This is a genomic window from Mycobacterium sp., assembly GCF_032159565.1.
Lineage (GTDB): Bacteria > Actinomycetota > Actinomycetes > Mycobacteriales > Mycobacteriaceae > Mycobacterium.
Genome location: NZ_JAVHWR010000155.1, coordinates 1 through 57,671 on the forward strand (window position 1 = coordinate 1; position 57,671 = coordinate 57,671).

Below are 57,671 nucleotides of genomic sequence, written 5' to 3' on the forward strand. Positions count from 1 at the left end.
CCGGCTGCCCCGTCACCGCCGACCGCTGCGACCTCGACCATGTCCGACCCTGGCCGTGGGGTCCCACCCACGCCTCCAACCTGAACTGCAAATGCCGCCCACACCATCTGATGAAAACGTTCTGGACCGGCATCGGCGGCTGGAAAGACATTCAACTGCCCGACGCCACAGTCATCTGGACCTCCCCCAGCGGCGTGACCTACACCACCCAACCGGGCAGCCGCTTGTTCTTCCCGACCTGGGACGTCACCACCGCCGACCTACCCCCACCCGCTGTGCATCCATTCACATTTGGCAATCGCGGACTGAAGATGCCACGCCGACAACGCACTAGGGCGGCCGAAGAAGCATCCCGGATCAAAGCCGAACGCGCACTCAACGAACTCGACATCCCGCCCTTCTGAGCCGCGGCCCGCAATGCAGTGGATACGGTAGGGCCAGCGCCCGTCCGCAGTACGCTCAGGCCGTGCCGGATACGGTGTACGCACAGTGTGACGGCCTGAGCCTGGCGTATCAGGTGTTCGGCGACGGGCCGATCGAGCTGGTTTTCGGCGGGTCGTTCGCCAGCCACATCGAGCTGTATTGGACCATGCCCGAGTTTGTGGCCTTCTTCGAGCGGCTCTCCACCTTTTGTCGCATCCTTCTGTTCGACAAGTCCGGGGTGGGGCTGTCGGACCCAGTCCCGAGTATTCGCACGTTGGATGAGAGGGCGGCCGAGATCGAGGCAGTCATGGACGCCGTCGGCTTCGGGAAAGCAGTGCTTTTCTCGGGGAGCGAGGGCGGCCCGGGCTCCATCGTTTTCGCGGCAACACGACCGGAGCGAACGCGAGCGTTGATTCTTACCGGCACCTTCGCGTACTCCTTCATCGACGGCTGGGATGATCTGGACCGCGACCCGGCCGAGATTCGGATGCGCCTTGTGCGCGAGCTGGGTGAGGCCTACTCGCCCTCTGTGCAGCAGCTCGTCCGCTGGCAGGCTTGGTGCCACGCCGCTGTTTCGGAGTGGGGAAGTGGCGAGGCGGGCAAGGCTCTGCTGCCGTCTGTGCGGTCGATCCGTCAGCTCGCAATGGTGGAACGCATGAGCGCCAGTCCAGGGATGGCGCGCGCGACATTCGAAGCGATGTTTCGGATCGACGTGCGGCCGATCCTGCCGACGATCAGCGCTCCCACACTGCTCATCCATTCCCGCGACGAAGTCGTTCCGGTGCAGTGCGGCCGGTACATCGCCGACCACATCCCCGGTGCGAGGTTGCTCGAAGTCGAGGGCAGAGACCATGTGCCGTGGCTCGCGGATCCCGACCGGATCCTGACCGAGGTCGAGGAGTTCCTCACCGGCAGCCATGCCGCGCCGTCCCCGTCACGTCGCGCGCTACGCACAGTGGTGTTCACCGACATGGTCGCGTCGACGCAACACGCCGCGGCGACGGGCGACGAGCGGTGGCGTGCGGTGCTGCACCGGTTCGACGAAATCACCACAGAACTCACGCAACGATTCGGCGGCACGGTGGTGGAGAGCACGGGCGATGGCCACCTCATCACATTCGACGGCCCGACTCAGGCGATCCGCTGCGCCGAGACCTTGCGCGCCGAAGCCGAGACACTGGGTTACGAGATCCGCGCCGGCATTCACACCGGCGAGTGCGAACTGCGGGACAACCGGATCGGCGGGATAGCAGTACACATCGCGGCGCGGATCGTCGGCCAGGCCGGCCCCGGCGAAATCCTCGTCTCACGCACCGTGGGCGACCTGGTCGTCGGCTCGGGCACGGGGTTCGAGGACCGCGGCAGCGTCGAGCTTCGTGGCGTGCCCGGCATCTGGCAACTCCTGGCGGTCGATCGCAGAGGCCCGCGGCCGGGATCAGCCGAGGCCCAACTGATTTCAACGCCGACCCCCGGCCCTCGCACCGCGATGCGCCGCTCCGACCGAGCCGTGGCCGCGATGGCCAGGCGCACACCGTGGATCCTGCGCGGGGTCGCCCGCCTCGCCCCGGCCACCGGCCGCAAGTGAACTGAGATACGTTGAGCCGCAACGCGGTTGACGTCCTCACTTAGTGCGGAATATCGACGTAGCAACCACCCCCAGGTCGCCGAACGCAACAAACCATCACCGTCCTGACGCACTCGTACCGCTATCTAGAGGCGACCGCGAAAAGATGCCACTCGCCCGGCACACCCCTGAGTTCATGACCTCCGCGGTCTTCGAACTCGAGCCCCGACCCGATCACGAGGTCGCGCAGTGTGCTGGACACCAGCACATCGTTCGGGCCCGCCAGGGCGCTTACCCGCGCGCCGATGTGCACGGCGATTCCGCCGATGTCATCACCGCGCACCTCGCACTCCCCGGTGTGCAACCCGGCGCGCACCTCGATGCCGAGCACCTGCACCGCATCGCGGATCGCCGTGGCGCAGCGGATCGCTCGCTGAGGACCGTCGAACATCGCAAGGAAACCGTCACCCGACGTGTTCACCTCCCGGCCCCGAAATCGGGCGAGCTGTGACCGCAAGACGGCGTCGTGCGCATCAAGCAAGGAATGCCAGTCGCGGTCGCCGATTTCAGCGGCATGGCGTGTCGAGTCCACGATGTCGGTGAACAGCACGGTGGCGAGAACCCTGTCGTCTGCCACTTCGGCCTGCTGACCTGTGAGGAACTCGGCGATCTCCTGGAAGGAATCCCGCCACGGTTCGACGAAGTGGAAAACGTTGCGCCCCCGAAGCTCCACGTACTTCGCGCCCTTTATGTCGTCGGCGACGTGCTGGCCCCACTTGGGCGGGAACAGCGGATCGTCGGTGTGATGGAGGACGAGTGTCGGGACGCGGACCGCGGGAAGCAACGCCCGCACGTCCATGTCGGAAAGGTGAGCCATCATGCGAGCAAAGGTTCCTGGGCTTGCCGCCAGGCGTTCGTGCCGTGCCCAGGTTGCCCGTATTTCCTCGTTCCAGGGCATGTCCGGATTCGCGAGATGCGCAAACTCCCCCGTGCCCCACAGGGCGACCGCGGCAGCAGTGACCTCCTCGGGTGTGGATCCCTCGGTGCGTTCGGCAAGCGGATCCGCATAGCCCTCGAGCACGACCAGCGCGGTTGTTCGGGATGGATATGTGGCTGCGAACATCGCCGATTCCGAGAATGTGCCGTCAATCGCCACGAGGACCGCTTCGTCGATTCCGAGATCGTCAAGCACCGCGGTGATGCTGTCGGCCCGTAGTTCTAAGGTCTGCTGCGGTGCGGGATCGGACACCCCCGTGCCGGGCTGGTCGAAGAAGACGAGTCGACCGAGTGATGTCATCGCGTCGAACCAGCCTTGGATAGGCGGCAACTCGGGAAACACCTCACAGTTTGTGAACGGGGGCGAGACGAACACAATGTCGCGAGGACCTTCACGCGACGCGCGGTAGGCGACGCGCACATCGCCATTCATCGCATAGCGCGTCTCGGAGAACATTGCCGAAGTGTAAGTCGAGCAACGGGTCGAGTTTCGGGGTCCGGCCTGAGTAGGCTGCCCGCGTGACCGAGCCCCCCATGCAGCCGAACCTGAGTCTCACGACCCAGATATGGCGGTTCATCGTCACCGGCGGGTTCTCGGCCGTCGTCGACTTCGGGTTGTACGTCCTGCTGTACCGCATCGCCGGGATGCAACCCGACCTCGCCAAGACCATCGGATGGATCGCCGGAACCACGACCGCATACCTGCTCAACCGGCGGTGGACCTTCCAGGCTCCGCCCAGCACAGCGAGGTTGGCCGCGGTGTGGGCGCTCTACATCACGACCTTCGTCGTCCAGGTCGGACTCAACCACCTTTTCCTGCGGCTACTCGACTACACACCGACCGCAGTGGTGGTGGCATTCGTCATCGCCCAGGGAACCGCGACCGTCATCAACTTCATCGTCCAGCGGATGGTGATCTTCCGCTTGAAGTGAGCCGATGGAACCGCACGGTACCCTCGTCACGATGTTTCCGACCACCTCGCGACGCCTGACCGGCTGGGGCCGCACCGCTCCGTCGGTGGCCAAGGTGCTGTCGACACCCGACCAGGAACTGATCGCCAAGGCCGTCGCGCAGGCGGCCGATGGGGGCTCGCGCGGTGTCATCGCCCGGGGTCTCGGCCGGTCGTACGGCGACAATGCCCAGAACGGCGGCGGCCTCGTCGTCGACATGACGGTCCTCAACAAGATCCACTCGGTCGATCGCGAAAGCCACCTCGTCGACGTCGACGCAGGCGTCAACCTCGATCAGCTGATGCGGGCAGCGCTGCCGCTGGGTCTGTGGGTGCCCGTGCTGCCCGGCACCCGCCAGGTCACCGTCGGCGGCGCCATCGCCTGCGACATCCACGGCAAGAACCACCACAGCGCGGGCAGCTTCGGCAACCATGTGCGGTCGATGGAACTGCTGACCGCCGACGGCGAGGTCCGCCACCTGACGCCGGAAGGCGCCGACTCCGAGTTGTTCTGGGCGACGGTCGGCGGCAACGGTCTCACCGGAATCATCCTGCGCGCCACGATCGCGATGACCCCGACGGAGACCGCGTACTTCATCGCAGACGGCGACGTGACCGCAGGCCTCGACGAAACGATCGCTTTCCACAGCGACGGCACCGAGTCCAACTACACCTATTCCAGCGCCTGGTTCGACGCGATTAGCGCGCCGCCGAAACTGGGCCGCGCGGTGATCTCCCGCGGCTCGCTCGCCACCGTTGACCAGCTTCCCGAGAAACTGCGCGGCAATCCACTGAAATTCGATGCGCCGCAATACTTCACCGCACCCGACATCTTCCCCAACGGGCTCGGTAACAAGCTCATCTTCGGGGCGATGACCGAGCTGTGGTACCGAACCGGCAAGACCTACCGCGGCAAGGTCCAGAATCTGACGCAGTTCTACCATCCACTCGACATGGTCGGTGAGTGGAACAGGGCTTACGGCGCAGTGGGTTTCACCCAGTACCAGTTCGTGGTGCCCACCGAGGCGGTGGAGCCCTTCAAAGGCATCATGTACGACATCCAGCGTTCGGGGCACTACTCCTTCCTCAACGTGTTCAAGCTGTTCGGTCCCGGCAACAAAGCGCCGCTGAGCTTTCCGATCCCCGGCTGGAACGTCTGCGTCGACTTCCAGGTCAAGCCGGGACTCAACGAGTTCCTCAACGAACTGGATCGTCGCGTGCTCCAATTCGGCGGCCGGCTCTACACCGCCAAGGACTCCCGCACCACCGCCGAGGTTTTCCACGCCATGTATCCCCGCATCGACGACTGGATCGCCGTGCGGCGCAAGGTCGATCCCGACGGCGTGTTCGCCTCGGACATGGCCCGACGTTTGGAGCTTCTGTAAATGGTGTTCGATGCCACGGGCAACCCCCAGACCATCCTGCTGCTCGGCGGAACCTCTGAGATCGGGCTCGCCATCTGCGAGCGTTACCTGCGCAACGCGGCAGCACGCGTGGTGCTGGCCGACCTTCCCGGCCACCCGAAACGCGACGACGCCATCGCGCAGATCGAAGCTGCAGGCGCCAAGTCCGTCGAGTGGGTCGACTTCGACGGCGTGGACTCCGCAGGCCATCCCAAGGTCATCGACCAGGCGTTCGCCGGCGGTGATGTAGACGTGGCGATCGTGGCATTCGGTCTTCTCGGTGACGCCGAGGAGCTTTGGCAGAACCAGCGCAAGGCGGTGCAGATAGCCGAGATCAACTACACCGCGGCGGTTTCCGTCGGTGTATTGCTCGGCGAGAAGATGCGCGCGCAGGGCTCCGGACGCATCATCGCGATGAGCTCGGCCGCAGGTGAGCGGGTTCGACGGTCCAACTTCGTCTACGGTTCCACCAAGGCCGGGCTCGACGGCTTCTATCTCGGCCTCACAGAGGCGCTTCGCGAGTACGGCGTTCACGTCCTGGTCATCCGCCCCGGCCAGGTGCGCACCAGCACGACCATCGACCACTGGAAAGCCACCGGCGCCAAGGAAGCGCCGTTCACCGTCGACAAGGAGTACGTCGCCGAGCTGGCGGTCACAGCATCGGCCAAGGGCAAGGAACTGGTATGGGCGCCGGGAGCGTTCAGATACGTGATGATGGTGTTGCGTCACATTCCGCGGCCCATCTTCCGCAAGCTCCCCATCTGAGATCCGCAGGGTCGATGATGCGTGGCGCGCCGGGCGTGCTCGGCCGAATGGCGGTGGCCGTGGTCGTGGCGGTGATCGTGTCGGCCGTCTCATTGGTAGCGATCGCCCACGTTGAATGGCCTGCGTACAACTCCTCCAACCAGCTGCACGCACTGACCACCGTCGGTCAGTTCATCTGTCTTGCAGGAATTCTCGCCGCCGGCTGGCTGTGGCGGCGCGGGCGCCGACTCGCCGGGCACACCGCCGCACTCCTCTTCCTGTCGGCGTTCTCTGTCGTCACGCTCGCGATGCCACTGGGCGCCACCAAGCTCTACCTGTTCGGCATCTCCGTCGATCAGCAGTTCCGGACCGAGTATCTGACTCGCCTCACTGACACCGCCGCGTTGCGCGACATGACGTACTTCGGTCTGCCGCCGTTCTACCCCGCGGGCTGGTTCTGGATCGGCGGCCGAACGGCGGCACTGACCGGCATACCGGCCTGGGAGATGTTCAAGCCCTGGGCGATCACCTCGATCGCCGCCGCGGTCGTGATCGCTTTCGTGTTGTGGGCGAGCATGATTCGGTTCGATTATGCGCTGATCGTCGCCACCGCCACTGCTGCCGTCACGCTTGCGTATTCACCCGCCGAGCCGTATGCCGCCGTCATCACCGTGCTGCTGCCACCCGTTCTGGTGCTGGCCTGGTCCGGGCTGCGCGGCCAGTCGCGATCGGGCGGTTGGGCTGCGGTCGTCGGCGTCGGGCTGTTCCTCGGCGTCGCCGCCCTCTTCTACACGCTGCTGCTCGGTGTGGCCGCATTCACCGTGACCATCATGGCGGTAGCACTGGCGGTTGCCCGGCGCAGCGCCGAACCGCTGTTGCGGCTGGCGGTCATCGGGCTGATACTCGCCGTCATCGCGCTGATCGGCTGGCTGCCGTATATATCGGCCGCGCTGCGAGGATCGCCCGCGGACTCCGGCACGGCAACGCATTACCTCCCGCCCGACGGCGCGCAGTTGTCCTTCCCGATGCTCGAATTCACACTGCTGGGCGCGCTGTGCATGCTCGGCACGCTGTGGCTGGTGGTCCGGGCCCGCAACTCGACGCGGGCTGCCGGTCTGGCGTTCGGCGTTGTCGCCGTCTACGCCTGGTCATTGTTGTCGATGCTGGCCACCCTGGCGGGCACCACGCTGCTGTCGTTCCGGCTGCAGCCCACCTTGACGGTTCTGCTGACCGCCGCAGCAGCGTTCGGTTTCATCGAGGTCGCGCTCGCGCTGGCGCGCCGCTACAGCCCCGGCACGGGCCGGCGAATCCTGGTGGCCGCGGGCACGATCGGCGCGATCGGCGCGATGACGTTCGCCCAGGACATTCCCGACGTGCTGCGCGGCGACATCGTCGTCGCCTACACCGACACCGACGGGCACGGCCAGCGCGCAGACCGTCGCCCGCCAGGCGCCGAGAAGTACTACCGCGAGATCGACGCCAAGATCCAGCAGCTGACCGGCAGGCCACGCGACGAGACCGTGGTGCTGACCGCCGACTACAGCTTCCTCTCCTACTACCCCTACTACGGGTTCCAGGGCCTGACGTCGCACTACGCCAACCCGCTCGCGCAATTCGACGAACGGGCGGCGACGATCGAGCGGTGGGCGAGCCTGGAGCGCGCCGATCAGTTCGTCGCCGCACTCGACAAGCTTCCGTGGCAGCCTCCGACGGTGTTCCTGATGCGTCGCGGCGGTGCGGGCGATTCGGCTGACACCTACACACTGCGACTGGCCGCCGACGTCTACCCCAATCAGCCCAACGTCCGTCGCTACCAGGTGGCACTCGACGCGGCGTTGTTCGACGACCCCCGCTTCAGCGTCTCCGAAGTCGGACCGTTCGTGTTGGCCGTCCGGCTGCCCGGGGGCCGATGATGGCCGTCGAGACGCGGCCGCAGCCCGGCCAATTACCATCTAGCCCCGTGGTCCAAGACCGGACGCGCCGAACCAATCACCGCACCGCGCGGTTGACGGCCTTCATCGCCGGGCTTCTCGGCGCCGCGCTCGCGCTGGCCACGCCGTTCCTACCCGTCAAGCAGACGACCGCCCAGCTGAACTGGCCGCAGAACGGCGTGCTGCAGAGCGTCAACGCGCCGCTGATCGGTTACGTGGCCACCGACCTGGACATCAGCGTGCCGTGCTCGGCGGCCGCCGGCCTGGCCGGACCGCAGAATGCGGGCAGGACCGTGTTGCTGTCCACGGTGCCGAAGCAGGCGCCGAAGGCCATCGACCGCGGCCTGCTGATCGAACGGGTCAACAACGATCTGCTCGTCATCGTCCGCAACACACCGGTCGTCACCGCGCCGCTGAGCCAGGTGCTCAGCCCAGCCTGCGAGAAACTGACCTTCACCGCGCACGCCGACAAGGTCACCGGTGAATTCGTCGGGCTTGTCACGGGACCCGACACCAACGATCCCGGCAAGCCCCTTCGCGGCGAGCGCAGCGGCTACGACTTCCGGCCCCAGATCGTCGGGGTGTTCACCGATCTGGTCGGACCTGCGCCGCCGGGTCTGCAGTTCTCGGCGACCGTCGACTCGCGCTACAGCACCTCCCCGACGCCGCTGAAGATGGTCGTGATGATCGTCGGGGTGCTGATGACGGTCATCGCGCTCGGCGCACTCCACGTCCTCGACACCGCCGACGGCATGCGGCACCGGCGCCTGCTACCGCCGCGATGGTGGTCGGTCCGACCGTTGGACGCTGTCGTCATCGCCGTGCTGGTGTGGTGGCACTTCGTCGGCGCCAACACCTCCGACGACGGCTATATCCTCACGATGGCAAGGGTTTCCGAGCACGCCGGCTACATGGCCAACTACTACCGCTGGTTCGGCACGCCGGAAGCGCCGTTCGGCTGGTACTACGACCTGCTCGCGTTGTGGGCCCACATCAGCACCAACAGCGTCTGGGTTCGGCTGCCGACCCTGCTCATGGCGCTCACCTGCTGGTGGGTGATCAGTCGCGAGGTGATCCCGCGACTGGGCCACGCCGTCAAGACGAACCCCGCTGCGAAATGGACTGCGGCGGGCATGTTCCTGGCATTCTGGCTGCCGCTGAACAACGGCCTGCGGCCCGAGCCGATCATCGCGCTCGGCATCCTGCTGACCTGGTGCTCGGTAGAGCGTGGCGTCGCCACCAGCCGGGTGCTTCCGGTGGCGATCGCCGTCATCATCGGAGCACTGACACTGTTCTCCGGGCCGACGGGAATCGCCGCCGTCGGTGCCCTGCTCGTCGCCGTCGGCCCGCTCAAAACCATCGTCGCCAGCCACACTTCGCGGTTCGGCTATCTCGCGTTGCTGGCACCCGTGCTGGCCGCATGCACGGTCACGATCTTCCTGATCTTCCGCGACCAGACGTTCGCGGCGGAGATTCAAGCGAGCACTTTCAAGTCGGCCGTCGGGCCGAGCCTGAGCTGGTTCGACGAACACATCCGCTACGAGCGATTGTTCATGGCCACGCCTGACGGGTCGGTCGCTCGTCGGTTCGGTGTGCTGACCCTCTTGCTCGCACTGGCCGTGTCGGTGGCAATGACGTTGCGCAAGGGCAGGATTCCGGGTACCGCAGCGGGACCGAGCCGACGCATCATCGGCATCACCATCATCTCGTTCCTTGCCATGATGTTCACCCCGACCAAATGGACGCACCACTTCGGTGTATTCGCCGGGCTCGCTGGATCGCTGGGCGCACTGGCCGCGGTCGCGGTCACCGCAGCGGCGATGAAGTCGCGGCGCAACCGGGCGATGTTCGCCGCCGCGGTGCTGTTCGTCATGGCGTTGTCGTTCGCCAGCGTCAACGGCTGGTGGTATGTCTCCAACTTCGGCGTGCCCTGGTCGAACCAGTTCCCGGAGTGGCACTTCGGCTTCACCACCATGCTGCTCGGCTTCGCGGTCGTCGCCCTCCTGGTGGCCGCATGGTTCCACTTCTACGGCCACGACCGCTCGCCGCCCGACGGCAATGGGCGGCGACTGGCACGAATTCTGCAGTCGCCATTGGCTATTGCAGCGTGGCTGCTCGTGACGTTCGAGGTGCTGTCACTGACCCTCGGCATGACAGACCTTTACCCGGCGTGGTCGAATGGCCACTCCAACCTCGGTGCCCTTGCCGGGAAGCGCTGTGGCCTCGCGGACTACGTGATGGTCGAGCGGAACCCGAACGACGGCATGTTGACGCCCGCGGGCGCCCCACCTGCCGACGCGCTCGGCGGGCCCACCACCGAGGGTTTCGGCCCGAACAACATTCCGTCCAACCTCTCCGCCGACGAGGTGACCGGCGCAGGGCCGGGCACCTCGAGCAATTTCGCCGACACCGCGGGAGGGAACCAGGACGACAGCAGCCAGAGCGGCACAGAAGGCGGCACGACGGCGGGCGCCGGGATCAACGGATCCCGCGCGCGACTGCCCTTCAACCTCGATCCGGCCCGCACGCCGGTGATGGGCAGTTGGCGTAGCGGCACCCAGCAGCCGGCGGCGCTGCGCTCGGCGTGGTACCGGCTGCCCGCGGATTGGAGCGAGCGCGATCGGTCCTCGTCGATCCTCGTTGTGGCGGCAGCAGGGCGGTTCGACGCAGGCGACATGGTGGTGCAGTGGGCGGGCGACGACGGCGGGTCCAAGGGCGCGGTCGGATTCGCCGACGTCGGCGCGCCGCCGGCCTGGCGGAACCTGCGGGCACCGCTGACCGCGATCCCCTCCGACGCAACGCAGGTGCGGCTGGTCGTCAAGGACGACGACCTCTCGCCGCAGCACTGGATCGCGGTCACCCCGCCGCGCATCCCGCAGCTGAAGACGCTGCAGGAGGTCGTCGGCTCGCAGGACCCGGTGCTGTTGGACTGGCTGGTCGGCATGGCCTTCCCGTGCCAGCGTCCGTACGGCCACCAGAACGGCGTCGTCGAGGTGCCCAAGTGGCGCATCATGCCGGACCGGTTCGGCGCCGAGGCGAACTCGCCTGTGATGGACAACGTCGGCGGCGGACCGCTCGGCATCAGCGAGCTGCTGCTGCGGGCCACCACCCTGCCCTCCTATCTGAAGGACGACTGGTTCCGCGACTGGGGTGAGCTGCAGCAGTTCACGCCCTACTACCGCGACGCCCAGCCGGCCCGACTCGAGCTCGGTTCGGCCACGCGCAGCGGTCTGTGGAGCCCCGCGCCGCTGCGCCATTAAGCGAACGTAGGTCCTTCGCCTACCATCGAGCCTCGTGCCACGCGACGAACCCGAGCGGACCCGGCGCTCCGCCATCGCCCGCCTCGTCGCCGTCGTCGCAGGCATCGCCGGAGTGGTGCTGTGTGCGCTGGTCCCGCTGCTGCCGGTCAAACAGACCACCGCCACCATCGCCTGGCCCCAGGCTCCCGGAGGGGACGGCATGGTGGCCGACCTCACCGCTGCCCTGGTGTCCGGTGCCCCCCAGGCGCTCGACATCTCGATTCCCTGCCAGGCCATCGCCACGCTGCCGGCCGCGGGCGGCCTGGTGCTGTCGACGGTGCCGCGGGAAGCCACGGACGCCACCAAGGGCGCGCTGTTCGTCCGCGCCACCGCCGACACGGTGTTCGTCGCGTTCCGCGACACGGTGGCCGCAACGGCACCCCGCCCCGCGGTGGCCGCGGGCAACTGCAGCGCGCTGCACATCTGGGCCAATGTCGGGCAGGTGGGCGCCGACTTCGTCGGCATACCCGGCGCCACCGGCACCCTCGCGCCGGAGAAGAAGCCGCAGGTGGCGGGCATCTTCACCGATATGAAGGTGGCGGCCCAGCCGGGGTTGTCCGGGCGCATCGACATCGATACCCGATTCATCACCTCGCCGACGAAGCTGAAGCTGGCCGTGATGGTGCTCGGCGTCCTCTCGGTGCTGATTTCGATCGTCGCGCTCGCGGTCCTGGATCGATCGAGCGGCCGACGGGTGCCTCGCGCCTGGCGCCGCTTCGTCCGGGCAGGTCCCGTCACCTGGATCACCGACGTCGGCGTGATCGGCACCCTGCTGCTGTGGCACGTCATCGGCGCCACCACATCCGACGACGGCTACAACCTCGCGATCGCCCGGGTGTCGGCGGACGCCGGGTACACGGCCAACTACTACCGGTACTTCGGCGCCGCCGAGGCGCCGTTCGACTGGTATCAGAGCGTGCTCGCACACATGGCGGCGATCAGCACGGCTGGAGTGTGGATGCGGTTGCCCGCCACCGCGGCGGCGATCGCCACCTGGCTGATCATCAGCCGCTGCGTGCTGCCCCGCCTCGGCAGGCGCCTCGCCGTCAACGGTGTTGCCGTTCTGACCGCCGGAGCGGTGTTCCTCGCCGCATGGCTGCCGTTCAACAACGGGCTGCGCCCCGAGCCCGTCATCGCCTTCGGCACCATCGCGGCATGGGTCCTGGTGGAGAATGCCATCGGGACCCGAAGGCTGTGGCCGGCCGCGGCGGCGATCGTCGTCGCCGTGTTCAGCGTCACCAGCGCGCCGCAGGGCATCATCGCGCTGGCACCGATCCTGGTGGCGGCCCGCGCGATTGCGCGCAACATCCGGGCGCGCCGGGCCGTGGACGGCCTGCTGGCGCAGATCGCCCCGCTCGCCGCGTCGCTGTCGTTGATCTTCGTGATCGTGTTCCGAGACCAGACGCTGGCCACGGTCGCCGAGTCCGCCCGCATCAAATACGTGGTCGGCCCGACCATCGCCTGGTACCAGGAGTTCCTGCGCTACTACTTCCTGACCGTCGAGGACAGCGCCGACTCGTCGCTGACTCGCCGGTTCGCCGTGCTGGTCATGATGCTGTGCCTGTTCGGGATGATCACGGTGCTCCTTCGCCGCGGCCGCCTGCCCGGCGTCGCGTCGGGCCCGGTGTGGCGGCTGATCGGTTCCACCGCGATCGGGCTGCTGTTGCTGACCTTCACACCGACGAAGTGGGCCGTGCAGTTCGGCGCCTTCGCCGGACTGGCAGGTGCGCTCGGAGCGGTCACCGCGTTCGTGTTCGCGCGCGTCGGCCTGCACACCCGCCGCAACCTCGCGCTCTACGTGACCGCGTTGTTGTTCATACTGGCCTGGGCCACGTCGGGTATCAACGCATGGTTCTACGTCGGCAATTACGGCGTGCCGTGGTTCGACAAGCAGCCGGTGATCGCGGGCGTGCCGGTCACCTTCATCTTCTTGGTGCTCGCGATGTTGACGGGCCTGCTGGCGGGCTGGCTGCACTTCCGGATGGACTACGCCGGGCACACCGAGGTCGCCAACACGGGCCGCAATCGCGCGCTCGCGTCCACACCGCTGCTCGTGGTGGCGGTCATCATGGTGGTGCTCGAGGTGGGCTCGATGGCCAAGGGCGCCGCACAGCGCTACCCCGTCTACACCACAGCCAAGGCCAATGCCGAGGCGCTGTCGTCGGGGCTGAGCAGGGCGAGCTGCGCCATGGCCGACGACGTACTGGTGGAGCCCGACACCAATGCCGGTATGTTGCAACCGGTTCCGGGTCAGCGGTTCGGGCAATACGGACCACTGGGTGGTGACAACCCGGTCGGCTTCAACCCCAACGGCGTCAGCGACACGCTGGAGCCCGCCGAGCCCGTGACGTCGAATCCGGGCACGGTCAACTCCGACGGCTCTCCCAACAAACCGAACGTCGGGGTCGGCTACGCTGCGGGCACCAGCGGCGGATACGGCCCGGAGGGAATCAACGGGTCGCGGGTCTTCCTTCCCTTCGGCCTCGACCCAAAACGCACGCCGGTGATGGGCAGCTACGACGAGAACTCCGTGGCCGCCAAGGCCACCTCCGCCTGGTACGAGTTGCCGCCACGGACGCCGGACCGGCCGCTGGTGACCGTCGCCGCCGCGGGTGCGATCTGGTACTACGACGAGGACGGCTCGTTCAACTACGGCCAGTCGCTCAAGCTGCAGTGGGGCGTGCACCGGCCGGACGGCTCGTATCAGGCGCTGGGCCAGGTGCAGCCGATCGACATCTTCATGCAGAAGGCCTGGCGCAACCTGCGCTTCCCTCTGGCGTGGGCGCCGCCGGAGGCCAACGTCGCGCGCATCGTCGCCGACGACCCCAACCTGTCCAACGACCAGTGGTTCGCGTTCACCCCGCCGCGGGTGCCTGTGCTCGAGACAGCACAACAGTTGTTGGGATCCGACACCCCCGTGCTGATGGACATCGCGACCGCCGCGAACTTTCCGTGCCAGCGGCCGTCCTCCGAGCACCTTGGCGTTGCTGAACTTCCGGGCTACCGAATACTTCCGAACCTCAAGCAGACCGTGGTGTCGTCGAACCCGTGGCAATCCTCGGAGGACGGTGGACCACTGCTGATCACCAAGGCGCTGCTGCGCTCCGATGCCGTGCCGTCCTACCTGCGCGACGACTGGTACCGCGACTGGGGAGCCATCGAGCGTTATTACCGCTTGGTGCCCGAGTCCGAGGCGCCCGACGCCGTCATCGACCAGGGTTCGGTCACGGTGCACGGGTGGACCCGTAACGGACCCATCAGGGCACTGCCATGAGCGAAGCTTTGCGAGCGGATATTGGGCACAGCATGCGGCGGCCGAGCCTGCGAGGTCGGCGCATGAGCGACAACGTAAAGGTGACCCGCTGGGTCGCGACCATTGCGGGCCTGATCGGGTTCGTGCTGTCGGTCGCCACGCCCCTGCTTCCGGTGGTGCAGACGACCGCGACATTGAACTGGCCGCAGAACGGTCAGCTCAATGATGTTACGGCACCGATGATTTCAGAGGTTCCGGTGTCGATGACGGTCACGGTGCCGTGCGACGTGATCCGCTCGATGCCTCCGAAGGGGGGCATGGTGCTCGGCACGGCACCCAAGGGCGGAAAGCAGGCCGCGCTCTACGCGCTGTTCGTCAACGTCACTCCACAGCGGGTCGACATCACCGACCGCAACGTGGTGGTGGCGAGCGTGCAGCGGTCGCGCGTCGTCGGTGACGGAACGTCGCCGGGATGTTCCAGGATCGAGATCATCTCGACCGACGCAGGCACATTCGCGACGTTCGTCGGGCTCACCGACCCGGCCACCGGCAAGGAGCAACGCAGCGGGTTCGCCGACCCCAACCTGCGGCCGCAGATCGTCGGCGTGTTCACCGACCTGGTCGGCCCCGCGCCGCCGGGGCTATCGGTATCGGCGACAGTCGACACTCGGTTCTCCACCAAGCCGACGCCTCTGAAGCTGGCGGCGATGCTGGGAGCCATCGCGGCGACCATCGTCGCGCTGGTCGCGCTGTGGCGCCTCGACCGTCTCGACGGCAGGCGAATGCACAGCCTGGTCCCGGCACGCTGGCGTACCTTCACCGCCGCCGACGTGGTCGTCGTGGGGACGTTCCTGCTGTGGCACGTGGCGGGCGCGAACTCCTCCGACGACGGCTACATCCTCGGGATGGCGCGCGTCGCCGACCACGCGGGCTACATGTCCAACTACTTCAGGTGGTTCGGCAGCCCCGAGGACCCGTTCGGCTGGTACTACAACCTGCTTGCGTTGATGACCCACGTCAGCGACGCGAGCATCTGGATGCGCCTGCCGGATCTGATCTCCGCGCTGGTGTGCTGGCTGTTGCTGTCGCGTGAGGTGCTGCCGCGGTTGGGTCCCGCGGTCGCGTCGTCGAAGGCCGCGCTCTGGGCGGCGGGCCTGGTCCTGCTGGCTGCGTGGATGCCGTTCAACAACGGCTTGCGGCCCGAGGGCCAGATCGCCGTCGGCGCGCTGATCACCTACGTGTTGATCGAGCGGGCCATCATCTCCGGGCGGATGACACCGGCGGCGCTCGCGGTGATCGCCGCGGCGTTCACGCTCGGCATCCAGCCGACCGGGTTGATCGCGGTGGCGGCGCTGCTCGCCGGCGGCCGCCCGCTGCTGCGGATCCTGGTGCGCAGGCACCGCATCGTCGGCACCTGGCCGCTGGTGGCGCCGCTGCTGGCCGCGGGCACGGTGGTGCTGACGGTGATATTCGCCGACCAGACGCTGGCAACGGTGTTGGAGGCGACCAGGATTCGCACGGAGATAGGGCCGAGCCAGGCTTGGTACACCGAGAACCTGCGCTACTACTACCTGTTCCTGCCGACCGTGGACGGCTCACTGTCGAGACGGTTCGGCTTCCTGATCACTGCACTGAGCCTGTTCGCGGCCATGTTCATCCTGTTGCGGCGCAAGCGCGTCCCCGGCGTCGCCCGAGGCCCGGCGTGGCGCCTGATCGGCATCATCTTCGGCACGATGTTCTTCCTGATGTTCACCCCGACCAAGTGGGTGCATCACTTCGGTCTGTTCGCCGCCGTCGGTGCGGCGATGGCGGCGTTGGCCACAGTGCTGGTTGGGCCGAAAGTGCTTCGCTGGTCCCGCAACCGGATGGCGGTCGTGTCGGCGGTGCTGTTCGTGCTTGCGCTGTGCTTCTCATCGACCAACGGCTGGTGGTACGTCTCGAGCTTCGGTGTGCCGTTCAACAACGCGATGCCGAAAATCGGCGGAATCACGGTCAGCACAATCTTCTTCGCGCTTTTCGCACTGTCCGCGATCTACACGGTGTGGCTGCACTTCGCCCCGCGTGACCGCGGTGAGGGCCGCATCGCGCGGGCGCTGACGGCGGCGCCGATTCCCGTCGCGGCCGGCTTCATGGTCATTGTGTTCGTCGCCTCGATGCTCGTCGGGGTCGTGCGGCAGTACCCGACGTATTCCAACGCGTGGGCCAACCTGCGCGCGTTCACGGGTGGCTGCGGGCTGGCCGACGATGTGCTCGTCGAACCGGATGCCAACGACGGCTTCATGACGCCGCTGCCGGGCAGCCACGGGCCGCTGGGTCCGCTTGGCGGCGACAAACCCGTCGGCTTCACCCCCAACGGCGTGCCCGATCACATTGTGGCCGAATCGATTCGGGTCACGCTGCCGATGCCGGGGACGGACTACGACTGGGATGCGGCCGTGAAGCTCACCGACAAGGGCGTCAACGGGTCGACGGTGCCGCTGCCCTACGGGCTCGACCCGGCGCGGGTCCCGGTGGCGGGCACCTATGCTGACGGCCCGCAGCAGCAGGGCAAGTTGACCTCGTCGTGGTATCAGTTGCCGAAGGCCGACGATGCCCACCCGCTGGTGGTGGTCACCGCGGCGGGCACGATCGCAGGCAACAGCGTGCTCAATGGGCACACCGACGGCCAGCCGGTCGAGCTGGAGTACGCGCGGCCCGGCCCTGACGGTGCTCCGGTGCCCGCGGGCCGACTGGTGCCCGACGACATCGCGGTGGCCCCGTCGTGGCGGAATCTGCGGTTCGCGCGGTCGAAGATTCCCTCCGACGTGGTCGCGGTTCGTGTCGTCGCCGAGGACCGGTCGCTGACGCCCGGCGACTGGATCGCCGTCACCCCCCCGCGGGTGCCGGAGCTTCGCTCGCTGCAGGAGTACGTCGGGTCCGAGCAGCCGGTGCTGATGGACTGGGCGGTGGGACTGGCGTTCCCGTGCCAGCGGCCGATGCTGCACGCCAACGGGGTGACCGAGGTGCCGAAGTTTCGGATCACGCCGGATTACACGGCCAAGAAGCAGGACACCGACACCTGGCAGGACGGCCGCAACGGCGGGCTGCTCGGCATCTCCGATCTGCTACTGAGGGCCCATGTGATGGCGACGTACCTGTCGCGGGACTGGGGCCGCGACTGGGGGTCGCTGCGCAAGCTCGACACTATCGTCGACGCCCAGCCCGCCGAGATCCAACTCGGCACGGCGACCCGCAGCGGACTGTGGAAGCCCAACAAGATCCGCGTCGGCGCCTGACCGCACGAGTGCTCGCGGCGGCCTCGAGGCATGGCCCGCGGCGACCGCTTTTTGGAGGACGATCGGCTCGAAATAGCGCCATGTGGATTTCTTGACTTATTCCAGAAAAGGGACAAGAATTTCGAACGTGCGTACGGCGGAGGACTTCCAGCAGATGCTGCGGGGAGCCGCCCTACGCGTCACCCGTCCCCGGGTCGCGGTGCTGACCGCAGTGCACGCTCATCCGCATGCCGACACGGATTCGATCATCCGGGCGGTGCGTTCGGACCTGCCCGATGTGTCCCATCAAGCCGTCTACGACTCGTTGAGCACGCTGACGGCGGCCGGGCTGGTGCGCAAGATCCAGCCGTCCGGTTCGGTTGCCCGCTATGAGTCGCGGGTCGGCGACAATCATCACCACGTCGTCTGCCGCTCATGCGGTGTCATCGCCGATGTGGACTGCGCCGTCGGCGAAGCACCATGCATGACCGCATCCGACGACGACGGCTCCCTTGCCGGCTTCGCCATCGACGAGGCCGAGGTCATCTACTGGGGCGTGTGCCCCGACTGCGCAGCAGCACAAGTTTCCCGATCACAGCCGTGATCACCGCCCCAATCACCCACCCCCGGAAGGAAAGCTGTGTCATCTGATACATCCGATGCCCGCCCGCCGCACGACGATTCCAAGACGGCCAGTCACAGCGAGAGTGAGAACCCGGCGATCGATTCACCGCAGCCGAAGACGCACGCTCCGCGCAAGAACCAGGACTGGTGGCCCGATCAGGTCGACGTATCGGTTCTGCACAAGCAGAACGAGAAGGGCAACCCGCTCGGTGAGGACTTCGACTACGCCGAAGAGTTCAAGAAGCTCGATGTCGAGGCCTTCAAGCGCGACGTCATCGAGCTGATCAACACCTCGCAGGACTGGTGGCCTGCCGACTACGGCAGCTATGCCGGCCTGTTCATCCGCATGAGCTGGCACGCCGCGGGCACCTACCGCATCTTCGACGGCCGCGGCGGCGCCGGTCGGGGCTCCCAGCGCTTCGCCCCGCTCAACAGCTGGCCCGACAACGCGAACCTGGACAAGGCGCGCCGGCTGCTGTGGCCGATCAAGAAGAAGTACGGCAACAAGATCTCCTGGGCCGACCTGATCGCGTACGCCGGGAACGCGGCGCTGGAGTCGTCGGGGTTCGAGACGTTCGGTTTCGCGTTCGGTCGCGAGGACATCTCGGAACCCGAGGAGATGCTGTGGGGCCAGGAGGACACCTGGCTGGGCACCGACCAGCGCTACGGCGGCACCAACGACAGCGATCGCAAGCTGGCTGAGCCGTTCGGCGCCACCACCATGGGCCTGATCTACGTGAATCCGGAAGGCCCCGAAGGCAAGCCGGATCCGCTCGCCGCCGCGCATGACATTCGCGAGACGTTCGGCCGGATGGCGATGAACGACGAGGAGACCGCCGCGCTGATCGTCGGTGGCCACACGCTGGGCAAGACCCACGGCGCCGGCGACGGCGACCTGGTCGGGCCCGAGCCCGAAGGCGCCCCGATCGAGCAGCAAGGCCTCGGCTGGAAATGCGCGTTCGCGTCCGGCAAGGGCAGCGACACCGTCACCAGCGGTCTCGAGGTGGTCTGGACGCCGACGCCGACGCAGTGGAGCAACGCCTACCTGGAGCTGCTCTACGGCCACGAGTGGGAGCTCACCAAGAGCCCCGGCGGGGCGTGGCAGTTCGAGGCCAAGGACGGCGAGGCGACGATCCCCGACCCGTTCGGCGGCCCCAACAGGAAGCCGACGATGCTGGTCACCGACATCTCGATGCGGGTCGACCCCATCTACGGCGAGATCACCCGGCGCTGGCTCGAGCATCCCGAGGAGCTCAACGAGGCGTTCGCCAAGGCGTGGTACAAGCTGATGCACCGCGACATGGGCCCGATCGACCGCTACCTCGGCCCGTGGGTGGCCGAGCCGCAGCTGTGGCAGGACCCGGTTCCCGCCGTCGATCACCAGCTGATCGACGAGGCCGACATCGCTTCGCTGAAGACCACGCTGCTCGACTCGGGGCTGTCCGTGCAGCAGTTGGCGAAGACGGCGTGGTCGTCGGCAGCCAGCTTCCGCGGCACGGATAAGCGCGGCGGCGCGAACGGGGCGCGGATTCGCCTCGAGCCGCAGAAGAACTGGGAGGCCAACGAGCCGTCCGAGCTGGCCCAGGTGCTGCCTGTGCTCGAGCGGGTCCAGCAGGACTTCAACAGCTCGGCGGCCGGCGGGAAGAAGGTGTCGCTGGCCGACGTGATCGTGCTCGGCGGCTCTGCGGCGGTCGAGAAGGCGGCCCGCGATGCCGGCTTCGAGATCAACGTGCACTTCGCCCCCGGTCGCACCGACGCCTCGCAGGAGCAGACCGACGTCGAGTCGTTCGCGGTGCTCGAGCCGCGGGCCGACGGGTTCCGCAACTTCGTCCGCCCGGGTGAAAAGGCGCCGCTGGAGCAGCTTCTGGTCGAGCGGGCCTACATGCTCGACTTGACGGCTCCGGAGTTGGCGGTGCTGATCGGTGGTCTGCGGGCGCTGAACGTGAACCACGGCGGCAGCAAGCACGGTGTGCTCACCGACAGGCCGGGCGTGCTGAGCAACGACTTCTTCGTCAACCTCGTCGATATGAACACGGCGTGGAAGCCGTCGGAGACAGCCGAGAACGTCTACGAGGGACGGGACCGTTCGACGGACGCGGTCAAGTGGACGGCCACCGCCAACGATCTGGTGTTCGGTTCGAACTCCGTGCTCCGCGGCATCGCCGAGGTCTACGCGCAGGACGACAGCAAGGACAAGTTCGTCGAGGACTTCGTCGCCGCCTGGGTCAAGGTGATGAACAACGACCGGTTCGACCTGGAGAAGTAGCAGAACCCCAAAGCAACACCCCGCGAGTCGTCTGGCTCGCGGGGTGTTGTTCGTTGTGCGGTCGTGCGGCCTAGATCGGGGTCAGGCCGTGTTTGCGCTGTACCCGCTTGATCTGTTTGTCCCGCAACAGTTTCAGCGATTTGCGGAGTAGCAGCCGGGTCTCGTGCGGCTGGATCACCGCGTCGATGAACCCGCGCTCGGCCGCGATCCACGGGGTGGCCATGTTGAGGTTGTAGCCCTCGATGAAGTCGGCGCGGATCTTTTGCACCTCCGGCGCCGTCGGGTCCGGGAACCGCTTGACCAACAACTGCGCGGCACCCTCCGCACCGATCACCGCGATCCTCGCGGTCGGCCACGCGAAGTTCAGGTCGGCGGACAACTGCTTGGACCCCATCACCGCATAGGCGCCGCCGTAGGACTTGCGAATCGTGATCGTCACCTTCGGCACGTCGGCCTCGACGACGGCGTTGAGGAAGCGGCCGCCGCGCTTGATGATGCCGCCCTTCTCCTGCTCCACGCCGGGCATGAAGCCCGGCGTGTCGACGACGAAGATCAACGGCAGGTTGTATGAGTCGCAGAACCTGACGAACCGCGCCGCCTTGTCCGACGCTTCGTTGTCGATCGAGCCGGAGAGATACATCGGCTGGTTCGCGATGACGCCCACCGAGTGTCCATCGACACGGGCGAACGCCGTGATCATCGCCTGACCCTGCTGCTGTGCCACATCGAAGACATCGCCGTCGTCGAAGATCCGCACCAGGATCTCGTGCATGTCGTAGGCCGTGTTGTCGCTGTCCGGAACGATGGAATCGAGTTCCAGGTCGTGCGGTGTGGTCTCCGGCTCCAGCCCGGGGTTGACGATCGGCGCGTCGTCGAAAGTGTTGGGCGGCAGGAAGCTCAAGTAGTCACGGACATACTGAAAAGCCGCCTTCTCGTCCTCGACGACCTGATGGATGTTGCCGTAGCGGGCCTGTGCGTCGGCGCCGCCGAGTTCGTCGAGCGATACGTCCTCACCCGTGACGTCTTTGATCACGTCGGGACCGGTGACGAACATGTAGCCCTGATCGCGAACCGCGACGACGAGATCGGTCTGGATCGGTGAATACACCGCTCCGCCTGCACATTTGCCGAGGATGATGGAGATCTCGGGAACCAGACCACGAAGTAACTCATGACGGCGACCGAGTTCGGCGTACCAGGCCAACGACGTCACCGCGTCCTGGATGCGGGCGCCTGCGGAGTCGTTGATGCCGATGATCGGGCATCCGACCATCGCGACCCATTCCATCAGCCTGGCCACCTTGCGGCCGAACATCTCACCGACCGAGCCCTGGAAGACAGTCTGGTCGTGGCTGAATACGCCGACGGGCCGTCCGTTGATGGTGCCGTGGCCGGTGACCACCCCGTCACCGAAGAGCGCGTCGGGGTCCCCGGGCGTCTTGCACAGCGCACCGACCTCCAGGAAGCTGCCGGGGTCGAGCAGCGCATGGATTCGGGCCCTGGCGCTCGGAATGCCCTTCTTGTCCCGCTTGGCGATGGCCTTCTCACCACCGGGTTCCTTTGCCTGCTCCAGCTTTTCGCGGAGGTCGGCCAGCAGTGCCGCAGTGGTTTTGTTGGTCACTTCGCCTGCTTCTCCTCAGCCTCGATGCGATTGATGGCCTCGCTCATGTGGGCGCCGACCTTGGCAATGTACGGCTCGTCGATCGCCTGGATGTGCTCGCCCCCGATTGGAACGACCTCCAGGTCGGCCACGTAGTCGCCCCAGCCGCCGTCCGGTTTGCGGGTGGCGTAGCGCGGCTCGAAGAAGATCGCGTCGTCGTGGTAGCGGTCGGCCATGTAGAGCGTGACGTGACCGTCGTACGGCCGGATCACCGCGGTGTCGATCACCCGGTTGTCCAGATACGACGTGCGCTGGTGTTCGATGACGCCGCCGGGGATCGCCACCCCGCTCGCCTTGACCGCATCCAGGACGAACTTCACCTGACCCTCGTCGTCGAGCTCCTCGAGCTGCTCGTACGGGATGGCCGGCACAGCCACGTTGAAGGTGCGCTCGGCGAATCGCGCGTAGCGGTCCCAGCGGGCCCGGATCTCGTCCTTGGTCTGCGGCACCTCTTCGCCGGCACGCACCGCGTCGATCAGCCCGACGAAGCGGACGTCGGCGCCCGCCTGCTTGAGCCCGATCGCGCAGGCATAAGCGAGCACACCGCCCAGCGACCAGCCGGCCAGGATGAACGGCCCGTCGTGCATCTCCAGCAGCTTCGGCACGTACTCGGCGGCGCGCTCCTCGACGGAGCCCTCGACCCGCTCGATGCCGAACACCGGGGTGTCCGCGGGCAGCCGGTTCAGCAGCGGCTCGTAGACCACCGTCGAACCTCCGGCCGGGTGGAACACGAAGACGGGGATTTTCGACGGCCCCGCCGGGTCCTTCGATGGCGCACGCAACGTCCGCACGAACCCCTCGAGCTCGCCCGCCTCCAGGTGCTCGCGCACGATGGTCGCCAGCGCCTCGATCGTCGGCGAGTTCTTCACGTCCTCGACGGTGATGGTGCCTTCGGCGCGCTCGGTGAGCCGCGCCGCCACCTTCTCGGCGGTCTCGTCGTCGATCTCGGGCAACGCGTTGAAGATGCCGCCCGGTGATTTGCCGGTGACGATCGCCCACGTCGCGAACGTGACCCGCTCCGCGGCTTCCCGCGGTGGCACGTCGGCGCCCAGCGCCTCGGTGACGGCCTCCTGCGTCAGCACCTGGGCTGCGAGCGCGGCAGCACTGGGCTGACCCGGGCCTGCCGGGTTGGTCGGCGGCGGCGGGATCGGCACGTCGGTTGCCGCAGGAGCCGGCGCCTCGGTCGCAGGCGCGGCACCGGCTTCGGCCAGCTTCTCCTCGAGCTCGGCCACCGTGGTCGCTCCGCCCATGAGCTCGGCCTGAGCGGCCGCGATCTCCTCCGGCGTCTGTGTCTTCTGATGCTCGGCGAGCTCTTCGACCTCGCCGCGGTGCTCGATCGCGTACTCGATGAGCTTCTCGACGGCGTACAGGTTCGCGTCGCGCACTGCGGTCAGCTGGATCGGCGGCAGATCGAAGTCGTATTCGACGCGGTTCTTGATTCGCACCGCCATCAGCGAGTCGAGACCCAGCTCGATCAGTGGCACCTCCCACGGGAGATCCTCGGGCTCATAGCCCATCGCGCCGCCGACGATCGCGCCGAGACGCGCACTGATGGTCTCACCCGTGTCCGGTGTCCACTTCGCAAAGCCCGCACCAAGATTGGCGCCTTGGGTGAGGTAGTCGGAGAGGATCTCAGCATCCTCGGCCGGCTGCGCGGCTTGCGCTGTTTCGACGGGCTCCGCAACGACGGCTCCGGTCGCCACTGCAGCGGGCAGGGCGGCCGCCTGGCCGTCGCGGCTGACGATGGCGTCGTAGACCAACGTGAACGACTCGTCGATGCGGGCATGCACCTGCACGCTCGCGCCACCGGGATGGCGTGTCAGCGTCGTCACAAGGCGGGCGCCGTCGCCGGGCACCGCACGCTGTTCGGATGCGATGAGCTTGGCTTCCGGAAGCACCTGCGCCGCCGCCACTTTCACCAGCTCGCCGAGGTCCATCAAGCCCTTCGGTGAGTACTCCCACACGTGGCGGCCGTCGGGCATGGCGACGTGGTTGCCCGGCATCATCAACGAGCTGTCCGCGCCGAACCTGGCTTCCAGCCAGTGCGGCTTGCGACGGAACCGGGTCAGCGGGATGTTGGCGAAATCGCCAACGCCGGAACCGCCACGAGAAAACATCGTGGTGAAGTCGAGGTCGTGGCCGTACACGAACAGCTGGGCCATCGCCGCGGTCATCGAGTCGACCTCGTCCTGCTTGCGGGCCAACGTCGCGATCAGCTGCCCTTCGTGCAGGCCAGAGGCCGCGGTCGTCAGGCCGACCTGCATGAGCGCAACGGGATTCGGCGCAAGCTCGAGGAACGTGGTGTGACCGTTGTCGACGGCGTTGCGGATGCCGTGCGTGAAGTACACGCTGTGCCGCAGGCCCTTCTTCCAGTAGTCCACGTCGTGGATCGGCTCACCGCCCGGCCGGATGTAGCCGCCCTCGTGAACGGTGGAGAAGTAGCCCGTGGTGAGCGGATGCGGTTCGATGCCCTGCAGCTCGGCGGCCAGCTCGCCGAGCAGCGGGTCCATCTGCTGGGTGTGGCTGGCGCCCTTGGTCTGGAACTTGCGGGCGAACTTGCCCTCTTTCTCGGCCCGCTCGATGATCGCGTCGACCTGATCCGGCGGTCCGCCGATCACCGTCTGCGTCGGCGCGGCATACACGCACACCTCGAGATCGGGATAGTCGGAGAACACCGTCTTGATCTCTTCTGCGGAGTACTCGACGAGCGCCATCAACCGGATGTACTCGCCGAACAGCATCGCCTCGCCCTCGCCCATCAGGTGCGAGCGCGAGCAGATGGTACGGGTGGCGTCGGCGAGCGAGAGACCGCCAGAGAAGTAGGCGGCGGCAGCCTCACCGAGCGACTGACCAACCACTGCACCGGGTTTCGCCCCGTGGTGCTTGAGCAGCTCGCCGAGCGCGATCTGGATCGCGAAGATCGTGACCTGAGTGGTTTCGATGCCGTAATCCTGCGAGTCGTCCAGAATCAGCTCGACGACCGAATACCCGAGCTCGTCCTGGACCAACGCGTCGACCGTGTTGATCCACTCCGCGAAAACCTCGTCGCGCAGATACAGGCTCTTGGCCATCTTGCGGTGCTGGGCTCCGAACCCGGCAAGCACCCACACCGGCCCGTTGGTGACAGGCCCGTCCGCGCTGTACACGTTCGGGCTCTGCTTGCCGTCGGCCAGCGCGCGCAGGGCCTTGATCGCCTCGTCGTGGTCGTGCGCCATCACCACGGCGCGCGACCGGCCATGGTTGCGCCGTGACAGCGACCTGCCGATCGACTCCAGCGAGGAGCCGCGACCTTCTTCGCTGTCCATCCAGTCGGCCAAGTCGGCGGCCGCGGCCTTCTTGCGTGACGTCATGAACGCCGAAACAGCCAGCGGCACAACAGGTGTGTGAGGCTCCTCGGCTTCGGCCTCCTCGCGGGCGACCTCGAGCAGGCGTCTGGCCTCATCGGTCAGGCCGGGCAGACCTGGGTCGCGCTCGTCGGTGTCGTAGGCATGCTGGCCGAAGAATTCGGCGCCTTCGTTTTCGTCGTCATCGATGAACTCGCCGTACTCGTCCATCCGAACGCCGCCGACGTAGACGGCATCGCCCTGCGGAGCTGCGTGCTTTCCCTCGGAGTTGTCTTCGGTTTCCGGTTCTGGCTCAACCAGATCCGACGGCAGCACCTCACGCAACACCAGGTGTGCGTTGGCGCCACCGAAGCCGAAGCCCGAGACGCCCGTGATGGCGTGGCCGCTGTAGCGCGGCCAGTCGGTGAGGGCGTCGGCGACCTTCAGGTGCACGGCGTCGAAGTCGATGTACGGGTTTGGCCCTGCGTAGTTGATCGACGGCGGCAGCTTGTCGTTGCGCAGCGCCAGCGTCATCTTGGCCAGGCTGGCGGCGCCCGCCGCCGATTCCAGGTGTCCCACATTGGATTTCACCGCGCCGAGCAGGGCCGGCTTGTCCGGTGCCCGCCCCCTACCGACGACCCGGCCGAGGGCGTCGGCCTCGATCGGGTCACCGAGGATGGTGCCGGTGCCGTGCGCCTCGATGTAGTCGACGGTGCGCGGATCGACGCCTGCGTCCTTGTACGCCTTGCGCAGCACTTCGGCCTGCGCGTCGGGGTTGGGCGCCAGCATGCCGTTGGACCGGCCGTCATGGTTGATCGCGCTGCCCGCGATGACCGCGAGAATCTCATCGCCGTCACGCCGGGCGTCGGCGACGCGCTTGAGCACCAGCATGCCTGCGCCCTCGGAGCGCGCGTAGCCGTCCGCATCCTGGGAGAACGACTTGATCCGGCCATCCGAAGCCAGCACGCCGCCGACTTCGTCGAACCCGATCGTTACCAGCGGGGTGACCAGGGCGTTGACGCCGCCGGCGAGCACGACGTCGGCCTCGCCCGACCGCAGCGCCTGCACGCCCTGGTGTACGGCGACCAGCGAGCTCGAGCACGCGGTGTCGACGGCGATCGACGGGCCGCGGAAGTCGTAGAAATAGGACACCCGGTTGGCGATGATCGAACTCGCCGTGCCGGTGATGGCGTACGGATGGGCGACCGACGGGTCGGCCATCGCCAGGAAGCTGTAGTCGTTGGTGGAGTTGCCGATGTAGACCCCGACGCTCGTGCCACGCAGCGACGAGGCGGGGATGCGGGCATATTCCAAGGCTTCCCACGTCAGCTCAAGCGCCATCCGCTGCTGCGGGTCGATGTTGTCCGCCTCCATCTTCGACAACGCGAAGAACTCGGCATCGAAACCCTTGATGTCGGAGAGGTATCCGCCACGGGTGCGGGCCTTGTGAACCCGTGCCGCGAGAGTGGGCTCCTCGAGGAATTCCACCCACCGCCCCTCGGGCAGGTCGGTGATCGCGTCGCGGCCCTCCAGCAGCGCCTGCCACATCTCCTCTGGGGTGTTCATATCCCCTGGAAAACGCGTGGCCAGGCCGACGATGGCGATGTCGTCCTTTTCGACGTCGCGCGACCAGTCGACGTCGTCGGCGATGTCGTCAATTTCCGGCTCACCCTCGACGATGACGGTTGCCAACGACTCGATGGTCGGATGGCGGAACGCGACGGTTGCCGTGAGTGTCACGCCAGTGAGGTCTTCGATGTCGCTCGCCATCGCCACCGCGTCGCGCGAGGACAGGCCGAGCTCGACCATCGCGGCGGATTCGTCGATCGCATCGGCGGACTGGCCGGTGGCGTTGGCAATCCAGTTGCGGAGCCATTCGCGCATCTCCGCGACGGTCATGTCGGTGCGTGCGGGCGTGACGGGTCGCTCGGGTGCCAGCTTGAAACCCTCGTCCGCCGGTGCGGCTCCGGGGTCCGATGTCGCCGCCGGGGCGGCTCCGGGGTCCGATGTCGCCGCCGTGGCGGCTCCGGGGAAAGTGTTCTGCGAATCCGGTTCTATGTCAGCCATATTCAGTGTCAGCCTGTAATTCAGTCAGTTTCGTCGGGGAAAGCGTTGGCCACCCTCCCGCTGCGCAGGCTGCCGTCCAGGTAGGCGGCGCGGCAGGCGCGGCGGCCGATCTTGCCACTGGAAGTGCGCGGGATCGCGCCCGCGGGCGTCAGCAGCACGTCACGCACGGTGACACCGTGACGCACCGCGATCGCGGCGCGGATGGCATCGGTGATCGGCGCCATCTCCATCTTGTGCGCGCCGGGCGCCCGTTCGCCGACGATCACCAGCTGTTCGGAGGTGTCGTCGGGGTCGCGCTTGAGTCCCGCGTGTGCGTTCTCGAACACCTCGTCGGGAAGCTGGTTGGCGGGCACGGAGAACGCCGCGACGAACCCGGTGCGCAGCGCCTTGGTCGACTCCTCCGCCGAGTACTCGAGGTCCTGTGGGTAGTGGTTGCGGCCGTCGATGATGACCAGATCCTTGACGCGGCCGGTGATGTAGAGCTCGCCGTCGTGGTAGGCGCCGAAGTCGCCGGTGCGGACCCACAGCGCGTCGTCGGTCGCGCCTTCGGCGTGCGACGGGTTGGTGCGCGACTTCAGGATGTTCTGGAAGGTGGCTACGGTCTCGTCCTTCTTGCCCCAGTAGCCGGTGCCCATGTTCTGGCCGCTGATCCAGACCTCGCCGATCTGGCCGTCGGGCAGTTCAGTGGCGGTCTCGGCATCGACGATCGCCGCCCACTCCGCGACGCCGACCTTGCCCGCGCCGGCCTGCGCCACAGCGCTCGGCGAATCCTCGGGCACCTCGACGAAGGTGCCCGTGTTCAGCGCCTCCCGATCGACGGTGACGATCTTGGGATGATCGCCCATCGGAGTCGTCGACACGAACAGCGTTGCCTCGGCCAGTCCGTAGGACGGTTTGATTGCCTGCGGCTCGAAGCCGTAAGGGCTGAACGCCTCGTTGAACCTGCGCACGGTGGCGGCCGAGATCGGCTCGCTGCCGTTGAGGATGCACTTGACCACGCTCAGGTCCAGCTCCGGTTCGCCGTCCTTGGGAAGGCCGCGCGCCGCGGCGTGGTCGAAGGCGAAGTTCGGCGCCACCGAGATCACGCCGCCGGTGTCGTCGGGCTTGCGCGCCATCGCACGGATCCAGCGGTGTGGTCGGCGCACGAACGCGGCGGGCGTCATGAACTCGACATAGTGGCCGATCATCGGCGAGATCATCGCGGTGATCAGACCCATGTCGTGGAAGAACGGCAGCCAGGAAACCCCGCGGTCGCCCTCCTCGCCCTGTAGCGCCTCGATCACCTGCACCACGTTGGTGGCGAGGTTCAGGTGAGTGATCTGCACGCCGGTCGGGATGCGGGTGGAACCGGAGGTGTACTGCAGATAGGCGATGGTGTCCGGTTCGACCTTCACCGGCTCCCAGGTGGCGCCGACCTCGTCGGGCACCGCGTCGACGGCGATGACGCGCGGCCGCTCCTTGGCGGGCCTGCTGCGGAAGAACTTGCGGACACCCTCGGCCGACTCGGTCGTGGTCAGGATGGCCGACGGGTGGCAGTCGTCGATGACGGCGTGCAGCCGGCCGACATGGCCCGGCTCGCTCGGATCGAACAGCGGCACCGCGATGCGCCCGGAGTACAGGGTGCCGAAGAAGGCGACGAGGTACTCGAGATTCTGCGGGCAGAGGATGGCGACCCGGTCGCCGGGCTCGGTCACCTGCTGAAGGCGGGCACCGACGGCACGGTTACGCCTGCCGAAGTCGGCCCAGTTCAGATCCCGCCCGATGCCGTCGCGCTCGGTCGAGAAGTCCAGGAACCGGTAGGCGACTTTGTCTCCACGCACCTTGGTCCACCGTTCGACGTGAAGAACCAGGCTGCCGCTGTCCGGAAACCTGATCAGTCCGTCCTTGATGAACGGGTTATGGAACCCCATCGCACTCTCCTGTCAAAGCACACTCATGGCGGCGCTTGTTCTCACGAGCACCGTCGGGCCGCCGCGGCGGGCGTCGTGAGGAACTTGGTTGTCCGTGTTGTTCCTGCGAACCCAAACCTCCAAGATGCTACCGAGGCATCGGTGTCCGCTGTCGAGTCACAAGTCGGCAGCCCGCAAGCACGCGCCGCTATGGCCTGTGGCCAGTGTTTTCCATTCGGCTGTAAGTCATTGGTCTTAGTTATTTCTTAATGTTAGGCGACCACATCGCGCAGGCCAAATCTATGCGGTCACGTGTCAGCCATGTTTTGGATGCGGCGCGTTATCAAGGACCTTCTGCGTCCAATCCAGTGTCCACTGGGTGGCCGGCTGACCGCCCAGATTCCAGAACTGCGTCGTGGCGTACAGGGCATGCACGGGTTGGCCCGCGCCGCCGCCGAGGATCTCCATCGTCCTCGGCAAGTTCGCGATCGAGAACGCCTCCTCCGGCGCCGAGCAGATCAGGTCGCCGGTCGCACAGATCTCGTTGGTGCGGTCGTTGAGCACGCCGAAGCCGCCCGGGCGCGGGCCTGTCATCGTCAGCCCCATCTCCCCGAGCATCGGCACTTCGTTAAGCGTGATCTCGGCGCCCTGGCCGGGAGGGTTCGGGCCGATGTCCTGCCCGACACCCGACTGCCTGCGGCCGTCGGCGATCAACGTCACGCCGAGCACCAGATCCGCGTCGACGGGACCGCGCCCATTACCGATGTCGCTCGCGAGGTCACCCGCGATCACCGCACCCTGGGAGAAGCCGACGAGCACATAACTGGTCAGCGGGCAGCGGTTGTTCATGTCCGTGATCGCCTTCACCGCGTTCTGGGTGCCCTCGGCGCGGCTGTCGTTGTAGGACATCTGCTTGTCGGCCGACAGCGGATTGTGGAACTGCGCCGTGTAGGGAACGGTGTACGTCTCCACCCGGTCGGTGCCGAATTGCCCGCGGATCGGGTTGGTCACGTTCAGCAGCAACGCAATCGGGAACTGAGTCGGGTTGAACGGGTCGAGTTGCGGCGACGACTCCCAGGTGCCGGGGATCGACATCAACTGCACATCGGGGCAACTGGCGTCCTGAAACTCGGGGCGCGGCTTCGTCGTCGGGCCTGTGCTCGTCGGCGGCACCGCGGTCGGCGGTACGGCGGTCTGCGACTTCTCGGGCTGACGGATCATGATCCACACCACCGCGACGACGAGCGCCACCACGAGCGCCATCGCTCCCGCTGCGACGAGCGCGAGTATTCGGTGGCGTTTCCGCCGATTCTTGGTGGCCATTGATCCCTTTTTCAGAAGAGTCTGTTCAGCAGAGTCGTTCGGTAGCGATCCGAATGTAGTCGGCGGTCACCGCGTCGACCTCAGAGGGCGGGGGGGCCACAGCGCTCATCTGGGCGTTGCGCACATCACCGCGCACCAACGGCGTCACGTAGTCGTGCACCGCCTGATCCGATTGCTTGGCGGCGCGCGCCTGACACACGTAGGAGCCGATGCTCAACGCCAGCAGATCGGTCGACGGCCGCACACCCGCATGCTTCAGCGCATCCAGATATGCCCGCTGCCGGGCGGTCACCGTCAGTCCGTTCGGCTGGGTGCCGTCGGCCTTCGGGTCGCCACCCTTCGCCTCGGCGCGGGACTGCATCGTCGACGGGGGCTGCACCGACATGGTCGGCATCATGCCGTCACCGGAGGTGCAACCCGTCAGCACGGCAGTGAGGGGGGCGGCCAGAGACGTCGCTACGGCGACGCTGGTCGACCACCTCGGCCGACGCCGAACCGTGTGCTGCACTCCTCCAAGGTACCGGCGCTAAAGAGTCACTTGATCGTGGTGACGAGTTCGCCGGACATCGCGGCCAGCTGCGCGCCCCAAGTGCCCCAGTCATGCTCGCCGGTCTGCGGGAAGTCGAAGTGCCCGTTGTGCCCGCCGACGCCACGGTAGTGCTGATAGAACGTGCGGTTGCTGCCCTGGGCCTGGTCGCAGTATCCGATCATGGCCGCGGGATCAGCGCACCCGAGCGTGGTCGGGCTGAACACCCACAGCCGGGTGTTGTTGTCGGCCAGCAGCTGAATGTGGACGTCGGGGTCGTGCCACTTCCACCGGCCCAGCTGTGGCAGTCCCCACATGTTGCGGATGTCGGCACCACCGAACCGCGCCAGCCCGTCGGTGATCGCACCGTTCATGTAGGTGTTCGACGGCGTCAGAAAACCCGAAAGCGAGCCGGCGTAGCGGTAGCGGTTCGGATGGAAGGCTGCCATTGCCATCGCTCCGTAGCCGCCCTGGGCGGCGCCGACGATGCCGTGCCCGCTCGGCGCCAGGCCCTTGTTGGCGGCCAACCAGTCGGGCAGCTCATCGGCCAAGAACGTCTCCCACTGCTTGCTGCCGTCCTGCTCCCAGTTGGTGTACATGCTGTAGGCGCCGCCCGCGGGCGCGGCCACCGAGATGCCCTTGCCCGCCAGCGTGTTGAAGGCGCCCGCGCCGACCCAGTTGCTCACATCGGGGCCGCCGTTGAACGCGTCGAGCAGAATCACCGCGTGCGGGCCGCCGCCCTGGAAGGCGACGGGGATGTCTCGCCCCATCGCGGCGGACGGCACCATCAGCATCTCGACGCCATCGGCCTTGGCGACCGGCGCTACGGTCGACCACACGCCCGCCGCCAGCACCACCGACAAGACCGCTCGAATCATCCCGCGCATGTACCCACCCTTATCTTCGCTGTCCCCGCGCAATGCAGTGAACCACATCACCTGGGTTGCCGGAAACGGCTGACGGCGGCGACCCCGAAGGATCGCCGCCGCCAGACCTCATATCTGTGACCGGGTGGCTAGCCGCCCGTCGTCGCGGCCGCGGTGTTGGTAGCGGCCGACTCGGCAGTGGCAATCGGGGTGGACGGCTGCGGCGTCGCACCCAGCACGCGCTGGATGTCGGGCTTCATCTGCTGCAGCTGCGCGCCCCAGTACTCCCAGCTGTGAGTACCGGCGGACGGGAAGTTGAACACACCGTTCTTGCCGCCCGCGGCGATGTACTGCTCCTGGAACGTCTTGTTCGTCCGCAGCGTGAAGCCCTCGAGGAACTTCGCGTTGAAGTTGTCGCCTGCGATCTCACCGTTGACGTCACCGGGCTTGCCGTTACCGCAGTACACCCAGACGCGGGTGCCATTGGCGACCAGCGTGGCGATGTTGACCATCGGGTCGTTGCGCTTCCACGCCGGGTCGCTCGACGGACCCCACATGTCCTTCGACTTGTAGCCGCCCGCGTCACCCATCGACGTGTTGACCAGCATCGGCCACCAGCCCTCGGAGAGGTTCAGGAAGCCGGACAGCGACGCCGCGTACTGGAACTGCTGCGGGTAGTAGATCGACAGCGTCAGCGCGGCCGAACCGGCCATCGACAGACCGACGGCCGCGTTGCGGTTCGGGTTCACGCCCTTGTTCGCCGCCAGATAGGCAGGCAGCTCCTGGGTAACGAAGGTCTCCCACTTGTACGTGGAGCAACCCGCCTTACCGCAGGCGGGCGAGTACCAGTCGCTGTAGAAGCTGGACTGGCCGCCGACCGGCATGATCGTGGCGAGACCGGAGTCGACGTACCACTCGAACGCCGGGGTGTTGATGTCCCAGCCGTTGAAGTCGTCCTGCGCGCGAAGACCGTCGAGCAGATAGACACCCGGGGCGTTCGGGCCACCGTTCTGGAACTGAACCTTGATGTCGTGTCCCATTCCCGCGGACGGAACCATCAGATACTCGACCGGCAGACCCGGCTTCGAGAACGCCCCCGCAGCCGCCGAGCCTCCGACAGCGCTGACCAGGCCGGGCAGCACGGCGGCTGCGAGAGCCGCGACCGTGAGCCGGCGCGCCCAGGCGCCGCGCTTCTTCCCAACGAACTTCATGCTTCATCTATCCCATCTGTCGTATGCCGCACCCGAAATCCGAGACCCACTCGTGACGTGTGCCCGTGTAGTCAACCACACCTCGATGTGATATCTCTCTTCAGCTTCTGTCCTCCCTGGTCGCCGCCCTCAGCCGTTGAGGGTTGTGATCAGGTCTGGTTTGAGGGCCTGCAATTGCGCTGCCCAGTACGGCCAGGCGTGGTTGCCCGCCGCCGGGAAATGGAACGTCGCGTTGCCCCCACCTGCGTTTATGTAGGCGGCTTGGAAGTCCTTATTGCTCTTGGCGGCGATTTCCTCGAGGCCGTCGGCCTCGAGCGCCTGGCCGGGTGCGCAGTAGATCCACAGCCGGGTGCCGTTGCCCACAATGCGGGAGACCTGCGCCAGCGGGTCATTACGCTTCCATGACGGATCCCACGGCGGGCCCCACATGTTGTCGACGTTGTAGCCGCCCACGTCGAGCATCGCGACGCGAATCGCCTGCGCCGTGTTCGCGGCCGACGGGTTCAGGAAGCCTGAGAGGGAAGCGGCGTAGGCGAACTGTGCGGGGTGGTAGGCCGCCAGGATCAGCGCCGCGCCCCCCGACATCGACAATCCGACCACCCCGTTGCCGGTCGGCGACACATCTTTATTGGTGGACAGCCACGTGGGCAGCTCCTGGGTCAGGAACGTCTCCCATTTATATGTATAGGCCTGGTTGTTGAAGGTCGACGGTGAATACCAGTCGGTGTAGAAGCTGGACTGCCCGCCGACGGGCATCACGGTGGAAACGCCCGAGCCGTGGAACCAGTCGAAGGCCGAGGTGTTGATGTCCCATCCGCTGTAGTCGTCCTGCGCGCGCAGGCCGTCGAGCAGGTAGACCGATTTCGACCCGGCCCGTCCGCTCGGTGCCGGTGCGCCTCCGGGGCTAGATGTCGGCGCCGGTGCGCCTCCGGGGCTGGATGTCGGCGCCGGTGCGCCTCCGGGCAAATACTCGACACGGACGCTGCGGCCCATCGCCGCCGAGTACACGTCGAGGTACTCCACGGGCAAGCCCTCACGGGAGAACGCCTGCGCAGTCGGCGGCCCCATCGCGGCGGTCACGCCCGACAGCGTCAACATCGCGGCCAGCGCGACGAGAAGGCGGCGCATCTACTTTCTAACCGTCCGTTTCATGCATCATCGCCGCGACAACGGCGGTCGTTGGTTGCTTAATCGCCTGCACGGGGCGCCGCGTTACCAAAGCAGAAGGAGCGGTGGGCCTACAAGTCGCAGAGGTCAGGGGCCCGTGGCAGGCAGTCCGGTGTAGGCGGGGACCGACGGTGGCGGGATCGGAAGTCCGCACCGGATGAGGTCGTACATCGGTACCCGATCGATTCGGTACTTCGTCAATGCGTAGGCGTGCAACACATTTGACAGGAACCGCCGCGGACCCATCGGCCCGCGGATCGATGTCAGCATCGACTCGGTGGCCGGGCACTTCAGTGCCTCCTCGGCTTGCGCTATCCAGTCCTGGTCGAGGTAGGGCGGAAGGTAGGGGGGCTCCTTCAGGAAGGGTCCCTCGGCGACGGCCCAGTCGGGGAAGAGGTTCTTGTCGTGTCCGATGCGGCCGTCTTCCAGGCGCGCGGTGTGGGCCGCCAGCGGATTCGCGAGGCCGATCTGGTCGATGACCCGGACGTCGAGGCCGACGTTCATGCCGAGCATGCCGAGGTTGGTGAAAAAGACGGTGTGCGGTCCGATGTAGGCCTTGCGCACCTCTGCCGGCGTGTCCGGCGGTGGCGGTATGGCGGGCACGACGTCCCAGCGGTCGTAGTTGCCCGACGGCAGCAGAAGCGCACCGTCCGGTGTGTTGTTCAGCGCGACCAGCACTGCGCGCATCCGCGGGTAGTCCAGATAGTCGGCGGCGGTGAGCGGATGTGCGCGGCCCGTTGCCTGCGAGTAGAACCGTCGTTCGTCGACGATGCCCGTGTAGGTCACGCGGGTGGCGTCCGGGCCCATCCCCGGCGCGTTGGCGGCCCACAGCGACCAGCCGACGACGGCGAGCCATAACACCGTGGTGATGCCCGCAAGCTGGTAACCGATACCGCGACTGAACTTTTCGCCGTCCGGTAGCAGAACCGGTATCACCGCGACCGGTGCGATCAGGCAGAACATCGGCGTCAGCAGGACCCTGCCGTGCATGAAGTCGCCGCCCTGCCGGATCCAGTAGAGCGCCTGCAGCAGGCCGCTGACGACGATGAACAACACCACGGAGGGCGGGCTCTGCACCATCCGTGCGAGCCTGCTGTAGCCGTAGGGCGCAGGCCGCCGGATCCACCACGGACGGCTGCGGGTGATCAGCAGGATGAGCGCGAGTATCGCCAGCAGCAGCGCGGGCACCCACAACAGATAGGGCTGGTCGAAGTTAGTGAGGTAAACCCAGCCCTGTGCCCACTTGTTGCCCGATGCGTCCTTCGCCAAAGCTGTCTGGGGAAAGAGCAATCCGTAGTAACCCATTCGGAAGATCTCATATGCGATCGGAAGCAGTCCGCCCGAGGCGACGATCAGCACCCGGCGCCGCCAGCCCCGTGCCGAGACCAGCATCATGACCAGAGCGAGTCCGCCGACGAGCGCGAGTTCCGGTCGGACCAGCACCGACAGACCGGCCACGAATGCGAGCGCGCCGTCGAACACCGCGCTGACCGCATTTCGCTGTGTGCTGTCCTGGTGGCCGCGCAAGGCTTGCGACCAGCACACCATCATCCACCACAACAGGCCGAGATAGGCCAGCACCAAACCGTTTTCGAGCCCCGAGGTGGCGAAGTCACGGGCCGGCGGAACCGCCATGTAGACCAGCACGCCCGCGGGCAGAAGCAGCGCCCTGCGGCCCTGCAGGCTCGGCGCGTACAACCGCGCGGCGCCGAGCATCAGGAAGACGACGCCCGCCACGCTGAGCAACAGGGCAAGCCACAGGGTCACGTACTCGAGCTGGGTGGGCCCCCCGATGAGGCCGCCGAGGTAGTTCAGGTAGGTCCACACCGTCGACGTGTTCGACTCGACGCGCTCACCCTTGTTGAAGACCGGACCATTGCCGGCCAGCAGATTTCGCACGGTGCGCAACACAATGAGGCCGTCGTCGGCGATCCAGCGGCGTTGCCACGCGCCCCAGCCGAACAGTGCGCCGGCAACGAGCACGCTCAGCCAAAGGCTGGTTCGAGTGGTGATGTCGTAGGGAAACGCGGGCCCGCGTCTAGCCCAGGAGAACTGCGGCACCGATGGTTCCGATCCACGCGACGGCCAGAAGCTGGAGCACCCGGTCCTTCAACGCGATCTCCTCCGGTTCGCCGGCCAGTCCGCCGTCGACGTCGACGGCATAACGCAGAATCGCGATCGTGAACGGAATCATCGTGATCGCGTACCAGGACGCGTTGGCCCCGTCGCGCTCGAAGGCCCACAGCCCGTAACAAACCACCATCGCGGTCGCCGACAACGTCCAGACGAACCGGAGGTAGGTCGATGTGTAGCTCTCGAGCGACTTGCGGATCTTCGCCCCCGTCCTCTCGGAGAGCTGCAGCTCGGCGTAGCGCTTGCCCGCCACCATGAACAGCGAGCCGAACGTCATCACCAGCAGGAACCATTGCGACAGCTGGATATTCGCCGCCACACCGCCGGCGATCGCCCGGATCAGGTACGCCGACGAGACGATGCAGATGTCGAGCACCGCTTGGTGTTTGAGGCCGAAGCAGTATGCGAGTTGCATTGCGATGTAGACGCCGATCACCCCGGCCAGGTTCGGCGTCGCGAGAAACGACACCGCCAGGCCCGCCACCGCGAGCACCACAGAGGTGCAGTAGGCCAGCCACGGCGGCACCACGCCTGCGGCGATGGGCCGGAACCGTTTGGTCGGATGTGCGCGGTCGGCCTCGACGTCGCGGGCGTCGTTGACGAGATAGACGGACGACGCCGCGAGGGAGAACGCCACGAACGCGATGGAGACGTTGAAGGCCACGTGGCGCCAGTCGTAGTTCACGTCACTGCCGAGGGCGGCGACGGGGGCGATCAGCACGAGCAGGTTCTTCACCCACTGGCGCGGCCGCGCCGCCTTGATCAGGCCGGTGACCACATTGCTGGGTGGGCCCTTGACCGGTGCCTGTTGTTCACTCATCTTCGCCGAACTCTCTGCACTGCTGTCACTTGAGATGCTCATGAATCTCCTTCGGCCCTGGCCGCCATGTGACCCACCGTCTTCGCGACGGCCGCGCCGACTGCCACGCCGGTGATCACGTCGGTGGGATAGTGCACGCCGAGGACCAACCGGGACAACGCCATCGGCGGTACCAGCAACGCGGGCAGCGGCCACCCCGTCGCGTGCGCCAACAGTATCGACGCCGCGGTGGTCGAGGTCGCGTGCGCGGACGGGAAGCTGAGCCTGCTCGGCGTGCCGACGTTCACGACGATGTCCGGGTGATGCGGGCGTTCGCGTCGCACCACCCGCTTGATGATGACCGCGGCGGCGTGCGCGGCGACCGCACCGAATCCGGCGGCCAGCCACATGCGCCGCTTTCGCGGTTCCAGCAGCGCACCGACAGCGGCGACCGCGAGCCATCCGATGCTGTGTTCACCGAAGTGCGAAAGGGCGCGCGCACCGGCGAGAACGCCGGGGCGGCCGGCCAACGCCGACTGGACGGCCACCAACGCGGCCTCCTCACCGCGCTGGGTCCACGCGCGAAGCGCTGGGGAGGTCTCAGTCATGCGCGGGCGTCTCGAGAAAAACGGCCTCCCACTGCTGGACACCGGAGAGCATCGGAAGCGCGTCCCGGTATGCCTTGCGCATCGCGTCGAAGCGCCGCTGCAGTTTTCGCTGGCTACGCAGCGAGGCCCGCAAGAGTGCAAACATCTTGGCCCGGTCTCGCTGTCTGTACACCACGCCACGGCTGTCCGCGGTCGTGACGGTCACTCCGTCGACATTGCACAGCAGAAACCAGCGCGAATCCTGGGTGGACACGTTCAACTGCGGCCGCTCGTGATGCACGGCATCAGCCTTGCCGAGGTTGTGCATGATTCCGCGAACAAGCCGAACCGCCTTGCCAGGTGCGGTTTTCGGCTCCCCCACGCGACCCGCCATTCCCGATGGCGGCGGCAGTTCGGTCGCCGAGGGGAGGATCACCGCGTCGGGGTAGTCGCGGCGAAGGCGGTGCACCTCCGGCAGGGCCGACTCGAGTATCGAGAAGATGTGCTCCGGCCCGGCGAGGAAGTCGTCCATCGCCTTGTTCTGGATCGCGACGGTCGAATACTCAAGGCACAGGAGGTGTTTCAACGTGGCCTTCAGATGGCTGCGCACCAGTCCGCGCACGTCGCCGTCCCAGTGCAGCGCCGCGACCACCAACCGGTTGCGCAGATGGAAGTACGCCTGCCAGTCGATGGCGTCGTCCTTGTCGCTCCAGGCCATGTGCCAGATGGCGGTGCCCGGCATGGTTACGGTGGGATATCCGTGCTCGGCGGCCCGCAGCCCGTAATCGGCGTCATCCCACTTGATGAAGAGCGGCAACGGCTGACCGAGCTCGTCGGCGACGGCGCGCGGGATCATGCACATCCACCAGCCGTTGTAGTCGACGTCGACGCGGCGGTGCAGCAGCTTGCTGTCGGAATAGCGGTCGTTCAACGGATTTCGCGCGAAGTCGTGGTCGTACTTGGTGTGCGGCGCGTTGGTCCACATGAAGTCGTGTCTGCCGACGACCTCGCCCATCACGTGCAGATGCGACGGGTCCTGAAGGTTCAGCATCTGACCGCCGACCAGCATCGGCGTCTTGGCGAACCGGCTCATTGCCAGCGCCCGCAGGATCGAGTCGGGCTCGATGCGGATGTCGTCGTCCATGAACAGGATCTGCTGGCAGTCTGTGTTCTTCAGCGCTTCGTACATCACGCGGCTGTAGCCGCCGGAACCGCCGAGGTTGGGCTGGTCATGAATCGACAGCCGGGTGCCCAGCGGCGCTGAGGCGTCTGCGAAGTCCGGGTGGTCGCGCAGCTTCCTGGTGCCTTGATCCGGCACGATCACCGCGCCGACCACCTCGTCGACCAACGGATCCGACGTCAATGCGCGCAGCGTGTCGACGCAGTCGTCGGGGCGGTTGAAGGTGGGCATACCCACCGCGATGTTCGCCGTGCCGGGGGCAGGCACCGGCGCATACCAGCCGGCGTTGTGCAGCGTGACGGCGCTGTCGGTGGTGATGTCGAACCAGATCCAGCCGCCGTCCTCGAACGGCTGGAGACCGATCTCGAACTCGACGGAGGCGGTGCCGACAATGGATCCGGAGGCGGTGCCGACAATGGATCCGGAGGCGGTGCCGGCAATGGATCCGGGCTCGTCGCCGTCGTGATGAAACGGCCTGCCCTCGACGAAGATTCGGGCACCGGTGGCCTTGCTGCGGTACACGTCGACCCGGCCGGTACCGGTCAACTCGGCGCGCAGCACCACCGATCGCAACGTCGACCAGCGCCGCCAGTAGCTCGCGGGAAACGCATTGAAGTACGTCGCGAACGACACTTCCGATTCGGCGCCGATCTGCAGCGTCGTTCGCGTCGCCGCGTGAGCGCGGCGGGCGTTGGTGGCCGACTCTTCGACGTATAGCTTGCGGACGTCGAGCGGTTCGCCGGGGCGCGGCAGGATGATCCGGGACAGCAGGCTGACCGCAGTACCACTCATGCGGTGACCTCGCGAAGCGGCGCACCGTCGCGCAGGTGTGGAGCCAGCACGTTGTCGTACATGTTCAGCGCGCTGGCGATCGCCATGTGCATATCGAGGTACTGGTAGGTGCCCAACCGGCCGCCGAACAACACCCTGGCATCAGTGGTTTCGGCCTTCGCCCTGGCGCGGTATGCGGCCAGCAGCGTGCGATCGCTCTCGGTGTTGATCGGATAGTAGGGCTCGTCGTCGTCATCGGCGAAGCGCGAGTACTCCCGCATGATCACGGTTTTGTCGGACGGGTAGGTGCGTTCGGGATGGAAGTGCCGGAACTCGTGGATACGCGTAAAGGGCACATCTTCGTCGTTGTAGTTCATCACCGGGGTGCCCTGGAAATCACCGGTGGACAGCACCTCGAGATCGAAATCCAGTGTCCGCCAGCCCAATCGGCCCTCGGCGTAATCGAAATACCGGTCCAGGGGGCCGGTATAGACCACCGGCGCGTCAGGGCTCTGCGCGCGTAGCGAGTCCCGCACGTCGAACCAGTCGGTGTCCAGCCGCACCTCGATGCGATCGTCGGCGGCCATGTTCTTCAGCCACGCGGTGTAGCCGTCGACCGGCAGGCCCTCGTAGGTGTCGTTGAAGTAGCGGTTGTCGAACGTGTAGCGCACCGGCAGCCGGGTGATGTTGCTCGCAGGCAGTTCCTTCGGGTCGGTCTGCCACTGCTTGGCGGTGTAGTGCTTGATGAACGCCTCGTACAGTGGGCGCCCGACCAGGCTGATCGCCTTCTCCTCGAAGTTCTTCGCTTCGGCGGTCTCGATCTCGGCGGCTTGCTCCCGGATCAGCCTGCGGGCCTCGTCCGGCGTGAAGTACTTGCCGAAGAACTGCGACACCAGGCCCAGGCCCATCGGGAACTGGTAGGCCTGCCCGTTGTGCATCGCGTACACCCGGTGCTGGTATCCGGTGAAGTCGGTGAACTGCCGGACGTAGTCCCACACCTTCTCATTGGAGGTGTGGAACAGGTGCGCGCCGTAGCGGTGCACCTCGATGCCCGTCTGCGGCTCGGGCTCGGAGTACGCGTTGCCGCCGATATGCGGGCGTCGGTCCAGTACCAGGACTCGCTTGTCCAGCTGGGTCGCCACGCGCTCGGCGATCGTCAGACCGAAGAATCCGGAACCGACGACAAAGAGGTCATAACGAGCGGTCATCGGCAGCCAGGGTATCCGACCAGGCTTGCGCCGCCCGAATCCAATACGGGCTCAATGTCGCGATTCGCTCACGATTCCATATCGTCACTCTATTCACATCAGTCACACCCGTACCATCAATCACGTACCGCTCTATACGTAGTCCACATATTGAGGAGTTCCCGTGCCTAACCGACGTCGACGCAGGCTCTCGACAGCCACGAGCGCAGTCGCCGCCCTGGCCGTCGTGAGTCCTTTTGCATATTCCGCCATCGCAGACATCACCAAACCCGCGCCACAACCTCGTGAGTTCCGGTCGGCCGCGATGGTCACCGACCTGCCCAACGAGCTGATGTCCGCGCTTTCGCAAGGGTTGTCGCAGTTCGGCGTCAACCTACCCGCCATGCCGACCGGCCTGACCGGCAGTCCGGCGGCGGCGATGCCGACGACACTGACCGCGCCCAACGCGCTCGCGTCACCGGGCCTGGCGTCGCCTGCGCTGACGCCTGGCCTCGCGTCGCCCGGCCTCACTCCCGGTCTGACCACGCCTGCGCTGGGCGCTGACCCGACGGCGGCGGCGGCGCTGGCCGATCCGGCGCTGACCAACCCCGCGTTGACCAATCCCGCGCTCCCGACACCGGGTGGCCCTGCGGGGATGCCGGGGCTTGGAACCGAAGCGACGGCGGCCAACCCTGCCTTGAATCCTGCGCTGACCAGTCCGACCGGCGCACTCCCCGGCGGGTTGACAACGCCTTCGGTGACGGGTCTTGATCCGGCGCTGGCGACGACGCCGATCTCGAACGCCGCAGGCCTGCCCAATCCGGGCGAGGTGCCGATCTCGGCGCCCATCGGTCTCGATCCCATGGGTGCTGCCGGTGGACAGACGTTCCCGCTCCTCGGCGCCGGCAACCTGGGCTCCACAGTGCCCGCGAGCACGGGTAGCACCGGCCTGCTCGGAGATCTCAGCAGTGCGGCCCAGCAACTGGGTGCCGGCCAGGCGATCGACCTGCTCAAGGGCGTGGTGATGCCGATGATCACCTCGGCGATGAAGCCCGCCGCGGCAGCCGCGCCGCCGCTGCCCGTGCCCGCACCCCCGGCCCCTGCCGGATAGTCCTGCCCCCCAAAACGGCGCCGCAGAGCCAAGTGGCGGGTTCTGCGGCGCCGTTGCAGGCATGGTCTGAGATAAGTACGCAGCTCGCCGTGTCGAAACACGAGCAACAACTGACCCATACGTAACATCAATCTGTGCCGTCTCGCCACCACCCGATGCTTTTCACCGCGATCGCGGGGACCGTGGTGATTCTGCCGTGGGTGCTGCCAAGCACACCCTTCGACGAGGACAGGCGGCCGCTCGCCGAGCAGACCCAGTTATCACAGCAGCCACTGACCGGCCTCGGCGGCGGCGAAACGATCCGCGAAGTACACCAGGAGACACCTTTCTCCCTCGTCGCGCTCACCGCGGCCGACCTCAGCGGGACTTCGGCCCGGGTGCGGGCCAAGAAGCCCGACGGCTCGTGGGGGCCGTGGTACGAGGCGGAGAACCTCGACGGCGTCGGCGACGGATCGTCCGCACCACGAGGCACCGAGCCGGTGTTCGTCGGGCTCACCACCACCGTCCAGATCGCGGTGAACCGGCCGCCAGGCGCGACGGCGTCAGGGCCGCAGAAGCCGGTCGAGACCGCACCTGCCAAGCCGGATCTCGGTTACGTTCCCGCCAACACCAATCAGCCGTTCGGCCAGAACGTCAACGCGGTACTGATCAGCCCGCCCGAGGCGCCGATCGGCGACCTGCCGAACGCGGTGACGCCGCCCGGTCAGCCGCCGGCGGTCATCACCAGGGCGCAGTGGGGCGCCGACGAGTCGATGAAGTGTCCCAACACCGTCTACGACCAAGGCGTTCGGGCCGGCATCGTGCACCACACCGCGGGAAGCAACGACTACGGCCCGCAGGATTCCGCGGCGATCGTGCGCTCGATCTACGCCTATCACACCCGCACTCTGGGCTGGTGCGACATCGCCTACAACGCGCTGGTCGACAAGTACGGGCAGGTCTTCGAGGGCCGGGCGGGCGGCATGGACAAACCGGTCGAGGGCTCTCACACCGGCGGATTCAACAAGGACACCTGGGCGGTGGCGATGCTCGGCAACTTCGACCTCGAGCCGCCCACACCCATCCTGCTGCGCACGGTCGGCCGGCTGCTCGGTTGGCGGCTCGGCATCGACCACGTCGATCCGCGCGGCACCGTCGTGTTGACGTCCGCCGGCGGGTCGTTCACCCATTTCCCCCGCGGCGCCACGCCCACCCTGCCGACGATCTTCACTCACCGCGACGTCGGTAACACCGACTGCCCCGGCAACGCGGCGTATGCGGCGATGGACCAGATCCGGGACATCGCTGCTCGTTTCAACGAACCACTGCCGCCGCCGAGCCTGACCGACCAGCTTCGCGGCGGCGCGATTCTGGCCAAGTGGGAGTCGATGGGCGGGCAGAACAGCCCTCTCGGTGCACCGAGATCGCTGGAAGCGGCCGGCGAGGGCAACGCCCGCTACGCAACCTTCGACAGGGGCGCGGTCTACTGGTCACCGGAGAGCGGGGCCGAACCGCTCACCGGGGCGATCTACGACGCATGGGCGTCGCTCGGGTACGAGCGCGGCGTGCTGGGCCTGCCGACGAGCGGCGAGATTGCCGAGCCGCAGTGGATCGTGCAGAACTTTCAGCACGGCACGCTGAACTTCGACCGTGAAAATGCCACGGTGACAAGGGTTATCGACGGCGTACCCGAGGAACTGCCACCACCCTCTGACGACGGTCCGCCCGTGCAGCTGGAACGGATCAAGCCCATCGACGTGAGCTGAGCGCGCCGGTCACATCCACCAGCGTTCGAGCACGCGGGCCAGGCCGTCGTCGGAGTTGGACGTGGTGACCTCGTCGGCCGCGTCGACGGTCTCGGGGTGTGCATTGCCCATCGCCACCCCGAGACCCGCCCACCGCAGCAGCGGGATGTCGTTGGGCATGTCACCGAAGGCCACCACATCCTCGGCGGTGATCTCGTAGGGCCGTGCGACCTCTTCGACGCCGGTGGCCTTGCTGATGCCAAGCGGCACGACCTCGATAAGGCCGTTGTTGGTCGAGTAAGTGATATCGCCCTGCAGGCCGACATGTTTGGCGAGTTCAGCGGCCATGTCCGAACTGCGCGCACCCGCCTTGCGGACCAACAGCTTGATCGCGGGCGCGGCGAGCAGATCATCGACGGACACCTCGGTGTTGTCCGGATTCAGCCAGGCGTGTTCATAGCCCGGCGAGCTGACGAACTGCGGGGTCGCCGCGTCATGCGCGCTGCGGCCCACCCGCTCGACCGCAAGGCCCGCACCGGGGATGACGCGGGTTGCGATCTCGGCGAGCTCCGCCAACTGATCTGACGACAGCGTCCGCGACGACACGATGCGGTCGGTGGCCGGGTCGTAGATCACCGCACCGTTCGCGCACACCGACATCGGCGCGAACCCGAGCGCGTCCACGACGGGCTGCACCCACCTCGGAGGGCGGCCGGTCGCCAGCACGAACCGGGCACCGGCATCCACCGCGGCGCGCACTACACTGCGGGTGCGGGGACTGACGTTCTCGTCGTCGTCGAGCAGCGTGCCGTCCACGTCACTCGCGATCAGCGCAGGCAAGGTCATCGCGGCGATCCACCTTCGTTTCTCGCCTCGGTCATCGCGGCGACTTGCGGGCGCGCTCGGCCAGCTCGATCTCGTCGAGCACCTTGGCCTCCTCGGGCGTCGGAGCCGAGCCACCCATCCGCCGGGGCACCCAGTACGCGCCCGCCGGATGTTCGTAGGACTCCTGAACCTGATGCAACGCCGTGGTCATCGCCTCCCGCATCGCGGCGTCGGTCAGCTCGACGGTGTCCGCAGGCTGCACCGGCGCCCCGGCCATGACGGTCACCGGGATCTTCGCGCGCCTGAGCTTGCGCGGATGGTCCTTGGTCCACCGGCGATGCGCACCCCAGACAATCAGCGGAATGATCGGCACCTGTGCGTCTATCGCCATCCGGGCGGCGCCTGTCTTGAACTCCTTGAGCTCGAAGCTGCGGCTGATGGTGGCCTCCGGGTACACGGCGACGAGTTCGCCCGCGCGCAGCCGTTGCACCGCCACCTCGTACGCGCCTGCGCCCGCTCTGCGGTCGACCGGGATCGTGCCGGTGTGCCGGATCAGGAAGTTGACGACCTTCACCTCCGTCATCTCCTGCTTGATCATGAAGCGCAACCGGCGGTGCCGTTTGTAGGCGGCCAGGGCGGCAGGCATCCAGTCCAGGTAGCTGGTGTGGTTGACCGCGATCACCGCACCTCCGCGTGCAGGGATGTTCTCCAGGCCCCGGTAGGTGATGCGGGTGCCCGATACGGCGACGCCTGCCGAGCAGGTTAGCTCCAGCGTGCGGAAAACCGGTTCCATCGTCTCTAGCCCGACGCTCCTGCCGGGTCACCCCGCTGCGCACGCCGGGCGGCCTTCTCGGCGGCTTCGTCGGCGTCCATCAGATTCGCCTCGGCCAGCGATGGCGCCCCGCCGCCGAGCCGGTGCGGCACCCAGTATTCGCCCGGCGGATGCGGGCCGTACTCGTCCTGGACCTTCTCCAGCAGATGCTGCATCCGCGAGTGCAGCAGCGCGGTCAGCTCGGTCGCGGGCAGGGTCGGCATGATGGGTTCGCCGACGGCCACGGTGATCGGCACCTTGGGCCGCCACATGTTCTTCGGATGCCCCTTCGTCCACACTCGCTGCGCACCCCAGACGATGTGGGGCACGATCGGCACATCGCAGGCGATGGCCATCCGCGCCGCGCCCGACTTGCACTCCTTGATCTCGAAGCTGCGGCTGATGGTGGCTTCGGGGTAGACGCCGACCAGTTCGCCTTCCTTGAGTTTCTGGCAGGCCTGCGCGAAGGACTCCCCGCCGCTGGTGCGGTCCACCTCGATGTGGCGCAGGCTACGCATGATCGGCCCGGTGATCTTGTGGTCGAAGACTTCTCTCTTGGCCATGAACCGCACCTTGCGGCCGCGCTTCTGCCGGTATGCGGGCAGCCCGGCGAAGGTGAAGTCGAAGTAGCCGGTGTGGTTGATCGCGACCACGGCACCGCCGGTGACCGGCAGGTTCTCCACGCCGGTGACAGTGAACTTCAGCCCCTGCGCCTTCCAGATCAGGCGGGCGAGTTGGATCACAGTCCCGTATACCGGTTCCACATCAGGCAGCCTAGTCGCGTGTCTGCGCCCCGCGAACCCGGTCGTCGCCGGCCGGGTCGAACACCACCGCCGGCGGGGGAACGCCGGCGACGTCTCGTCGCATTAGAATCGGCCGGACGGACATTTCCCCAGCGAAAGGGCATTGGTGCAGGTCACGAGCGTCGGGCACGCCGGTTTCCGGATCGACACGCAGGCCGGGAGCATCCTGTGCGACCCCTGGGTGAACCCGGCCTACTTCGGTTCATGGTTCCCGTTCCCCGACAACAGCGCGTTGGACTGGGACGCGCTCGGCGACTGTGACTATCTCTATGTCTCGCACCTGCACAGGGATCACTTCGATCCCGACCACCTGCGTGCGCACGTCAACAAGGACGCGGTCGTGCTGCTGCCCGACTATCCGGTGCCCGATCTGCAGCGCGAGCTGGAGAAGCTGGGCTTCCATCGCTTCTTCGAGACGACCGACTCCGTCAAGCACACCGTCAGTGGGCCGAAGGGCGACCTCGATGTGATGATCATCGCGTTGCGCGCTCCCGCGGACGGCCCCATCGGTGACTCCGGTCTGGTGGTCGACGACGGAGAAACGGTGGCATTCAACATGAATGACGCCAGGCCGGTCGATCTCGACGTGGTGCACGCGGACTTCGGTCAGGTCGACGTGCACATGCTGCAGTACTCGGGCGCGATCTGGTACCCGATGGTCTACGACATGCCCGGGCGGGCCAAGGAGGCGTTCGGCACCCAGAAGCGGCAGCGTCAGATGGACCGTTGTCGTCAGTACATCAGTCAGGTCGGCGCCACCTGGGTGGTCCCGTCCGCCGGTCCGCCGTGCTTCCTCGATCCGGAACTGCGCGACCTCAACGACGACCACGGCGACCCGGCCAACATCTTCCCCGACCAGATGGTGTTCCTCGACCAGATGCGCACCCACGGCCACCACGGCGGTCTGCTGCTGATCCCCGGATCGACGGCCGATTTCACCGGCGCACAGTTGAATTCGGTGACACATCCGGTGCCCGATGACGAGCTGGAGGCGATCTTCACCACCGGCAAGGCCGGCTACATCGCCGAGTACGCCGATCGGATGGCGCCGGTGCTCGCGGCCGAGAAGGCCCGCTGGGCGCCCGCAGAAGGCGAGTCGCTGCTGGAGCCTCTGCGCGCGCGATTCGAGCCCATCATGAGCCAGAGCGACCAGATCTGCGACGGCATCGGCTATCCCGTCGAATTGCGCCTGGGTGCCGAGACGGTAGTGCTTGACTTCCCGAAGCGTGCTGTGCGCGAGCCCATTCCGGACGAGAAGTTCCGTTACGGGTTCGCCATCGCACCGGAACTCGTGCGGACGGTGCTGCGTGACGAGGAGCCGGACTGGGTCAACACGATCTTCCTGTCCACCCGATTCGCCGCCTGGCGAGTCGGTGGCTACAACGAGTATCTCTACACGTTCTTCAAATGCCTGACCGATGAACGCATCGCGTATGCCGACGGCTGGTTCGCCGAAGCGCACGACGACTCCGCCTCGATCGACATGGACGGCTACCAAATGCAGCGCCGCTGCCCGCACCTGAAGGCCGACCTGTCGAAGTTCGGCATTGTCGAGGGCTCGACACTGACCTGCAACCTGCACGGTTGGCAATGGAATCTGGACACCGGCCGATGCCTGACGTCCAAGGGCCACGAATTGCGGTGCGCGCGGATATGAGCGCCGCACCTCAGCAGTACTACGACGACGGGCAGATCCAGCTCGACAAGGAAGCGCTCACGATTCGGCGGTACCACTTCCCGTCGGGCACGTCGAAGATCATTCCGCTGCGGGCCATCCGCGGGTACAAGGCCGAGCCCCTCGGTGTGTTCACCGAGCGGTTCCGCATCTGGGGAAGCTGGGATCCGCGCCGCTGGCTGCCGCTCGACATGTGGCGGCCGATCAAGTCGACGCTGGTGACGCTCGATGTGAAAGGTGCGCGGCCCGCACCCGCGTTCACGCCCCAGCGGCCCAAGGAGTTCCTCGCCAAGCTCGACGAGCTGCTCGGAAACTAAGTTCCGGGCTCCAGCACCTCGGTTCCGACGTAGGGCACCAGTGCCGCGGGCACCCGCACGCTGCCGTCGGGCTGCTGGTGGTTCTCCAGGATCGCCACCAACCAGCGAGTGGTGGCCAACGTCCCGTTGAGGGTGGCCGCTGCCTGCGGCTTACCGTTCTCGTCGCGGTAGCGGATCGCCAGACGACGGGCCTGGAAGGTCGAGCAGTTCGACGTCGAGGTCAGCTCCCGGTATGTCTGCTGCGTCGGTATCCAGGCCTCGCAGTCGTACTTGCGCACCGCGGATGCACCCAGATCCCCTGCGGCGATGTCGATGACGCGGTAGGGCACCTCGATGTTGGCCAGCATCTGACGCTCCCAGCCGAGCAGGCGCTCGTGTTCGGCCTCCGCCTCTTCCGGCTTGCAGTAGACGAAGCCCTCGACCTTGTCGAACTGGTGCACGCGAATGATTCCGCGGGTGTCCTTGCCGTGGCTGCCCGCCTCGCGCCTGAAGCACGACGACCAGCCCGCGTAGCGGAGCGGGCCTGCGGACAGATCGAGGATCTCGTCGGAGTGGTAGCCGGCCAGCGGCACCTCCGACGTGCCGACGAGGTAGAGGTCGTCGGCCTCGAGCCGGTACACCTCTTCACTGTGCGCGCCGAGGAACCCGGTGCCCTCCATGATCTCGGGCCGAACCAGAACCGGCGGGATGACGAGCGTGAAGCCGTTGTCCGTAGCGAGCCGGACCGCGAGCTGCATCAGGCCGAGTTGCAGCAGCGCGCCGTAGCCGGTGAGGAAGTAGAACCGTGCGCCGGAAACCTTCGCGCCCCGTTCCAGGTCGAACAGCCCGAGCGATTCACCAAGGGCCACATGGTCTTTCGGATCGGCGATGGCCGGAGGTTCGCCGACGGTATCGAGAACCACGAAGTCGTCTTCGCCGCCGGAGGGGACGCCGTCCATGACGACGTTGGATATCGCCATATGCGCGGCGGTGAACGCCCTGTCCGCATCCGCCTGCGCGGACTCGGCCGCCTTCACCTTGTCCGCGAGCGCCTTGGCCTCCTGCAGCAGCGCAGGACGCTCCTCCTTGGACGCCGCACCGACCTTTTTGCTCGCGGCTTTTTGTTCGGCGCGCAGGTTGTCGGCCGCCGACACGGCGGCACGACGGGCCGCATCGGCCTCCAGCAGGACGTCGACGAGACCGGGATCCTCACCGCGGGCGCGCTGTGACGCCCGCACCGCATCCGGGTTTTCGCGCAGGAACCTGAGGTCGATCACGGCGCAACCCTACCGTCGGGGGCACAACCTCATAACGTTACATCTGCCTCACTTGTCACAGCCCCCGACGCGCCTGTCACAATAGAGCAGATGTTGGATGCACCCGAGCGGGTCGAAACGACCGCCGACGAGGCAGAACACCCCACCCGCAAGGTGACGTGGTGGCGCAGTTTGCACGCCACATCCACCCGGCGCGCACTGCTGCTGACCGCTCTCGGCGGACTCCTGATCGCCGGCGTGCTCACCGCGCTGCCGCGCGGCGAGGGCCCCAGTACCCCCGGCGCGATAACGCTGGGCCTGCGCGGGGCGGAGACGTTCAGCAAGGCCAAGAGCGGTGACTGCCTGAACTGGCCAGAACGCAACCCGGATGGCGCCCAGGTCGTCGACTGCAAGGGCGAGCACCGGTTCGAGGTCGCGGAGTCGGTCGACATGCAGACCTTCCCTGGCAGCGAGTACGGTCCCGACGCCGAGCCGCCGTCACCGTCGCGCATCCAGCAGATCAGCCAGGAGCAGTGCCAGGTGGCGGTGCGCCGCTATCTTGGCGAGCGATTCGACCCGAACAGCCGCTTCACCGTGAGCATGATGTGGTCGGGCGACAAGGCGTGGCGGCAGTCCGGCGAGCGGCGCATGCTGTGCGGCCTGCAACTGCCCGGCGCCAACAACTCTCAGCTCGCGTTTCAGGGCAAGATCGCCGAGGTGGACCAGTCCAAGGTCTGGCCCGCGGGAACGTGCCTGGGCATCGACCCATCCACCAACCAGCCGACCGACATCCCGGTGGACTGCGCAGGCCCGCATGCCATGGAGGTGACCGGCGCCGTCAACGTCGCCGAGAAGTTCCCGGCCGGGCTGCCACCCGAGCCCGACCAGGATGCGTTCATCAAGGACGCCTGCACCCGGATGACCGATGCCTATCTGGCGCCCCTCCAGTTGCGCAGCACCACACTCACGCTGATCTACAGCACCCTTTCGCTGCCCAGCTGGTCGGCGGGCAGCCACCAGGTGTCGTGCAGCATCGGCGCCACGCTCGGCAACGGCGGCTGGTCCACGCTGCTCAACAGCGCCAGGGGCCCGCTGCAGATCAACGGCCAGCCTCCCATTCCGCCGCCGGACATCCCCGAGGAGCGGCTGAACTTCCCGCCCATCCCGATGCCCGACACGTCCTCGTCGGCCGGCCAGAGCAGCGGCTCCTACGACCAGAGCGACTCGAGTCAGTCGAGTCAGTCGACGCAACAGACCCAGCACGGCCAGCAGCCGTCCCAGAACACGGCGACCCAGTCGCCGTCGACGCCTGCTGCCCCGGCGCCCGGCCCCGACGGCAACACGTCCCTGAACGGGCCGCCGCCCGGTGACGCGCCGCCGCCCGGTGACGCAGCCGCACCGCCGCCCGCAGGCGTTCCCGCCCCAGTGGATCCGGCCGCCCCGCCTGCCGCGCCGGCCGCGCCTGGGCCCGCCCCTGGGCCGGCCCCTGCCGAACCCGTGATACCGCCACCGCCTGGGGCGTAGTCCGGTGGCCGTGCGGATGAGCCCGCAACGGTTTGAGGCGCTGGTGTCTGACGCGCTCGATCTGATCCCGCCCGACCTGGCCGCGGCGATCGACAACGTCGTCGTACTGGTCGAGGACCGCGACCCCGAAGAACCAGATCTGCTGGGCCTGTATCACGGCATAGCGCTGACCGAACGCGACTCCTGGTATGCGGGGTCGCTGCCCGACACGATCACGATCTATCGCGAAGCCCTGCTGGACATCTGCGGCACCGAGGACGAGGTCGTCGATGAGGTGGCCATCACGGTCATTCACGAGATCGCCCACCACTTCGGCATCGACGACGAGCGCTTGCACGAACTCGGTTGGGCCTGAAGCCATCAGCGCGGCAACCGCGGATTACCCGCCGGTGGTGCTATGAACGGGCCATGGACAGCGACTGTCGCGGGTGTCGAGACAGTCTCGACCACTGCCACGGCACCGTCATCCATCACGCGCTGGCCCGGTCGGAGTGCACCGAGGACGACTGCGTGACGCCCGAAGTCGTGCACACCTTCGTCATCGACTGCGAGGCGATCAGCTGCGGCTGCGCTCAGCCCATCGGATCAGCCGACGACAGGGCGTCCTCCACCGGGTGAACGTGGGGCTCCGGATAGAACGGCGGGCTGTTGGGGCCCCAGTGCAGACAGCTCCACCGGCCGTCCGTGATCGGCGCCAGCACCACCGACTCCGCGTTGGCCAGATGATGGTCGAGGACGAAGCTGCCGTCGACTCCCGCCAACGTGGCGGCAACCAGCCGGATCGCCGCGCCGTGGCTGACGACGATGATGTCCCCATCCCACGCGTCGTCGTCGAGATAGCGCATCCGCAGTTGCGTGATCACCGGGACGTAGCGGTCGAGCACCTGCGTTGCCGATTCGCCGTCGGGCAGCCGCAGGTCCGGCTCGCCCTCGTGCCACCGCTGATAGATCGCATTGAACTCCTCGATGGCCGAATCGTCGTTGCGGTCCTCCAGCGCGCCGACCTGCACCTCGTGAATGCCTTCGAGCTCGTGCGGATCGAGCTTCAGCTCGCCGCCGATCTCGGCCGCCGTCTGCGAGGCGCGCACCGCGACGCTGTGCGCAACCATCCCGACCTCGTGCGGCCAATCGCGGGCGAAGGTGCGCGCCTGTTCGCGCCCGAGGTCGGTGAGCTCCCTACCCGGCGGGCGGGTGTCCAGCCGTCGCTCGATGTTGCTGTGCGACTGGCCGTGACGGACGAGCACCAGCCTGCCGCTCATCGCTTCCCGTCCCGAAGTCGGCTCAACCAGCTGGTCGCATCGTTCAACTGCGGCGGCAGCGCGCCCGCGGCCGATCCCGTCGGCCATGACCCCAGATATCGCACACCAGCACAACGACGGTGAAGCGCCTTGAGTGCCTCCGCGACGGCGTCATCCTCGATGTGACCGACGCAGTCGAGGAAGAAGATGTAGGTGCCCAACTCTTTTCGAGTCGGCCGGGATTCGATGCGGATCAAGTCGATGTCGCGGATGGCGAACTCGGTCATCGCCGACACCAGCGCACCCGGCACATTGTCGAGCTTCAGCACCACCGACGTGCGGTCCGAACCGGTGCTCGGCGGTGGTGGGCCCGGCGGGCCCGCCAGCACGAAACGGGTCCTGGCGTTCGGCTCGTCGACGACATCGGACGCCAGTGCGGCCAGCCCGTACCGCTGCGCCGCAAGTGCGGTGCTCACACCGGCGTCGGCGCGACCTTCGGCGACGTCGTTGGCCGCCGCGGCGTTCGAGTTGGCCGGTACCAGCCGCGCATCGGGGAGATTGGCGGCCAGCCAGTTGCGCACCTGCGCGCCGGCGACCGGGAACGCGGCGACGGTTTCCACGTCCGCCGCGGTGGCGCCGGAGCGCACCACGATGGTGAAAGCCACGTCGAGGGTGAGCTCCGCGAAGATCTGAAGCTCCGCCCCGGACGCGAGCGCGTCCAGCGTCGGCAGCACCGACCCCTCGATGGAGTTCTCGATCGGCACGCACGCATGGTCGGCATCGCCGGACCGCACTGCGGCCAGCGCAGCCGTGGTGCTGTCGGCGGGTAGCGGCGTGAAGCCGTCCGACGGGCCGCCACCAGGTATCAATCCGCCGTCCGTCATGCGGATCAGCGCCGCCTCGGTGAAGGTTCCCTCCGGTCCGAGGTAGGCGATGCGCGGCACGAATCAACCCTATCGGTTCGGCCGCTGCTGCCCCGCCGACGTCGTCGCGTGCATATTGCAGACCGAGTAAGGCTTCGCTAAGTTAGGGTCACCTTATTTAGGAAGGCGATGCGATGGCGGCACCAGCAGTGACGACGACACCGACGACGGCCGAGCGGATCCGCAGCACCTGCGCGAGCGCAGGGGCAGCGATGCTCGCGATCGAGGGTGTCGAACCCACCGCCAGTGCGGTGCACCACCTTCTCGACGAGGGCTCGTTCGCCATCACCGTCCCCGTCGAGGGCGGCCTGTCCCCCGCGAGCGCAGCCGGCGTACCTGCCGTGCTGGAGATGACCGACTACGCTCCTCTTCCGCTGAGGGAGCCCGTGCGATCGCTGGTGTGGATCCGGGGCCGGGTGCAGGCCGTGCCCGATACGGAAATCACCGGGCTACTCGGCCTGGTCGCCGCTGCGGATCCCAATCCCGCACTGCTGCAGGTGAACACAACCGACACCGCCGGCGGCGACACCCGGCTCACCCTGGTCCGGCTCGAGGTCGAGTCGGTCGTCGTCGCCGACTCCACCGGAGCGGAGGCGGTCGGTGTCAGCGCACTGCTTCAGGCGCGGCCCGACCCGTTCTGCGGGATGGAATCCTGCTGGCTGCAGCATCTCGAGGCCGCCCATCGCGACGTGATCGACCGGCTGGCGGACCGGTTGCCGACGACTTTGCGGCGCGGACGCGTCCGGCCGCTCGGCCTCGACCGATACGGCGTGCGGTTGCGGGTCGAGAACGACGAGGGCGATCACGACGTGCGGTTGGCGTTCGCCAGACCCGTCGACGACGTCACCGGGCTCAGCCAGGCGATTCGGATCCTGATGGGCTGCCCGTTCCTCAACGGGCTTCGGGCGAGGCGCCCGCTACCGTAGCTTCGGTGACCGCGCCCGAGGAGTTGACCGAACCCGACCGGCGCGCGCTGCGTATCGAGATCGCCGTCGTCCTTGCCGTCACGTTCGGCCTCAGCGCCTATACCGCCAGCCTTGATCTGATCGAGTCGATATTGCTCAACCTGTCCAAGCAGACGGTTGCGCTCAACCCACGGCTGTCCCCCTTCGACCTGATCAATCTCGGGCTGAACCTGGCCCGGGTCGCGCAGCTGGTCTCATGGGGAGCGCTCGGCGCATACCTGCTGTGGCGCAGCGGTATCGGGCTGTCGGCGATCGGCCTTGGCCGCATCCGATGGCGCGCCGACGTGCTCGGCGGCGTCGGCCTCGCCGCGCTGATCGGGCTGCCCGGCCTCGGGCTCTATGCCGCGTCGCGCGCCTTGGGCATGAGTGTGTCGGTGGTGCCGTCGACGCATGACAATTCGTGGTGGCACATCCCCGTCCTGATCCTGCTGGCCTTCGCCAACGGCTGGGCCGAGGAGGTCGTCGTCGTCGGGTTCCTGCTCACCCGGCTGCAGCAGCTGCGGGTGAATCCCGTCGTCGCGCTGGTGGCCAGCAGCATGCTGCGCGGCGCGTATCACCTCTATCAGGGCTGGGGCGCCGGGCTCGGCAACGCGGTGATGGGCCTGGTGTTCGGCTACACGTGGCGGCGCACCGGGCGACTGTGGCCGCTGATCATCGCGCACGGCCTGATCGACACCGCTGCGTTCGTCGGATACATCCTGCTGGCAGGCCATCTCGGCTGGCTGAAGTGACGGGCCGCGTACATTCTTCCTGTGACCGGCGATCGGCGGCCTCCGCCTCCTCGGCGGCGTGAGCCGTCGCAGGTGATCAGGCGGGACCCGAATCGGCCGCCACCTGCCTGGCCGCCCGACCCGCCGACGCCGCAGGCGCCACCGAGACGGCCCCATCCGCCACCGCCTCCGCCACCGCACAGACGACCGAATCCCGTTGTGCGCCAACAACCGCCGCCGGCTCAGCGGCCGGTCAGAGGCAAGCGCCTTGTCCGTCGCGTCGTCCTCACCCTGTTCACGGTGATCGTTCTGGCGGTCGTGGGACTGGTCGGCACCGCGGTCTGGATCGACACGAAGTTGCATCGCATCCCGGCGCTGGCCGACTACCCGGACCGGCCCGCCGAAGGCAAGGGCACCACCTGGCTGCTCGTCGGCTCGGACAGCAGGCAGGGGCTCACCCCGGCACAGCAGGCCGAACTCGGCACCGGCGGCGACATCGGCAACGGGCACACCGACACGATTCTGCTCGTGCACATCCCAGCGCTGTGGTCGGACAGCCCCACCACGATGGTTTCGATACCCCGCGACTCGTACGTGGAGATCCCCGACTATGGCACCGACAAAATCAATACGGCGTTCGCCGTCGGCGGCGCGCCACTACTGGCCCAGACCGTCGAGCAGGCCACGGGTCTGCGACTCGACCACTACGCCGAAGTCGAATTCGACGGTTTCGCAAGGCTTGTCGATGCCATCGGCGGGGTGACGATGTGCCCGCCGGAAGCCATCTCCGACCCGCTCGCGGGCATCGACCTTTCGGCGGGGTGCCAGAAGCTGGACGGCCGCACCGCACTGGGCTACGTGCGCACCCGAGCAACGCCGCGGGCAGACCTCGACCGGATGGTGAACCAGCGCCAGTTCATGTCGACGCTGATGCACCGCGCGGCCAGCCCGACCGTCGTGGCCAATCCGCTGCGCTGGTATCCGATGGCCCACGCGGCGGCGGACTCGCTGACGGTCGACACGGGTGTTCACGTCACCGATCTCGCCCGGCTGGCGTGGGCGCTGCGCGGTGACCTCACCACGACCACCGTGCCGATCGGCGAATTCACCGGCAGCGACTCGGGTTCGGTCGTCGTGTGGGACGAGGACGTCGCCAACCAGTTGTTCACCGCGCTGAAGTCGGACACGCCGGTCCCGCAGGATGTGCTCGACGCGGGAGCGATCCACTAGTCGCGGCCCGCTCCCGTCAGGCCGTTCTGCAGCCAGTCCTTGGTCCGCCCAGGATGATTGGTGGCCACCCAGGCCACCTCGAGCTCGCGGCAGTACCGGACGTCCTCGTAGTGGTCGACGGTCCAGCAGTACAGCGCTCGGCCCTGGGCGGCCGCCCGGTCGACGAGCTCGGGGTGTTCGCGCAGCGTCGCGATCGATGGTCCGACGGCGGTGGCGCCGACGGTGGTGGCCGCGCTGCCGCCGAGGTAACGCGACGTCTCGCCGAGCAGGACGGTGGGCAGCATCGGCGCCGCGCGCCGAATCCGCCAGACCGCCGCGGCCGAGAAGGACATCACCACCGCGCGGGAGAGGTCCGCCGACGCAGGCGATGCGATGCCGTACCGGTGCAACAGCGCCAGCACCTTGCTTTCCACCAACGCGCCGTACCGCACCGGATGTTTGGTCTCGATGAAGATCTTCACCGGCCGATGCCAGTCCAGCACCATCGACACCAGGTCGTCGAGAGTCAGTAGACCGGTGTCACCCTGCGTGCCGTTGGCCCGCCAACTGGCGTGCCATGAGCCGTAGTCCAGGGCCTTCAATTCGGCCAGCGACATTTCGCTGACCAGGCCGGTGCCGTTCGACGTGCGGTCCACCCGGCGGTCGTGCACGCATACCAAATGCCCGTCCCGGGTCAGCCGGACGTCGCACTCCACGCCGTCGGCACCCTCCTGCAGGGCCAGCTCGTACGCGGCCCGGGTGTGCTCGGGGCGGGCCGCCGACGCGCCCCGGTGTGCCACCACGAAGGGGTGACCGTCGAACCCTTGGCCGGCTCCGGTGTCGCCCGAGTTCATACAACTATGCTGCCGGGTTCTGGCCTTCGGACTCAACCGGAACGCCGGATTGGGCCTCAGATTGGTCGGCGACGATCACCCAACGCGTGGCCGGCTTCTCGACCGGTCTGCGTTCGAAGCCGAGAAGCACGCGGGCGACCAGAACCATCGTCGCCATCGCGATGAGGTAGGCGACGATCGTGGTCACAGTGTTGTCGGCGATGCCCTGGGCATCGCCGGTGAAGCTGGTCGCTATCGCGAACACCGACACGGCGGTGGACAGCACCCACACCGCCCACCACACCGCGATCGGTCGGCGAAGACGGGCGAGCGCGTCCTCGACGCTGGCCAGTTCGATGACGAAGACGGGTG

General features: G+C 67.1%; 43 protein-coding genes (1 of these 43 running past the window's edge). 21 read left to right on the plus strand and 22 right to left on the minus strand.

Annotated elements, in window-relative coordinates; translation table 11 throughout:
• Together QOC76_RS21035 and QOC76_RS21040 are read left to right on the plus strand one after the other, a co-directional pair.
• On the plus strand, positions 1-404 hold a 404-nt coding region (locus QOC76_RS21035; RefSeq protein ID WP_526359990.1), incomplete at its 5' end, for an HNH endonuclease signature motif containing protein.
• Positions 405-466: 62 nt separating this feature from the next.
• On the plus strand, positions 467-2,008 hold the full coding sequence (locus tag QOC76_RS21040) for an adenylate/guanylate cyclase domain-containing protein (protein ID WP_526359992.1): 1,542 nt from the start codon (positions 467-469) through the stop codon (positions 2,006-2,008).
• A 121-nt stretch (positions 2,009-2,129) separates the two neighbouring features.
• Here the strand turns inward: QOC76_RS21040 and QOC76_RS21045 are convergent, their stop codons facing one another.
• Complete coding sequence (locus QOC76_RS21045; RefSeq protein ID WP_526359994.1) at positions 2,130-3,440, minus strand: adenylate/guanylate cyclase domain-containing protein; 1,311 nt, start codon at positions 3,438-3,440, stop codon at positions 2,130-2,132.
• 77 nt (positions 3,441-3,517) lie between these two features.
• Here QOC76_RS21045 and QOC76_RS21050 point away from each other — a divergent pair, with 77 nt between their 5' ends.
• The 9 genes from QOC76_RS21050 (at position 3,518) to katG (ending at position 20,707) form a co-directional block, all read left to right on the plus strand.
• Positions 3,518-3,916 (plus strand): GtrA family protein, encoded by a 399-nt coding sequence (locus QOC76_RS21050; protein WP_526360077.1) that lies wholly within the window; start codon positions 3,518-3,520, stop codon positions 3,914-3,916.
• Positions 3,917-3,947: 31 nt separating this feature from the next.
• Complete coding sequence (gene dprE1 / locus QOC76_RS21055; protein ID WP_526359996.1) at positions 3,948-5,318, plus strand: decaprenylphosphoryl-beta-D-ribose oxidase; 1,371 nt, start codon at positions 3,948-3,950, stop codon at positions 5,316-5,318.
• Entirely contained in the window at positions 5,319-6,101 is a 783-nt protein-coding gene (dprE2, locus tag QOC76_RS21060; RefSeq protein WP_526359998.1) for a decaprenylphospho-beta-D-erythro-pentofuranosid-2-ulose 2-reductase, read from the plus strand. It begins immediately after the preceding gene.
• Between the two features lie 17 nt (positions 6,102-6,118).
• Complete coding sequence (locus QOC76_RS21065; RefSeq protein ID WP_526360000.1) at positions 6,119-7,993, plus strand: arabinofuranosyltransferase; 1,875 nt, start codon at positions 6,119-6,121, stop codon at positions 7,991-7,993.
• Entirely contained in the window at positions 7,993-11,271 is a 3,279-nt protein-coding gene (locus QOC76_RS21070; RefSeq protein ID WP_526360002.1) for an arabinosyltransferase domain-containing protein, read from the plus strand. The genes QOC76_RS21065 and QOC76_RS21070 overlap by 1 nt, the downstream gene beginning before the upstream one ends.
• A gap of 34 nt (positions 11,272-11,305) precedes the next feature.
• Complete coding sequence (locus QOC76_RS21075; RefSeq protein ID WP_526360004.1) at positions 11,306-14,584, plus strand: arabinosyltransferase domain-containing protein; 3,279 nt, start codon at positions 11,306-11,308, stop codon at positions 14,582-14,584.
• Between the two features lie 62 nt (positions 14,585-14,646).
• The gene (locus QOC76_RS21080; protein ID WP_526360006.1) at positions 14,647-17,838 is read left to right on the plus strand and encodes an arabinosyltransferase domain-containing protein; all 3,192 of its coding nucleotides are present in this window, start codon (positions 14,647-14,649) and stop codon (positions 17,836-17,838) included.
• 127 nt (positions 17,839-17,965) lie between these two features.
• Positions 17,966-18,421: a Fur family transcriptional regulator gene (locus QOC76_RS21085; RefSeq protein ID WP_526360008.1), complete on the plus strand. Its 456-nt coding sequence runs from the start codon at positions 17,966-17,968 to the stop codon at positions 18,419-18,421.
• 36 nt (positions 18,422-18,457) lie between these two features.
• Positions 18,458-20,707: a catalase/peroxidase HPI gene (gene katG / locus QOC76_RS21090; protein WP_526360010.1), complete on the plus strand. Its 2,250-nt coding sequence runs from the start codon at positions 18,458-18,460 to the stop codon at positions 20,705-20,707.
• A 70-nt stretch (positions 20,708-20,777) separates the two neighbouring features.
• Here katG and QOC76_RS21095 read toward each other — a convergent pair whose 3' ends face one another.
• The 13 genes from QOC76_RS21095 to glf all read right to left on the minus strand — a co-directional run bounded on the left by QOC76_RS21095 (position 20,778) and on the right by glf (position 41,417).
• Positions 20,778-22,328, minus strand: a complete 1,551-nt coding sequence (locus QOC76_RS21095) for an acyl-CoA carboxylase subunit beta (RefSeq protein ID WP_526360012.1) — start codon at positions 22,326-22,328, stop codon at positions 20,778-20,780.
• Positions 22,325-27,589, minus strand: coding sequence for a polyketide synthase Pks13 (gene pks13, locus QOC76_RS21100; protein WP_526360079.1), 5,265 nt, complete (start codon positions 27,587-27,589; stop codon positions 22,325-22,327). Before pks13 ends, QOC76_RS21095 begins: the two co-directional genes overlap by 4 nt.
• 188 nt (positions 27,590-27,777) lie before the next feature.
• Entirely contained in the window at positions 27,778-29,667 is a 1,890-nt protein-coding gene (gene fadD32, locus QOC76_RS21105; protein WP_526360014.1) for a long-chain-fatty-acid--AMP ligase FadD32, read from the minus strand.
• A gap of 294 nt (positions 29,668-29,961) precedes the next feature.
• Positions 29,962-30,969 (minus strand): carboxylesterase Culp6, encoded by a 1,008-nt coding sequence (gene culp6, locus QOC76_RS21110; RefSeq protein ID WP_526360016.1) that lies wholly within the window; start codon positions 30,967-30,969, stop codon positions 29,962-29,964.
• Positions 30,970-30,994: 25 nt separating this feature from the next.
• Complete coding sequence (locus tag QOC76_RS21115; protein ID WP_526360018.1) at positions 30,995-31,477, minus strand: hypothetical protein; 483 nt, start codon at positions 31,475-31,477, stop codon at positions 30,995-30,997.
• A gap of 26 nt (positions 31,478-31,503) precedes the next feature.
• The gene (locus QOC76_RS21120) at positions 31,504-32,382 is read right to left on the minus strand and encodes an alpha/beta hydrolase (protein ID WP_526360020.1); all 879 of its coding nucleotides are present in this window, start codon (positions 32,380-32,382) and stop codon (positions 31,504-31,506) included.
• Positions 32,383-32,510: 128 nt separating this feature from the next.
• Positions 32,511-33,572, minus strand: a complete 1,062-nt coding sequence (locus tag QOC76_RS21125) for an alpha/beta hydrolase (RefSeq protein WP_526360022.1) — start codon at positions 33,570-33,572, stop codon at positions 32,511-32,513.
• 129 nt (positions 33,573-33,701) lie between these two features.
• The gene (locus QOC76_RS21130) at positions 33,702-34,700 is read right to left on the minus strand and encodes an alpha/beta hydrolase (RefSeq protein ID WP_526360024.1); all 999 of its coding nucleotides are present in this window, start codon (positions 34,698-34,700) and stop codon (positions 33,702-33,704) included.
• 126 nt (positions 34,701-34,826) lie between these two features.
• The gene (gene aftB / locus QOC76_RS21135) at positions 34,827-36,800 is read right to left on the minus strand and encodes a terminal beta-(1->2)-arabinofuranosyltransferase (protein ID WP_526360026.1); all 1,974 of its coding nucleotides are present in this window, start codon (positions 36,798-36,800) and stop codon (positions 34,827-34,829) included.
• On the minus strand, positions 36,778-37,692 hold the full coding sequence (locus QOC76_RS21140) for a decaprenyl-phosphate phosphoribosyltransferase (RefSeq protein ID WP_526360081.1): 915 nt from the start codon (positions 37,690-37,692) through the stop codon (positions 36,778-36,780). The genes aftB and QOC76_RS21140 overlap by 23 nt, the downstream gene beginning before the upstream one ends.
• A 38-nt stretch (positions 37,693-37,730) precedes the next feature.
• Entirely contained in the window at positions 37,731-38,279 is a 549-nt protein-coding gene (locus tag QOC76_RS21145) for a phosphatase PAP2 family protein (protein ID WP_526360028.1), read from the minus strand.
• Entirely contained in the window at positions 38,272-40,230 is a 1,959-nt protein-coding gene (locus QOC76_RS21150) for a glycosyltransferase family 2 protein (protein WP_526360030.1), read from the minus strand. Before QOC76_RS21150 ends, QOC76_RS21145 begins: the two co-directional genes overlap by 8 nt.
• Positions 40,227-41,417 carry a UDP-galactopyranose mutase gene (gene glf, locus QOC76_RS21155; protein WP_526360032.1) on the minus strand — a complete coding sequence of 397 codons (1,191 nt, stop codon included), beginning with the start codon at positions 41,415-41,417 and terminating at the stop codon, positions 40,227-40,229. Before glf ends, QOC76_RS21150 begins: the two co-directional genes overlap by 4 nt.
• A gap of 163 nt (positions 41,418-41,580) precedes the next feature.
• Here glf and QOC76_RS21160 point away from each other — a divergent pair, with 163 nt between their 5' ends.
• Positions 41,581-42,507, plus strand: a complete 927-nt coding sequence (locus QOC76_RS21160) for a hypothetical protein (RefSeq protein WP_526360034.1) — start codon at positions 41,581-41,583, stop codon at positions 42,505-42,507.
• 155 nt (positions 42,508-42,662) lie between these two features.
• The gene (locus QOC76_RS21165) at positions 42,663-44,252 is read left to right on the plus strand and encodes an N-acetylmuramoyl-L-alanine amidase (protein ID WP_526360083.1); all 1,590 of its coding nucleotides are present in this window, start codon (positions 42,663-42,665) and stop codon (positions 44,250-44,252) included.
• Between the two features lie 9 nt (positions 44,253-44,261).
• Here QOC76_RS21165 and QOC76_RS21170 read toward each other — a convergent pair whose 3' ends face one another.
• From QOC76_RS21170 to QOC76_RS21180, 3 genes are read right to left on the minus strand one after another with little or no spacing between them, the layout of a single operon-like run.
• A complete protein-coding gene (locus QOC76_RS21170; protein WP_526360036.1) occupies positions 44,262-45,077 on the minus strand; it encodes a Cof-type HAD-IIB family hydrolase in 816 nt (271 codons plus the stop codon).
• A 31-nt stretch (positions 45,078-45,108) separates the two neighbouring features.
• Entirely contained in the window at positions 45,109-45,849 is a 741-nt protein-coding gene (locus QOC76_RS21175) for a lysophospholipid acyltransferase family protein (RefSeq protein WP_526360038.1), read from the minus strand.
• A 5-nt stretch (positions 45,850-45,854) separates the two neighbouring features.
• Entirely contained in the window at positions 45,855-46,631 is a 777-nt protein-coding gene (locus tag QOC76_RS21180) for a lysophospholipid acyltransferase family protein (RefSeq protein ID WP_526360040.1), read from the minus strand.
• 145 nt (positions 46,632-46,776) lie between these two features.
• Here QOC76_RS21180 and QOC76_RS21185 point away from each other — a divergent pair, with 145 nt between their 5' ends.
• Both QOC76_RS21185 and QOC76_RS21190 read left to right on the plus strand, forming a co-directional pair.
• The gene (locus QOC76_RS21185; RefSeq protein ID WP_526360042.1) at positions 46,777-48,327 is read left to right on the plus strand and encodes a Rieske 2Fe-2S domain-containing protein; all 1,551 of its coding nucleotides are present in this window, start codon (positions 46,777-46,779) and stop codon (positions 48,325-48,327) included.
• Entirely contained in the window at positions 48,324-48,662 is a 339-nt protein-coding gene (locus QOC76_RS21190) for a hypothetical protein (protein ID WP_526360044.1), read from the plus strand. The genes QOC76_RS21185 and QOC76_RS21190 overlap by 4 nt, the downstream gene beginning before the upstream one ends.
• Here QOC76_RS21190 and serS read toward each other — a convergent pair.
• Positions 48,659-49,918 carry a serine--tRNA ligase gene (gene serS / locus QOC76_RS21195; protein ID WP_526360046.1) on the minus strand — a complete coding sequence of 420 codons (1,260 nt, stop codon included), beginning with the start codon at positions 49,916-49,918 and terminating at the stop codon, positions 48,659-48,661. The two genes, QOC76_RS21190 and serS, sit on opposite strands and share 4 nt — an antisense overlap.
• Before the next feature lie 81 nt (positions 49,919-49,999).
• On the opposite strand from serS, the gene QOC76_RS21200 reads away from it, so the two are divergent.
• Genes QOC76_RS21200 through QOC76_RS21210 form a run of 3 tightly spaced genes read left to right on the plus strand, consistent with a single transcriptional unit; the run spans position 50,000 to position 52,039 of the window.
• A complete protein-coding gene (locus QOC76_RS21200; RefSeq protein ID WP_526360086.1) occupies positions 50,000-51,421 on the plus strand; it encodes a septum formation family protein in 1,422 nt (473 codons plus the stop codon).
• A gap of 4 nt (positions 51,422-51,425) precedes the next feature.
• Positions 51,426-51,776 carry a metallopeptidase family protein gene (locus QOC76_RS21205; protein ID WP_526360048.1) on the plus strand — a complete coding sequence of 117 codons (351 nt, stop codon included), beginning with the start codon at positions 51,426-51,428 and terminating at the stop codon, positions 51,774-51,776.
• 53 nt (positions 51,777-51,829) lie between these two features.
• Positions 51,830-52,039 carry a hypothetical protein gene (locus QOC76_RS21210; protein WP_526360050.1) on the plus strand — a complete coding sequence of 70 codons (210 nt, stop codon included), beginning with the start codon at positions 51,830-51,832 and terminating at the stop codon, positions 52,037-52,039.
• On the opposite strand, the gene QOC76_RS21215 is transcribed toward QOC76_RS21210, so the two are convergent.
• Positions 51,994-52,680 (minus strand): histidine phosphatase family protein, encoded by a 687-nt coding sequence (locus QOC76_RS21215; RefSeq protein WP_526360052.1) that lies wholly within the window; start codon positions 52,678-52,680, stop codon positions 51,994-51,996. The two genes, QOC76_RS21210 and QOC76_RS21215, sit on opposite strands and share 46 nt — an antisense overlap.
• A complete protein-coding gene (gene pheA, locus QOC76_RS21220) occupies positions 52,677-53,603 on the minus strand; it encodes a prephenate dehydratase (protein ID WP_526360054.1) in 927 nt (308 codons plus the stop codon). The genes QOC76_RS21215 and pheA overlap by 4 nt, the downstream gene beginning before the upstream one ends.
• Positions 53,604-53,716: 113 nt before the next feature.
• Here pheA and QOC76_RS21225 point away from each other — a divergent pair, with 113 nt between their 5' ends.
• The 3 genes from QOC76_RS21225 to QOC76_RS21235 are packed head-to-tail and all read left to right on the plus strand — an operon-like array spanning position 53,717 to position 56,487.
• Entirely contained in the window at positions 53,717-54,508 is a 792-nt protein-coding gene (locus tag QOC76_RS21225; protein ID WP_526360056.1) for a DUF2470 domain-containing protein, read from the plus strand.
• Positions 54,509-54,513: 5 nt separating this feature from the next.
• Positions 54,514-55,278, plus strand: a complete 765-nt coding sequence (locus QOC76_RS21230) for a CPBP family intramembrane glutamic endopeptidase (RefSeq protein WP_526360058.1) — start codon at positions 54,514-54,516, stop codon at positions 55,276-55,278.
• 21 nt (positions 55,279-55,299) lie between these two features.
• A complete protein-coding gene (locus QOC76_RS21235; RefSeq protein ID WP_526360060.1) occupies positions 55,300-56,487 on the plus strand; it encodes an LCP family protein in 1,188 nt (395 codons plus the stop codon).
• Here QOC76_RS21235 and QOC76_RS21240 read toward each other — a convergent pair.
• Both QOC76_RS21240 and QOC76_RS21245 read right to left on the minus strand, forming a co-directional pair.
• On the minus strand, positions 56,484-57,320 hold the full coding sequence (locus QOC76_RS21240) for a glycerophosphodiester phosphodiesterase (RefSeq protein WP_526360062.1): 837 nt from the start codon (positions 57,318-57,320) through the stop codon (positions 56,484-56,486). The two genes, QOC76_RS21235 and QOC76_RS21240, sit on opposite strands and share 4 nt — an antisense overlap.
• A gap of 4 nt (positions 57,321-57,324) precedes the next feature.
• Positions 57,325-57,671: the 3' portion of a DUF4328 domain-containing protein gene (locus QOC76_RS21245; protein ID WP_526360064.1), read on the minus strand. The gene runs 682 nt beyond the window's last position; 347 of the gene's 1,029 nt are visible here — the last part of the coding sequence; the start codon falls outside the window, past its right edge — the gene reads right to left on this strand; the stop codon is at positions 57,325-57,327.

What these genes read in the sequence shown, in the direction of transcription:
- QOC76_RS21045 (WP_526359994.1), bottom strand. Translation starts at nt 3,440, where the DNA reads ATGTTCTCCGAGACGCGCTATGCGATGAATGGCGATGTGCGCGTCGCC.
- QOC76_RS21050 (WP_526360077.1), top strand. Translation starts at nt 3,518, where the DNA reads ATGCAGCCGAACCTGAGTCTCACGACCCAGATATGGCGGTTCATCGTC.
- dprE1 (WP_526359996.1), top strand. Translation starts at nt 3,948, where the DNA reads ATGTTTCCGACCACCTCGCGACGCCTGACCGGCTGGGGCCGCACCGCT.
- dprE2 (WP_526359998.1), top strand. Translation starts at nt 5,319, where the DNA reads ATGGTGTTCGATGCCACGGGCAACCCCCAGACCATCCTGCTGCTCGGC.
- QOC76_RS21065 (WP_526360000.1), top strand. Translation starts at nt 6,119, where the DNA reads ATGCGTGGCGCGCCGGGCGTGCTCGGCCGAATGGCGGTGGCCGTGGTC.
- QOC76_RS21070 (WP_526360002.1), top strand. Translation starts at nt 7,993, where the DNA reads ATGGCCGTCGAGACGCGGCCGCAGCCCGGCCAATTACCATCTAGCCCC.
- QOC76_RS21080 (WP_526360006.1), top strand. Translation starts at nt 14,647, where the DNA reads ATGAGCGACAACGTAAAGGTGACCCGCTGGGTCGCGACCATTGCGGGC.
- pks13 (WP_526360079.1), bottom strand. Translation starts at nt 27,589, where the DNA reads ATGACCGTCGCGGAGATGCGCGAATGGCTCCGCAACTGGATTGCCAAC.
- fadD32 (WP_526360014.1), bottom strand. Translation starts at nt 29,667, where the DNA reads ATGGGGTTCCATAACCCGTTCATCAAGGACGGACTGATCAGGTTTCCG.
- culp6 (WP_526360016.1), bottom strand. Translation starts at nt 30,969, where the DNA reads ATGGCCACCAAGAATCGGCGGAAACGCCACCGAATACTCGCGCTCGTC.
- QOC76_RS21120 (WP_526360020.1), bottom strand. Translation starts at nt 32,382, where the DNA reads ATGCGCGGGATGATTCGAGCGGTCTTGTCGGTGGTGCTGGCGGCGGGC.
- QOC76_RS21125 (WP_526360022.1), bottom strand. Translation starts at nt 33,572, where the DNA reads ATGAAGTTCGTTGGGAAGAAGCGCGGCGCCTGGGCGCGCCGGCTCACG.
- QOC76_RS21130 (WP_526360024.1), bottom strand. Translation starts at nt 34,700, where the DNA reads ATGCGCCGCCTTCTCGTCGCGCTGGCCGCGATGTTGACGCTGTCGGGC.
- QOC76_RS21140 (WP_526360081.1), bottom strand. Translation starts at nt 37,692, where the DNA reads ATGAGTGAACAACAGGCACCGGTCAAGGGCCCACCCAGCAATGTGGTC.
- QOC76_RS21145 (WP_526360028.1), bottom strand. Translation starts at nt 38,279, where the DNA reads ATGACTGAGACCTCCCCAGCGCTTCGCGCGTGGACCCAGCGCGGTGAG.
- QOC76_RS21150 (WP_526360030.1), bottom strand. Translation starts at nt 40,230, where the DNA reads ATGAGTGGTACTGCGGTCAGCCTGCTGTCCCGGATCATCCTGCCGCGC.
- glf (WP_526360032.1), bottom strand. Translation starts at nt 41,417, where the DNA reads ATGACCGCTCGTTATGACCTCTTTGTCGTCGGTTCCGGATTCTTCGGT.
- QOC76_RS21165 (WP_526360083.1), top strand. Translation starts at nt 42,663, where the DNA reads ATGCTTTTCACCGCGATCGCGGGGACCGTGGTGATTCTGCCGTGGGTG.
- QOC76_RS21170 (WP_526360036.1), bottom strand. Translation starts at nt 45,077, where the DNA reads ATGACCTTGCCTGCGCTGATCGCGAGTGACGTGGACGGCACGCTGCTC.
- QOC76_RS21175 (WP_526360038.1), bottom strand. Translation starts at nt 45,849, where the DNA reads ATGGAACCGGTTTTCCGCACGCTGGAGCTAACCTGCTCGGCAGGCGTC.
- QOC76_RS21190 (WP_526360044.1), top strand. Translation starts at nt 48,324, where the DNA reads ATGAGCGCCGCACCTCAGCAGTACTACGACGACGGGCAGATCCAGCTC.
- QOC76_RS21210 (WP_526360050.1), top strand. Translation starts at nt 51,830, where the DNA reads ATGGACAGCGACTGTCGCGGGTGTCGAGACAGTCTCGACCACTGCCAC.
- QOC76_RS21215 (WP_526360052.1), bottom strand. Translation starts at nt 52,680, where the DNA reads ATGAGCGGCAGGCTGGTGCTCGTCCGTCACGGCCAGTCGCACAGCAAC.
- QOC76_RS21225 (WP_526360056.1), top strand. Translation starts at nt 53,717, where the DNA reads ATGGCGGCACCAGCAGTGACGACGACACCGACGACGGCCGAGCGGATC.
- QOC76_RS21240 (WP_526360062.1), bottom strand. Translation starts at nt 57,320, where the DNA reads ATGAACTCGGGCGACACCGGAGCCGGCCAAGGGTTCGACGGTCACCCC.